A 57,237-nucleotide genomic window follows, 5' to 3' on the forward strand; every position below is an offset into this window, starting at 1 on the left:
TTCGGTTTGAGCGCGTCTTTTAAAAGTAACGTCAGAACACCCTCATATCCAAGCGCTCCAACTGTGACTGGCTCGCCTTCTTGATTATAGGCAACAACAATAGAAGAAAGACGTTTTTTTAAGTCTTTTAAGTCTTCTGCTAAACAGAGGATCGCCATCATTTCGGAAGCAACCGTAATGTCAAACCCATCTTCTCTAGGATACCCATTTAACTGACCGCCAAGTCCAACCACGACCTGTCTTAATGCACGATCGTTTAAATCAAGCACCCGCTTCCACACAATGCGGCGCGTGTCGATACCGAGTTCATTTCCGTGATGGATATGGTTGTCAATAAAGGCAGATAAGGCGTTATGTGCTGATGTGATGGCATGAAAATCTCCTGTGAAATGAAGATTGATTTCTTCCATTGGAAGCACCTGTGAATAACCTCCACCCGCTGCGCCGCCTTTTATGCCCATTGTTGGACCTAATGAAGGCTCACGCATCGCAATGATCGCTTTTTTGCCAATTTTTTCGAAGGCTTGACCAAGGCCGACTGTTACGGTGGATTTCCCCTCACCTGCTGGAGTAGGATTGATTGAAGTCACAAGAATCACGTGTCCTTCTTTTTGTTCTTTTAGACGGTCAAAAATAGTCAAAGATATTTTCGCTTTTGTGAAACCATAGCATTCTAATTCTTCGTCTTGTATTTGCAGCTTTGCTGCGATGTCTTGAATTGGTCTTAGCTGAGCCTTTTGGGCAATGTCAATATCTGATAAATGCTTTGTGATCATAACGAAAGGGCCTCCTTTTTTTACAGAAACAGCATTCTTTTTTGCTCTATTTTTCATTGTAACATAATTGAAACATTGAAATATCGCCAGAAAGTTCCTATAATGAAGTGAAATTAGCTTTGATTCAGGGGGTGGCGAGTTGCCTATTAACATACCAGTTCATCTGCCGGCAAAACAAATACTAGAGAGTGAAAATATTTTCGTCATGGATGAGACAAGGGCATTCAAGCAAGATATCCGTCCTTTGAATATCGTGATCTTAAATTTAATGCCAAAAAAAATACAAACTGAAACGCAGCTGCTGAGAATGCTCGGTAATTCTCCTTTGCAAGTGTACTTTACGTTTTTGATTCCAAGTACACATACACCGAAGAATACATCGAGAGAGCATCTAGATGAATTTTATACGACCTTTGAATCGATTCGCCATAAAAAATTTGATGGAATGATCATCACTGGCGCGCCAATTGAACATTTACCTTTTGAAGAAGTGTCCTATTGGAAAGAGCTGCAGGATATTTTGGACTGGAGTAAAACCAATGTGACGTCTACCCTTCATATTTGCTGGGGTGCACAGGCAGGCTTATATCACCATTACGGTATTGAAAAAACCAAGCTTCCTGAGAAAAAATTTGGCGTATTTGAGCATCTTGTGAAAGAGAAAAAAGAAAGATTAGTCAGAGGTTTCGATGAAGTATACTATGTCCCACATTCTAGGCATACAGATATTAATACAGAACAATTAAAAAACACTCCGAATTTGAAAGTATTAAGTATGTCTGAAGAAGCGGGTGTTTGTTTGATTGTTTCAGATGATGATAAACAAGTATTTTTAACTGGACATCCTGAATATGATACAGACACATTGATGCAGGAATATGAAAGAGATTTGTTGAAACATGATACAGTCCAAAAACCTGTCCACTATTTTATAGAAGATGGTGACACATTAGTCCCTGTGAATCGCTGGAAAGCCCATGCAACCTTACTGTTTATGAATTGGCTTAACTATTATGTTTATCAAGAAACACCATACGTTTGGGAATAAAAATAGACTGTGGCCCGATGATAAATCGTCAAAATGTGTTAAAATACAAATGGCTCTGTCTTCCATTATCAATTTTGTCTGTTTGTTTTTTAAATTTAGTTTAATTCTTTCGTAACGAATGATATGCTCTGACTGTTTATATGTTATCTTTATGTATATGTAGACCTATGAGATTAATAGTTTTCGTACGAAGTTTTGTTGTTGTTGATTACATTTGAGGTGAATATTCTTGAATACCAATAAAAAAATATTAATCTTGACCGCAAATTATGGAAATGGACATATGCAGGTGGCAAAAACACTGTATGATGAATGCAAATCCCAAGGGTTTGAACATGTTGTAGTTTCTAATTTGTATCAAGAATCGAATCCCATTGTGTCAGAAGTGACTCAATATTTATACTTGAAGAGCTTTTCCATTGGGAAACAATTTTATCGCTTGTTTTATTACGGTGTAGATAAAATTTACAATAAACGCAAATTTAACATTTATTTAAAGATGGGAAATAAGCGTCTTGATGAATTAATTCAATTACACAATCCGGATATCATTATTATTACATTCCCGATGATTGTTGTGCCAGAATACCGAAACAAAACAGGGAAAGTAATCCCGACTTTTAATGTCATGACAGATTTTTGTCTTCATAAAATTTGGGTACATGAAAACATCGACCGATACTATGTTGCAACCGATTATGTGAAACAAAAATTAGTAGAAATCGGCACACATCCAAGCGATGTCAAGGTGACAGGCATTCCTATCCGACCACAGTTTGAAGCAGACGTGCCAAAATCGATGATCTATAAAAAATATGGATTATCATCAGACAAAAAAGTTCTTCTCATCATGGCCGGTGCTCACGGTGTACTAAAAAATGTGAAGGAATTATGTGAAGCGTTACTTCTCGACAGTGAAGTACAAATTGTTGTTGTATGCGGAAAGAATGCAGCGCTGAAACAATCGCTTAGCGATCTTGAGCAAGCACACCCAGATCAATTGAAGGCGCTTGGATATGTGGAACAAATTGATGAATTGTTCAGAGTAACAGATTGTATGATTACAAAACCAGGCGGCATTACGTTAACAGAAGCAACAGCAATCGGTGTCCCGGTCATTCTTTACAAGCCTGTCCCTGGACAAGAAAAGGAAAATGCTCTTTTCTTTGAGGATTATGGTGCGGCCATTGTCATTAACAGACATGAAGACATTTTAGAATCTGTGACCAACTTGCTGCAAGATGAAGAAAAACTTGAAGCAATGAAACAAAATATAAAAAAACTGCATCTAAAACAATCTTCTCAAACCATTTTAGAAGATATCGTTGAGCAGTCAGATCTCATCATGAATAATAAAACATATGCTCGTGCATTATCATAAAAAGGTGTCCGTCATTGACGGACACCTTTTCTTTATCCTTGATTTCCATTGGTTGTGTATACTTCTTCAAACGGCTGAACGACAACAAAGCCGCTTCCGCTAAACTTCATTTGAATAGACTCCCCGCTTCCCCTGCCAATAAAGGTTTTAAATGAAACATCTGTCACAAATTCAGTTTGTAAGTCCCCTGACCATGCAACTGTCGCGTTCGGATCTGTATAAACAGAGTCACCTGGCTGAACAATGAGCGTAAGCGGCTCATAATGACTCGTAATTGCAACTAAACCCGGTCCTTCTAATTTGACATTAAATAATCCGCCTGCAAGCATGCCAGACACTTTTTTCATCAATTTGATATCCCATCGGACAGACGGTTCAAATGCAAGAAGATCGTTTCCATTAACAAAAATGGATTCTCCTTGAGCCAAACGAAGAATCGAGATTTTTTTGCCTTGATCAGCCACATATAATTTCCCATGACCTGTTGCCTTCATCAGTGAGGTGCCTTCTCCTGACAGCATTTTTTTGAACATTTTAGAGACGCCATGTTCAAAAACACCCTCACGCTCAAACTTGATTTTCCCTCGATAAGAAACCATGGAACCGGTTTTTGCCCAAATGGTGTCAGTCAAATTAATTTCTAGAAGCCTTGATGTTTCAAGTTCAAAGACCCCTTCTCCCTTATCTTCTTGCTGCGTATTCTGAACAAATTCTTCAAGTGTATAACGATTCATGATTGCACCTCTTTCTGTATTATTTTTTATATACGGACAAGCTGCACGTTAGGTTTCGAAAAATGAGAACGTTTTATATTTCATTGCTTTGTCATTCACCAAAAAAACAAAAAAATCAAACATTCTGCTCAAAATTTGGCTCGCCTGCTTGACGCGTTACTTTTGATGGTGTATAGTGGAACCATCATTTAACAACTGCAAAGTCGTTAGGTGATGAAAATTTTTTTTAGTATGCCCAAAAGGTGTGCTACAGTACTAGGAGGAAAAAGCAATATGCAAAACGGTAAAGTAAAATGGTTCAATAATGAAAAAGGTTTCGGCTTCATTGAAGTTGAAGGCGGAGACGATGTATTCGTTCACTTCACAGCTATCGAAGGTGACGGCTACAAGTCTTTAGAAGAAGGACAAGAAGTTTCTTTTGAAATCGTTGAAGGTAATCGTGGACCTCAAGCAGCAAACGTAACAAAACTTTAATCAACTAAATCAATGATGAAACGACAAAATAAAGAGAGGCATATGCCTCTCTTATTTGATTTTAAGCTGTATTTCAATTGCTAAAATATTTTGCTTCAATCGCTGTTCAATTTCAGAAATATCTTTTTCGAGAAAAGGTCTTCCCTTCTTTGCTACATCTACTAACTGCTCTAGATCGCTGTACACCTCTTGAAATGTTCGATGTAATACCGTTTCGAAATCCTTGTTATCCATACCGGCCTTCCCCTTTTCCTCTATTATCCGTCACTTAGTCAAAAAGTAACTCAACCAAAACTTTCTATAGTTATATCGGCTCATTTTTCAGAATATGTTCTTTTTTTACACATTCTATCCGTTTTTTTTCATGATTGGATGTTTGCGTTAGGAAAACCGGGCCGCCTGTTTACTTTTTAAGCAGCGTTTGGCCGTATTCTTTTATTTTCTCTCCTACTGTGCATTGCTGGATACAAAAGGCATGCGCGTATTTTTTACCAAATTCTTTTCGAAAGTGCTTCTTAATTAAACAATCTGAACAATACGTGTCTTGAAGATCCGTCAATTCTTGTACTGCTGTTTTTTTATCCACATTATTCAGCTCCGTCTGCTTCTAATTTCAATTTACTTTCGATTGGGACATCTGCAAGGATCTGTCTTGCAAGCTGGTCCGCTTCTGCATTTTGTTTACGATCAATGACTTCATAGGTTGGCGAGAGCTTCAGCTCCTTTAAAGCCGCTTCAATCCGGTCGAGCCATTTGTTATGAAGATCATCATAACAAGGCCATTCTCCTTTTAATTGATTCATGACAACAAGTGAATCGCCTCTAATCGTAACAGAATTTCTGCTTGCCCCAAGGTCTTTTAAAGCTTTTACTGCCTCATATAAAGCCGCATACTCTGCTTCATTATTGGTCGTTCCTTGGAATGGATGATTTTTTCTCAACCGATAAGCATCTTTTCCGAGCCTATAGTAGACGACAATGCCAAGGCCAGAGTCCCCTGTTTCTTTACGAAAGCTTGCATCAAAATAGACCTGGAGCTGGTCAGGTTCAAGCTTTAGTTCTTCATTTAGCTTTTCAAGTTCTTTTATGGACCACATGGCCCCTTTTTCATCTTCAAATGATAGGAGTGACTGTGGTTCTTTTTTGTCGATATGTTTTGCTAAAATCAAGGCCTCTTTTAGCTCCATCCAATCTTCTTGGAAAAAAGCAATGGACCCAATCGATTTCACTTTCATTGTATAGTGCGCTCTTAATTTCATTGATCACATCGCCTTCCCGTGCTTTTAAGGTAAACGTTCGTTATGCTATAATCAAAAAGTTACATTTTACAATGAGAAAGGAAGTTCATGTCACTTGTTTAATGAAGGTATTTGGTTCTTATTTGCGATCATTAATTTTATCATTGTTCTTCTATTTTATAAAGGATTTGGCAAGATGGGGCTTTTCGTCTGGATTGGCTTTGCGACGGTAGCTGCAAATTTACAAGTGGTCAAAACCGTTGAATTATTTGGCTTAACGGCAACACTTGGAAATATTTTGTATGGCAGTGTGTTCTTCGCAACAGACGTTTTGAATGAAAAATATGGACAAAATGAAGCGAGAAAAGCTGTCTGGATTGGTTTTGCCACCCTTTTAACGCTGACAGTTGTCATGCAGGAGGCCTTGCTTTTCCACCCAGCTCCATCTGACATCTCACAAACATCGTTAGAAACGATATTTGGCTTTATGCCAAGGGTCGCACTTGGCAGTCTTGCTGCTTATATCATCAGTCAAATGTTAGATGTTTATGTATATTCGTTTATTCGCCGGATATTTCCTTCCGATGGTGCGCTCTGGGTGCGCAACGCTGGAAGTACGATGATTAGCCAACTTATTGATACACTGATCTTCACAACCATAGCCTTTCTTGGTACCTATCCATTTCATGTATGGATTGAAATCTTTATCACGACCTATGTGATTAAATTTATCGTCGCCGCGATTGGGACACCATACGCTTATGCAGCGAAAAAAATGGTTCCACTTGATGAAAGGGTGAAATAAATTGCCAGCTGAAATATACATTGATGGTGCAAGTGCAGGTAATCCCGGTCCTTCTGGCATCGGCATTTTTATGAAGTATGACGGAAAGGCTGAATCTTTCTCGATTCCTCTTGGATTTATGAGCAATCACGAAGCAGAATTTTCTGCTCTTATCGAAGGGATGAAAATCTGTGTAGAAAAAGGACTGCGTTCCGTTTCGTTTCGAACAGATTCACAGATAGTCGACCGCGCGGCCAATGCAGGCTTTGCTAAAAATCCAGCCTTTCAGCATTTTATAAAGGAGATGATCGAGCTGCAAAACCAGTTTGATTTATTTTTCATTAAGTGGATTCCAAGCAAGGAAAATCAAGTAGCTGACCAGCTCGCTAGAAAAGCGATTCACCTTTCTAAAGGATGAATCGCTTTTTTTCGGTTATCCTAATGTATGAGGTGATACTGATTGGATAAGGACAATAAAGGTCGTGTCACAAATGGGACAACCCCTCAAGGTGATGCGCAAACAAAAGACAAACAGCCTGTATCTCAGCTGGAAAATAGAGCGAAGAAAACCAATACAAAAATCTGATCTCTAAGATTGTTGATAAAGGGCTAAAATGATCGTTATTTTAGCCCTTTGTCTTCTCTTCAGCGTGTGAGAGATCGACTTAGCTGATTTCTATTTTACTTAAGCGATTTACCATCGGCTCAATTCCTTTGATTTGATGTAACCGCAGCATGGCAGCAGCCCGCTCTTGATTGATATTCATTTTCGTCTCATCCATTGGACAGCTAAGCGGGACATCACATTTGATCTCTGCCAATAGACGGGAAAGCTTCAAATCTTCTAATCCTGCTTGCATTTTCTTTTGCTGTGCAGCCGTTAGTTCATGGATATTTTCTAACAACCCGTCAATGGTTTGATACGTCTGTATAAATTTTAATGCCGTTTTTTCTCCGATCCCTTTTACTCCTGGGTAATTATCACTTGAATCACCCATGAGTGCTTTCATATCAATCAGCGCCTTTGGAGAGATGCCCATCTCCTCTTCAAACAAGGCTTTTGTATATTGCTTATAATTTCCGATCCCTTTTTGCATCAAAGCTACTGTCACTTGATCGTTCAAAATCTGCAGCAAATCCTTGTCACCAGTTAGGACGGTCACACGCGCTTCATTCTGATAGATTGCCGCAAGCGTGCCGATACAATCATCTGCCTCAAAGCCCTTTAAACCAACGTTCACAATTCCTAGTTCTTCTGTCGCTTCCTTTGCTAAATCGAATTGAGGAATGAGCTCGACAGGCGCCTCTCCTCGATTTGCTTTATAATCTTGAAACAATTCATTTCGGTAAGTTTGGCTTCCCATATCCCAGCAGCAGACAATATGAGTTGGCTCAAATGTCTGAACAGCCGTTAACAGATGCTTCAAATAACCATTCACTCCATTTGTCGGGACGCCGCGATCATTTATCATAAAATTGCGATGGACAGCTGTCGCATAAAACGATCTGAATAGAAGTGCCATGCCATCAACAAGCAGTACGTGTTTATTCATTCTTATAAACTCCCTTTTTCAAAACAATACTCCTATTCTATCACAGAACATAGAATTCGACATAAAAAAGGCGCCTTCTTCTTTTGGAAAAGAAGAGGCACCTCTGGATTACTTTTGCCCGTATTGCATTTTTTTCGATTCTGCTTCTGCGTAGGACGGCATCTCTTTTTGTTTAGGGACACGCTCATCCTTCTGCTTTGCTTGCTGCTTTTTTTCCATGATCATTCCCCTTTCTTGGTTCATTTGTTAAGATGACCAAAAAAGAGAAAGTTACTCTTTACTTCTGTTTACGTTCGACATACTCCTTGACCATATCTATCGTCACATGCTTACGCAGTGGAACAATTCCGCCTCGTGCAAGCTCATTCATCTTCGAAGTAATCGCATTGATGTCGTCAGTTGTAAATGGTTCGTTTTGTTCACACTTGAATACTGCTGTCTCTATTGCCTGTTCTCTTTTTTGCTCAAGTGCAAGAAAGGACTTGATATGAGCATGCTGTTTTTGTGAGTGTGCGGAAATGTCTTCGTGTACGCTCGTCATTTTTATCAACTGCTTTCTTTTTTTATCTAGTCTATCACGAATCAAATGGTTTTCAACTGTTTCTTCCATTCATTTGTTTGTTCAAATACTTGTTCTATCATCGCCTGCTCTTTCGCATCTGTTGTCAAGCTCATGATAAATGTTTGTTTTTGTTCACTTAGCTGCTCGAGCGCTTCTTTTTCATATCTTTCAGTAAAGGCCTTTACCATCATGTCATATCTGCTCAATAATTCTTCTTTTTCTTTATCTGCCCATTTAGTCGTTAATTCGAGAAGAACATCTCGAACTGCTTCAATAAACGCAGCCTTCTCGTTCTGTTCAAAGAAAGCTTTCGCTGATTTTTGCTTCTTTAAAAGCGGCTCAAACGGCGCCAGATCCGCTTCGACTTCAATTTGTTTCAGCTCCGCATTTTTTTCATCTGGCGGCGACAGCCGGAGAGAAAAGTAAGGATCTTCTGCACATGCCGCCTGCAAACCTTTCTCCCACTCCTCTTGGAAGTATTGAAGGATAAACGATTCCATTCGAATATCAAGCGCCTTGATCTCCTGCACAAATTCAAATTCATAATCCTTCAGCGCCTGTTCAAGCGCTTTTTTTAGCTGCTCCCTGAAGTTTCCTTGAGATATTCCAGGGTAAAAAGCTGTCTTTAACAGATCATTCGCAAATAGTGACAGGCGCTGAACAATATGGTAAAGCTGTTCGAGCAAATCCTTTTTCACACTTTCCGTCACTAGTTTAGATTGTTTTATATGACTCATTTGATCAACGATGGCGTCATAGGATGTGTCGATCTTTTTCTTTTCTACTTGCTTTTCATCTTCTGACTGATGCAGCGTCTCATGCAGCTTGTCGACTGTCCTACATAATGTACTGGCTTCAAAATATAGAAGCTCGATCGCATCTTTCGTTAATTCTTCCTCGATAAAATAGTCGAGCTGTTTTCTAAGCTGTGCATATCGATTATAAGGTGACTGCCCCTTTCCTTCGATCTCTTCTTTACTGGATACATGATGAAGGTTTGGGTTTCGGATGCCTTCTTTTGTTAGCTCATTTTTCACATAGTCAAACACAGTTTCAAGCTCTGCTTGATCCTTTGCGAGGTCAGCTGCATTGATAATAAAGAACATTTTATCCATGCTGAATGAATCTTTTACAAGCCCAAGTTTACGTAAAAATGACCGATCTGCCTTTGAAAAAGAATGCTGGTAGTAAGTTAAATAAAGAAGCGCATCTGCGTCCTTCATATATTGAAAGGCAATCTCTGTATGACGCTTATTCATACTGCTGGCACCTGGTGTATCAACAATTGTCAGTCCTTTATCTGTTAAAGGTGTATGTAAATACACCGTCACTTCCTTCACTACACAAGAAACAGCCTCTTCTGCCACATATGGCTTTAATTCTTGAAGGGTGACATTGAGCGGCGTTTGCTTTTGAATGTATTCATGGAATCTTTCATGCGCGTTTAAAAAATGGTCAACAATGATGTAGTGATCCTGTTCAAGCTGTCTTTTTTTCAGCGTTCTTTCTAGTTTCGCTTTAAACGTATCGCCCTTTTCTTCTGTGATAGAAAAACCGAGTATCTGATCGAGCTCGTCTAATATATCCTGCTCGGATTTGAACACCACTTTTACACTTTCATGCGGATGATCATCCGTTGGCCGCGTCAGCTTATTGATCGTTGCCGTAGTTGGTGTAGGAGACGATGGCAGCACCTTTCTCCCAACAAGGGCATTGGCAAATGAAGATTTCCCCGAGCTAAAAGCGCCGAATAAGGCGAGAGTGAATTCTTTCGCTTGAAGCCGCTTTGTTCGTTTTTCAAAGGACTTTCTTTGAGATTGAAGCGCGTCTAATGGCAATAACATGTGAGAAAGCCGCTCAAACTGATCAATCGACTGCGCAGTGGTAATATGCTGTGACCGACGCGTTTGATCAAGCTCCTGCTGCTGATTGTCTTTCTCGCTTTCTTTTGCATGAGTTGACGCCTGATTCTTTTTTAGCTGGTCGTGCTGCATCCGTTGTTTTTTCTCATAGAACCAGCCTTCTTCGACCTGTTCATCCGTTCCATTTTGCCAAATATCCCACACATGCTCAATATCTCTTCTGATTTGTTCATTTTTCTCAATGCATTTCTCCAGCGTTTGGAGCTCTTGTATTGCTTGAGTCCAATTTTCTTGCTGTCCCGCCTTTTTCTTCATGAGCTGGGTTTTCAGTGTCTCCGTCATTTGTTCAATCAATGGCATTACTTTCTGTTTGGCCTGTCTTTTTAGGGCTTCACCAACATCTTTCGAATATTGAAGCACGTATTCATTTGAGAACGTCGCACCATGATGAATGACGTTTTCAAGCAGTGATTCTTCTACAGGTGTTTCAAATGACATCACTTGATTTAATAACTCTTCACCAAGCTCATAATGCTTGACTTCTTTTTTTAGCAGCTCAGCAATATGCCAGTCCACTTCTGCTTTCATTCTCGCTTTGACATCTGCTAAGAAATCGTTTGCCCGTCTTTCTTTTTCCTGCTCGGTTTTATTTTTAGCGAACAAGAGCCCAACCTTAAAGCCAGGTGCTTTCGATTCTATATAGTCACTTGCGAGCTCCCTCATTTTAAACGGGGTTAGGTTTGCATTTTTTAAAATGTTTTCGACTTCAGAAGACACTTTATCTTCTAACTGTTTTGCTCCATTTTCTATGAAGCGGCTTTTCTCTTCAAGTTCCTTGACTGTTTTTCTTTTTTCTTGGAGCTGTGAATCAAGGTCCTCTTCCTGCAGCTCTTCTTTTAACGAGTCAATATGTTCTTTTAAGACATGCTCAATTTTCTGCTCAGTATAGGCGCGGAGCGATGCTTTCGGTAACGTTTGCAGTTCTTGCAGCTTCTCGATTAAACGAAGCATTTCGTTTCTAGGGTGCGCCGCATCGGTTACGGATGTAAAGTATAGATGTTCTTCTTCAATGCCCTCTTTAAGGAGCATGTCAACCACTTGACTTTTGTAGTCTTCAAACGCTGTCTCATGCTCATCATGTCGATCGACTTGATTTACGATAAAATAAAGATTTGGCACTTTCTCTTTAATGGAACGAATGAAACGGACGTTTTCCTCTGAATGAACATGATTGTAGTGAACGACATAAAAAAGAGCATCTGCTTGATGAAGAATAGACGCAGCAGATAAAAAGTGGGCATGATCCGTTGAATCAATTCCGGGCGTATCAATCAGCGCCACTTTTTCTTCTAGTCCTCTATAGTCACCGCTGATTTCCACCATTTCAATTTGTTCCCCATCCTTACAAAAACGCTGTACGGCTTCTTTATCATAAGTCCCACTCATTTTTGCAAAACGGCCATCAGAGGTGTGAAGCTGTACTTCACTCTCCCCTTTCCTCACGACGACCAAGTTTGCACTTGTTGGGATTGGACTCGTTGGCAGGATGTGCTCATGGAGCAGATGATTCACAAGTGATGATTTGCCGGCAGAATAGTGGCCGGTAAATGCGATATATACTTCTTCCTCTGCTTCCTTTTTAATAATCGATGCAAGTTTGGCTGCGCGTTCATGATCATCCCTTTTGAGAAGGCTTTGATATAAAGCACCTGTAGTTTGAACGAGCGAATCTCGAATAGACAAGTCTTTCATGACGATACCCCTTTGTTTTTAGAAAAGTCAGTTATGTATGTGATACCATTTTACACAAAATAAAGAGATATTTCTTCTGATCTGAGGAAATAAAAAAAATCTGCTGCCCGATCAGTCGCAATTGACTGCGATCAGGAAGCAGATTTTTTAGAAACACCTTTTAATACGAAGCCAATTAGCAGGCTGTATACACAGACCGTACCGAGTAAGAAAACCATTGTCATGTGATCACCGTCCATCCTTCATGATTGAGAATGCTTATCATTAATGAAAGTGTATCACAATTGATAATGATTTTCAATATTAATTTAACAAATACTGATTGAGCGCCTTCTCTTCTGTTTGAATTCTCACAGCCATCATCCATGCATTTAAACATGTGAACAAAATGGCTGTAAAATAGGCATTAAACAAAAGCGGGATCAGCATAAGTTCAATCGCTACCACTACATAGTTAGGATGCTTTAACCAGCGATATGGCCCTTTTTTGACAATTATCGCATTTGGCACGACTAAAATCTTTGTATTCCAGTACGTCCCAAGAGAACACAATGCCCAGTATCGAATGACCTGTGTTGCCAGCAGGAAAACAAGCAGCACAAGAAAATAGCGGGACGTCTCCCTATTGAACACCCATACCTCAACGATGAGTGAGAGAAAAAAAGCCGCATGCATAGCGACCATATAGGGGTAATGACTAGCACCAAATTCAATGGCACCTATTGCTTTTACTTTCCTTTCATTTCTTTTAGCCACGAGCATTTCAATGAGCCGCTGACAACCGAAGATACCAATGACGAGCCAAATGATCATGACAGGGCCTCCTCCCATTTCATGAGCAGCAGCTCTGAGGAAAAGCCCGGGCCTAGTGCTCCGCAAAGACCCATATCTCCTTTTTCAGCTGATTGGTGCTCAAGATAATGCTTGATGACATACATCACTGTGGCAGAGGACATATTTCCGTGTTGTTTGAGTACCTCTTTTGAAGAAAAAAGCTGATCCTCTTTTAAGGATAAACTTTCAACATAAGCATCAATTACTTTTTTTCCTCCAGGATGGGCAAGAAAAACCGATAGGTCTTCTGCCGAATACCCTTGCTGCTCTAAAAATTGATCGACCTGCTCTTTTAACCAGCCTGAAATAATGGAAGGAATGTCGCGGGAGAAAATGACCCGAAAGCCGTCACTTGTAAATTTCCAGCCCATCACATCCTCAGACTCTTTCATTGTGACGGATTGTGTACCTAGCACTTTAGGGACTGTTTTTAGATGAGCGTATTCAGATACCCCTTTTTCTCCAGTTAACAGTACCGCCGCTGTCCCGTCTCCGAACAAGGATGTACCGATTAAATTGCTTTTTGATTGATCCTGCGGCTGAAAGGTTAAACTGCAAAGCTCACAGGCGACGACCAGCACCTTTGCTTCTGGAAATGCTTTTATGTATTCGTAAGCCCGGGACAATCCTGCCGCTCCGCCCCCGCACCCCAAACCCCAGATCGGTACTCGTTTCGTATAAGGCGAAAAAGGAAGAACGTTCATCAGTTTTGCATCAAGGCTTGGCGTTGACAATCCGGTACTTGAAATAAAAAACAATGCATCAATCTCATCAAACGGAATCGGTTTTTTCAGAAATGCTTTCTCCTGAAGACAGTGTACGATCGCTTCTTTTGCATGAACCAATGCCTTTTCCAAATAGATATTGTTTTTCTCTTCAAAAGAGTGGTGCTTCTGATACCATTCAATAGGCTGCACAAACTGTCTGCTCTCGATTTCTCCATTTTGAAAAGCTCTCAGCAGCCGGTCAATATCTTTAAACGATCGTTTAAATTGAGATCTAGCGAAATCAGCCGCTGTTTTCTGATCTACATGATTCTTTGGCAGACTTGTTCCAGCTGAAAGAATATACGCCATTGGCTTCACCTCTTTTTTCGGTTAATATCCCCTAATGAAAAAAGGATATACATGCCAATTTGTCACAATTCAGTCAAAATATTTTCCTTCGTCTAACTTTTTGTCTTGACGACAATTGATAAATATTGGATAATGTAGGTGAAAACATGATGTAGTTTTCCTCCTTCACAGGTTCGTTCTAAGCCAAGCGAACCTGCTTTTTTTATGCAAAAAAACACTTCTAAAAGAGAAGTGTTCAGACCGTAGAACCCCCCTTTACTTTAAATAAAAGTGGGGTTTTCACTATAATTATAAAGGGTTTACGCTGGACATAGTGTTTTCGATGTAAGGTGTTTTATATCCAACAAAATAAATCCTTTTGAATCACAAGCGTATGAAATGAATAAGCAAATGACTTTTCACGTTCACCTTTTACATAGTAGCCAATCTCTGATTCAGTTGTACTGACTTTGATTTCTTTTGTTTCTTCTTTATTTTGTAGTGGTACGAGCTTTTCTCTATGTTTTTTGAGATTAATCGCCTCTGTCTCCACTTTCCACATAAGCACCCTTTTTTCAATGAAATCGTCATTATACAACACTTTCATAAGGAATCTCCCTTTCGCTTCGAATTAATGGTCAAATCTGCTGCTATCTTAGCGTATAAATGTTAACGTTTCGATCATTATTCAGAAGGATTTTATTTAAACATGAATGGATCACCTTTTTTTGCTGATCAACACAAAGTAACAACCATAAATTTCTAATTCATTTGAATTTTCTATATTAAGAAGGATTTTTTCCACTATATACATAATCAATATGAGTACCAAGAAAAACAGTGAAAAAAGAAAGAATCTACAACATGGTTCAGCTCAAAATTTAATTGACTGGAGTGATTATAATGAAAAAGGTTTCCAAAAAAAAGACACCCTACAACACGATACTTCTCTCAAAGGTAATTGGTTTAGTGCTTCTTACACTGTTTCTCTTTTTTATCTGGGATATGTCTAAACCCCATTTGCAGGCGACAAATGGGCAAACAAAAAATGTTGCCAGCAGTGACTTCCGTGACACAAGCATCAGTCTGAAAGCAAAAGATCAGTCTACAAGAACATTGGATACACATTTTAAGACCAATCCAAACCAACAGGCAACGAATAAAACGGTCTTTTTAACATTTGATGATGGTCCTTCTGCTACATCAAATCAGCTGTTAAATGTATTAAAAGCACATCACGTGAAGGCGACGTTCTTCATGCTTGGACCGCAAATCCAAGCACACCAATCAGCTGTGAAAAGACTTTATCAAGAAGGACATCAATTAGGTCTTCATGGCATGACGCATGATATAAACCTCTTTTATCAGAACAGCGAGTCTCCCGCAAATGAAATGAGAGAAGCTCAGCGTATTCTTGCCTCTGTTACAGGCGTCTACAGCCGTCTTGTAAGAACCCCCTATGGCAGTGTTCCAAATTTAACATATCATCAAAAAGTACGTTTAAACCAAAATGGCTTTATTTACTGGGACTGGACGATTGATAGCCTTGACTGGAGATATAAAAACTCACAATATGTTCCAGAGGTATTGAATCAATTGGAAATGTTTGAGAAAAATAAACCATGGGAACCAAAAGTTATATTAATGCATGATCAACCCTCTACCACAAACTATTTAGATAGCCTGATTATACAGCTAAAAGCAAAAGGCTATACATTTGCAGTCATTAACGAAACAATGCCGCCGGTACAACATTAATAGTGCTAATCACAAAAAGCCCGTATCCAAAAGATGCGGGCTTTCAGCTTGTAGACAAACCCTCACACGCTCCTTCCTAGGATCCTAGGTTTTTTATCAAGCTAAAAAGAAGACAAAGAGCTAAAATAAAAGGTCATTTTAGCTCTTTGTCCATAATCTGAACCCCTCTCCAAGAGAGGGGTTTACATAACAGATTGCTTAGGTTCTTCTACCAGGTCATGCCCGGCTTCTTTTTTAAAAGGAATCATGTGATAAATAATATGAAGCAAAATAGCGGTAAAGCTTCCGGCCACAATGCCGTTACTTGTTAATAATTTAATCGATTCTGGCAGATGCTCAAACATTTGCGGTACGACGGTAACACCTAAGCCGATTCCCACGGAGCAAGCGACGATCAGCAAGTTCTCCTGCTTTGCAAAATCCACGCGCGTGAGCATTTTAATACCGTATGCAATGACCATTCCAAACATAGCAACCATTGCGCCGCCAAGAACTGACTTTGGAATAATCGTCGTAAACGCAGCGATCTTAGGAAAAAGACCAAATAACATGAGCAACGCCCCTGTTACGACAATGACTTGGTTTTTCTTGACTCCTGTTAACTGGATCAATCCAACGTTTTGTGAGTAGGCCGTGTACGGAAAAGCATTGAAGATACCGCCTAATAACACAGCAATCCCCTCTGCCCGATATCCTTTAGCCAAATCCTTCTCCTTTAAAGAGCGGTTTGTTAAATCCCCTAGTGCGAAATAAACGCCTGTTGATTCAACTAAAGACACAATTGCAACTAATGTCATGGTCATGATCGGTGCAAATTCAAAGGTTGGCATACCAAAATAAAATGGCTCAATCATGCGGAAAATTTGGGCATTCGCCACCTCAGCTGTCTCTACTTTTCCCATAAACGCAGCAACGGCTGTCCCAAGAAGAATACCGATTAAAATGGCGATCGCCTTCATAAACCCTTTCGTGAACCGATAGAGCAACACAATGATAAACAGCACAAGGAAAGCAAGCCCTAGATTTTCAAAGGAACCATAATCTGCACTTCCTTCTCCCCCTGCCATATTGTTCATCGCGACAGGAATGAGGGTAATCCCGATAATGGTGACGACAGAACCTGTCACTACAGGCGGGAAGAATTTCACAAGCTTCCCAAAGAAAAAAGAAAGGAGAATGACAATACATCCTGAAGCGATAATACTTCCATATATAGACGAAATTCCATATTTAGAGCCAATCGCAATCATAGGAGAAACCGCCGTAAATGTACAGCCTAATACAACAGGCAGACCAATCCCAAAGAAGCGGTTTTTCCATACTTGAAGCAGTGTGGCAGCACCGCACATGAAAATATCGGCCGAGATTAAGTAAGTCAGCTGTGCAGGCGTGAGCCCGAGCGCATCTCCAACAATAAGCGGCACAAGCACTGCACCTGCATACATGGCCAGTACATGCTGAATGCCTAGCGAGAGTGTTTTGGCTTTTTTAGCGGCACTCATGATTGTACCTCCCGTACAAACGTGACTTTCCCTTCCTCTAATGATTCAATTCGTGCGAGGGATTCGACGCGGTAGCCCATTTGCACAAGCGCATTTCTTCCAGGCTGGAATGATTTTTCAATCACAATACCGAATCCGGCTACTGTCGCATTTGCCTGCTTTGCAATAGCAGCAAGCCCTTTAGCAGCTTCACCATTTGCTAAAAAGTCATCGATGATTAACACACAATCTTTTTCACTAAGATGCGTATTTGAAACAGCGATGGTGCTTTCTACTCTTTTCGTAAAAGAGTACACACTGGCTGTTAACAGGTTATCCGTTAATGTGAGTGATTGACGTTTTCTTGCAAACACAACAGGTACTTGAAGAGCAAGTCCAGCCATCACAGCAGGTGCGATACCTGAAGATTCGATTGTGATGATTTTTGTAATGCCATCATGCTTAAATAATCTAGCAAACTCTTGACCGATCTCATGCATTAAAACAGGATCAATTTGATGATTTAAAAAGGCATCTACCTTTAACACTTGATTTGATAGAACAATTCCTTCGTTCTCAATTTTCTGACGTAACAATTCCATCATTTTTCCCCCTAGCATATTGGCAAACATTCTTTTTTTTGCATAAAAAAAGCATTGCTGTCCATGAGGAGCAAGCAATGCGAAAACGATCCACGGATCTTCAGCTCAAACAAGAGCTGTTTCATTTTGCTCACTCATAGTCGGACCGTATCGGTGTCCGGTAGAAACTTGCGTGCCATCATCACGCGATTATATGAGTGTTATAATGTTCAAATTATAACAAGATTTCAGACGCTTGGAAAGCACTTTTCTAGAAAAATACCGAACTTAAATAATACATTAGACCTGAATGTTCGTTTTTAGAAAATTCAAGCATCAAAAAAGCACCCTTCTGACAAAAGGGTGCCATTCTTTTATGATAAATACAGTTTCGTATATTTATCTGTTAAATAGTCGATTAAATATTGTACATTTAATTCTTCGCCTGTTGCATCTTGAATGATTTCAGATGGCTTTTTCCGTTTTCCATGCTGGTGAACATGCTCCGTGAGCCATTCTTTTATCGGTGCGAAAGACCCATTTTGAATGAGCTCATCAAAATTTGGTAAATCTTTGATCATTTGTTGCTTTAATTGTGCCGCATACATATAACCAAGGGCATATGATGGGAAATATCCGAAGCTTCCATCTGACCAGTGAACATCCTGCAAGATGCCAAGTGCATCATTAGGAGGCGTAATGCCAAGATACGCTTTATATTTTTCATTCCAAAGTGCAGGAAGATCTTCAACCGCTACTTCTTCATTGAAAATCGCTTTCTCAATTTCGTAGCGGATGATAATGTGAAGCGGATACGTCAGTTCATCTGCTTCAATGCGGATGTAAGTCGGCTTCGATTCATTTACAGCATGCACAAAGTCTTCTAAAGAGACATCTTTAAATTGTTCAGGAGACGCTTCCTGCAGCTTTTGATAATACGTTTTCCAAAAGTCTTCATGTCTGCCGATAAAATTCTCAAAGAAAAGAGACTGAGATTCATGAATACCCATTGACGTGCCATCACATAAAAGCGTTCCGCTCAATGATTCATCAATGTTTTGCTCGTAGATGGCATGACCACACTCATGAATGGTGCCAAAGATCGCCATCCGAAAATCATGCTCATCATAACGAGTCGTCACACGCACGTCTCCTCTGCTTAATGTCACAGCAAATGGATGAACCGTTGTATCAAGACGTCCTGCGTCAAAGTCATATCCCAATTCTTTTAAGAAAAAGAGGCTCAGTTCCTTTTGTTTGTCGATTGGAAAGCTTTTCGATAAAAATGAAGTATCCGGCTTATTAGGAGAGGCTTCGATTTTTTTCACGAGAGGAACGATGGCATCACGAAGTGCACCAAACTTTTGATCAAGCTGTTCAACCGTCATATCTGGCTCATAGTTATTGAGTAGTACATCATAAGGCGTTTTTTTCACACCCCAATATTGGATAAAACGCTTGTTAAAATCAATGAGCTGTTTTAAGTATGGTGCAAAAAGTGAAAAGTCTGATTTCTCCCTTGCTTCAACCCAGACATGCTCTGCTTTTGATTGTAAAACCGAGTATTCTTTAAATTCTTCTTTCGGAATTTTGCTGTTTTCATCATACTCTTTTTGTGATAATTCGAGTGCCTTTTGTGTATCTTTTGACAGCTCATCTCGATGGTTGTTTAATGCTTGAAGAAGATCTCTCATTTCATCAGAAGTCTTCATATTAAAAATATCACTTGATAATTGACCGATGGTTTCAGCTCTGAAATCCGCGCTTTTTTTAGGTGCTTGTGTTCTAGAGTCCCAATAAAGTAAATGGAGCGCCTCTGTGTAATGGGCAATTTTCCCTAGTAATTGATAAAACGCTTTCTCTGTTGCTTCAAGACTCATACGTTTGTTCCCCCAATCAATAAAATATGTATGTACGTTTCAAGGCTACTTCAATGAATGTTCTTTTGTCAATGAAAAAGGAGGATACACAGTGGTATCCTCCTCCTCTTTTACAATTTTTCAGCTATTTAAGATGTGATAATTGGCTTCACTGGCAGGACGGATTCAATTTTACTTTGAAGCGCTATATCTTCCTTACGATCAAAGTAAATATGAATACTTCCTGCGTCTTGGCTTGTCCGGATCAGTCTTCCGATACCTTGGCGTAAGCGAAGCAGCATATACGGAAGGTCAACTTCAGCATGTGCATCCTTTGCTTCATTCCGTTTTGCCTCAAATACCGGATCATGCGGCGGATAAGGAAGCCCCCAGATGATCACATTCGTTAATGATTGACCTGGGATATCCAGTCCTTCCCACAGATGAACAGAGCATAACACAGACGTCTCATCAGCTTGGAACTTTTGAACTATCGTGCTGATTTCCTCATCTCCTTCAAAATACACGTGGAAAGGCAGTGATTCATTTGATGCTTCAAGGTGCTTTCTAAAGAGATGGAGCTCGTCAAATGAAGGGAATAGAATAAGAGAGCGGCCTCCATTTTCTTTCAACTGCGCGATCACTTGCTGCCCTTTTGCCTCTTGCTCTTGAACCGGCTGCTGCATTCCGTGGAAATAAATCTTCATTTGTTCATCGTAATCATACGGCGAAGCGACACTCATTGATAAGTAATCTTTTATCCCAAGACTTTCAGCTAAATAATCAAAGGATTGATTCTCAGATAATGTAGCTGAAGAGAAAATATATGGTCTTTTTTGCGAGAATACTTTTTCGCCAAGCACCTCTGCAACCGTCTTCGGCATTACAACAAATGTTGTATCTAATTCCTGCTTTTCCAGCCAGCTGATGGCATTTTTTTGATAAAGCGATAAAGAATACGCCATTTGTTCAATGTACTCTTCTACAACAGACAATTCGTATTGATCGATCGTATACATCTCAGATTCAAACACGAGCGCTTCTCCGATTTTCTCGAGTAAGTCACACAATTCACTAGCAGAACGCTTCACCTCATCGACACGCCCAATTTCAAGTCGATGTGAGCCTTTGACTTCTTTAGCATGTGTTTTTAAGAGATAAAAGAACTCATCGTTTGTTGCAAGCGCATCTTCAACGAGCTCTGCAAATTCTTCACGTATATCGTTTTGCAAAAGACGCTCCAAAAATGTCTCGAGTGTTGATTGCTTCACTCGATAAGTTAACGCCTTTTGTGCAGCAAATTCAAGAAGATGTCCTTCATCAAATACAACGGAGCTATGTTCAGGAAGGAGCGGAAGCTGTCCCTCACGTTTCCGGGATTCCTTCGTCCACACATGCTCCATATAAAAATCATGTGAACAGATGATGAGGTCTGTCGCTTTCCGGTAATGATCTCTTGATAAATTCAGACCGCAGCGATGACGCATATCACACGTCAAACAGTCCTGAAACGAGTCATAACCAATTCGTGACCATTCATCGTTTGATAGTTCTGGATACTCTTTTCGATCGCCATACGGATAAAAAGTCTGCATGCCATGTGATTCATGAACAAATGAAGGAAGCGATTCGTAAATATCAAGCCACTTCTCATCATCTTCACGCTGCATCGTTTTCTCTAGCTTCTTTAAGCATAAATATTGATCGTGCGATTTACTTAATCTCGCATCTATTTGAATATCAAGGTGATTGGCAATTTTATAGATATCACCTTCTTGTTTAACCAGCTGTTCAATTAACGTTTCATCTGCACATGCAATAATTGCAGGCTTCCCTGTATACCTTGCATATGTGACTGCAAATAAAAGATAGACGATTGTTTTGCCTGTGCCTACCCCAGCTTCGGCAAACATTACACTTTTTTCTTTAAAGGCTCTTTCTAGCTGAAAAGCCATGAATATTTGTTCATCTCGAAGATCAAAGCCCTTTTCTGGCAAAATGTCATAAAACACATCACCAATCCAGTTGCCCAGTTCTTCGTAAAAATTGTGTTCTTTTGATAATGAAAAAGGCAAACGAGATGCTGTCACCTGCTTCAACCCCCAACTTTTGAATCATTCAGACATTCAATAGTACCATTTACGCGGGGGAAAGACAATCTTTTTTTATGAACGCAGACGATACTGGTAGCTTTCCTTCATTAAAAATGCATGCTCAGAACGTTCTATGTATGCCTGAGCCAGCGCTAAATCTTCGATGGCTGCCGTAAGCTGAGCAGATTGTCCACCTTCATGCCCTTCTATTTCTTGAGCAGTCGAAGCGAGTGCTTTTTGGATTAACTGAATTTGATCATAATGAATCATGGAGACACCTCTTTTTTTAAAATCAAGTTCAGTTTATTCCGACTCGTGAGGAGTTATACCTTTTGAACATAAAAAAGCCGCACCTTCTTTCTGTGCGGCCATTTTTCATGATTCGGTTGTTTGCTTTCTAGGAGGACGTTTTCCCCAATATTGATAATAGTCTGTTTTGATAAATCCATTAAACAGCTTTCTTTTTTTTGTCGCTTTTCTTCCGAAGCACTCTTCGAATTTTTCATGTGACGTTAAGATGTATATGGACCAAGTGTCTAGGCTCTTCAGTGCCTCACCCATTCCTTGATACATTTTTTCAACTGCTGGTTTATCACTCAGTCGTTCACCGTAAGGAGGATTTCCAACGATCACACCGTACTCTTCTTTTGTTTGAAAGTCTTTTACTTGCATTTGTTTAAACTCAATCAGTTCACTTAGGCCAGCTTCTTCTGCATTCAATTTTGCAATGTCTACCATACGGTGGTCGATATCACTTGCAATAATGTGAAGCGGCTGATCATAGTTTGCTTTTTCTTCTACTTCCACACGTGCTTTGTTCCATACGTCTTCACCAATCCATTCCCATGATTCAGACGCAAATTCCCGGTTAAATCCTGGGGCAATGTTTTGTCCTATCATAGCTGCTTCAATGGCGATTGTTCCTGATCCGCAGAAAGGATCAACAAACGGACGGTCAGGTGTCCAGTTCGTTAATAAGACGAGTGCAGCAGCAAGCGTTTCTTTAATAGGTGCTCCGCCTTGATCTGTTCGGTACCCGCGTTTATGAAGACCCACACCAGATGTATCAATCGTGAGCACGGCTTTATCTTTCAAAAGAGCGATCTCAATTTTATATTCAGGTCCTGTCTCTTCAAGCCATTCAGACTGAATGTTGTAGGAGGATTTGAGCTTTTGTGCGATCGCCTTTTTGACAATACGCTGACAATCCGGCACGCTGGCAAGCTGAGATTTCACAGATTTACCGATGACAGGAAACGTACTATTTTTCGGTAAAAAAGCAGCCCAGTCAATTGCTTTTGTCTGTTCAAAAAGCTCATCAAATGTTTTTGCCGAAAATTCAGCAACTTGTACCTTAATCCGATCTGCTGTACGCAGCCAAAGGTTTGCACGGCAAATGGCAAGAGCATCTCCCTTGAAAATCACTTTTCCGTTGTCGACTGTGCACTCATAGCCAAGCTCTCTTACTTCTTTTGCAACAATTGCTTCAATGCCCATTGGGGCTGTTGCGATGAGTGTATAGGTTTTCATTGATTTATCACCTGTTTTCTCGTCCTTTTATGTATTCAAGATAAAAGCTCTCCATATGTTGAAATAGGAGAGCTTTGTTTTCATCATGTTTATTATAACGGATATAACGTTCTGTAAGCCATGTTTTGTTCCATCGTACTGCAAACGGCAAATGCCTCGTACTCAGGTGGTAATCATCTATCTACAGAAATCTCTGTCCTTCTCTCCGTTTGGTTCCTTTGAGAAAGTTCCCCTACCAAGTTTGGGTTTCTCGCTCGAGGGGTTTACCGCGTTCCACTCTCACCATTTCTAGTGAGACTTCGTCACTGTGGCACTTTCAAGGATACTTTGCCATATCCTAAAAGGACGTAGGCATTTTTCCTGCCGTCAGCCTTTCCCAGGCTGCCCTGGCTTATTTTTTCGCCAGGCACGAACACTACGGGCATCTCAGCACCGTGCGAGCATGGACTTTCCTCTGCAATGCCCTAAATAGCATTACAGCGATTACCCGAACGTTAATCAATAAGCGTTATTATAAACGACAATGACATCTGACACAAGCCTTTTCAGCAAGACTCAATCATAAAGTTTGCTGCCGAAAACGTGTTTCTCAAGATTCGATAGTCTTTTTAAAATATCAAAGTTTGTTGTATTAGACTGTGCAGGCTGTTTTTTCCCTTGTTCAACCGCTTCTTCAAGCTGTTTTGACAAGTGAAGGTTTTCTTGTTGAAGTTTTTCGATTTCTTGGTTGAATGTCTCATAGTCTTTAATGACCATATCTAAAAATTTATCGACTTCTTCTTGTTTGTACCCTCTAACACCTGTTTTAAATTCTTTTTCTAAAATTTCTTTCGCAGAAAGCTTTACTTTATCAGCAAGCATCTTTTTCACCTCATATCGTGAATTCATAGTATATTTTTTCAGAAATACGTGACGTTGTCAAATTTTCTCTTGCTTTTAGTCAAAAAACGGATCTTCCGCCTCAACCTGCGCTCTTAGATCATCCATCGTGATGTACATAATGGGGTAATCCGTAAAGGCTTCCGCCTCTCTAATCATAAACTTCGGCGATCCCTCATGCTCGGGATCATATAAGACGAGAAGACCATCTGTTTTTTCAATAAAAAAGCGGTTCTTTTGTTTAAATTGTGCCGGACTTTCATACGGTCTGTGTGTAACACTTTCTACAAAATCGGCCTGGGCAAGAATCCCTTCATACAGCTCTTTGTTTTGCTCATTCCAGCGCTCTTCCTGTTCATAAAATGGCGTAATGACTGCAAGTTTTAATGCTGGATATTCTTCTTGAAGTTTAAACACCACTTCGGCTGTCCAGATTTCTGCCCCTAGCTGGCCTGATATGAGAACCCATTCCAGACCTTCTTCGATAAGGGCTGTCAACCTTTTTTGAAGCTCCGCTTTTATGTATTGAAGTGCAGGTTCGTCTTGTTTGAATATCCCAAGTTCAAATGGCTTGTACCCTGTGACAGCAATAATCTTCATTTTTTCACCTGCTTTTAAAAAAAGGGACTTATGAAAGTCCCATTTCACTTTATCTGTTACAGCAAGGTCCACCGCAGTTAAAGTGTTGATGTGTTGCCGGGTCCACCTGAGAAAACGTATGCGGGAAGTAGTGAACATGTTGGAAATTTTGATGATGAACATTTGTCACATGCTGCGGATGGATATGCGGCACAATTGTTGTTGACTGGCTGTGTGTACAGCAATGATTCGTCGGGTGAACAATTGGCTGTGTAACATTCGGCTTGCAATGATGATGGTGGTGGTACATGTAGCATTCCCCTCTCCTTGATTTTCTTACATTAACAATGTATGAATCAAGAGGTGTACATGTACTAATGCATTAACCTATTTTAAAAGTTTGCAAGAAAAATATCTTTATAGTTTGAAAACACAAAAGCAATCAAAATAACCACAAGAAAAAACAAGTAGAAAAGACCCTTATACATGCTATACGCTCCTCATTCAATATCTAACGTTATTTTACAGGATTCGTGTCCTTTCTACAATAAAAGTGCTAAACAATTTTTATTTTCGGTCGAGAGCCGAACGATGTCATTTTTTGCGCTTTCCCGGGCAATAAAATTTATTGTTCAGCTTTTCTCAAAAGCCGTTTTTTGCGCTTCTCAAGTTCTTCCGTATCTCGCTGACTTAACGATGAGAAAGCTAATAAAGATTCAGTGATGGAAAGAGCTGACCTTGCATCTTTTTGACGATGCTCTCTAAACTTCGCAAGCTCTATACCTGCTTTTAATGCTAAGTGGACATCGCTTGATTCAAATAATGTTTCCCATATTCGAATCGCTTCATCCCACTCGTTTAGACGTTTATATTGTAAAGAGAGGTCATAGGCGGCCTGATTTGCATGTTTAAAATTAGCACCTGTTAATTCCCGCAAATGCTTCGTTGCTTCCTGTACATCACGATGTGCAAGATGCCACCTTGCCAGCGCATATTTTTCATCGTGTTCCTTTACCGCATCCATCGATAGGATTTTTTTAGATAGATGAATGTAAAGGCTGATTAATGATAAGACGTCTAATTCATTATGAGTCAAAATCCCTTCAATGAGCTTCGGATTTTGTTCCTTTAAAAAATGAAAATAGATCATCGGTGCCAAGAACCCCGGCGTATCGCCTTCCCGGTGGACGTGCAGCTCTTCTTTTTCTACCACGGAAAGCGCCATTCGTTCATATTTATGCTTCCACAGTCGTCTAGATCCGTGCAGAAGATCAAAATGGCCAAACTCTGGAAGTGCAGGGATTTGATCTCGTAATAAGGTATGTCTCGTTTTCACTTGCGGCCAATCGAATGATTTACCATTATATGTAACAAGAGATTCTACATTCACTTCATCGAGAAAGCTTTTATAAAGAGCCGCTTCATTTCCCGGATTTGTGAGCAGATGCTGTTTCACCACCACTTTGTCAGCAAAAACCCGCGCATGTCCTAGCAAGAAGATCATATTTCCTGTCCCGCCAGACAATCCAGTTGTTTCTGTATCAAAGAAAAACAGCTCGTGCGGCTTGTAACCTTTAGCTGATAGAGAATGCTGAATATCGCTTTTGTTCCACGCCTCGATAACCTTCGGCAATTCCGCAAACGAATAGAGTCCATGCTGATCATCCAATGAATAGATAACTTCTCGAATGAGACAAAAGGAATCCTCAAAGTGATAAGGAACTGCACCTAATTGCTCCCATTCTTTTAAAAATGGGATATTTTCTGCCAACACAGGCTGAGGTTGTCCTTCCACTGCTTTTTGCCGTATATCATTTGTGTGATGATGCGATAGGTGTTTCTTCATTCTATTTAATTTCCCTTTTAAAGACATGAGTAGGTGTCTCCCTCCTTTCCCTTAAAATACGGACATCAATTCAACAATACTGCTTTTCCCGTTGATTTCATTCATTTCCATGCCAATGCAGGATGGACAGCCATTCTCACAGCGGCACCGTTCAATGAGCTGAATGGCAGCACCTGCTATTTCATCAAAACGGGCTTGAACTTCTTTGCTTAAGCCTATTCCGCCAGGGTAATGGTCATATAAAAAGACCGTCGGTTTGCCGGTATTTGCTGCTTTAATTTGTGAAACAACATGAATATCTGAGCGATCACACATCACAAAAACAGGTACGATGTGCTGAAGAACATTTGCGATGCCAAGCAGCAGCTGTTCAAGTGTTTTCTCTTCAAATCTCCGCTCTGCTTCATGTAATTCAAACCAGGCGGCACTTGTATGAATTTCTTCTTCAGGTAAGTGAATCGGGCCAGATCCGATATTTTCACCGGTACTCAGCCGGATTTTTTTGAAAATCGTCGGCATGGCATTGACAGTGACATCACCGTAGTGAACAGATACCGCTTCTTTCTCTGTCGTCTGATCGATTTCAAGCACCTTCAGTTGAACAGCTAAATTAGCATCTGTATAGTATTCGACATCCACCTGTTTCACATAAGCCTTCAAATGCTCGTAATCTAGCTTTTCTACTTGATACTGAACCCCTTCATGTAAATAAATCGCTTCATCATGCAGCAATGTCATTGCACTGAATCGATCCATCTCTCCAATAATTCGAACATTCGCTACATCTGATTGGTCCACAATGACCACATTTTCCTGGCTTGCAGACCGCAGGCTGATGCCATGAGCTGGGAACGATTGGTCTGACCAATAATACCGGTTTCCGCTTAAATGAAGAACCCCTTCCTCATGTAAGTATTGCAAAATCTCTTCTACTCCCATTTCGCCAAACTGTTCATCCTTTCGAAATGGCAGCTCATAGGAAGCACATTTTAGATGATCCACTAAAATAATGAGGTTTTCAGGATTGATTCTGGCTGCTTCAGGCGGCCTATTAAAGAAATATTCAGGGTGTCTGACAATATATTGGTCAAGGGGTGAGGAGCTTGCCACCATGATAATGAGCGCCTCTTCATGGCGTCTTCCAGCTCGTCCTGCCTGCTGCCATGTACTCGCCACACTGCCAGGATAGCCCGTCATAATGCAGACCTTTAGCTGACCGATATCCACCCCTAATTCTAGTGCGTTCGTGCTGACAACACCTAGAATGTCTCCTTCTCTTAATCCCTTTTCAATGACGCGCCTCTCTTTTGGCAAATAGCCTCCGCGATACCCTCGAATCGATTTTGGGCCAATCTCTTTTTTTACAAGCTCTTGAATATGACTTAAAATCACTTCTACTCGTACTCTGCTTCTAGCAAAAACGATCGTTTGGATTTTTTCTTTTAAAAATGTTTTAGCCAATTGATTGACGACAGTGGCAGCACTTTGTCTAATATTTAATGGCTTATTTACAACTGGCGGGTTGTAAAACACAAAATTCTTTTTACCGCTAGGCGCTCCGTTTCGTTCAATGAGGTGCATCTTGCTCCCCGTCAGCTGCTGCGCAAGCTCTTTTGGATTTGCAATTGTGGCTGAAGTACAAATAAACACCGGATCACTTCCGTAAAATGCACAAATTCGCTTTAACCTGCGAATCACATTTGCCACATGACTGCCAAACACTCCTCGATATGTATGAAGCTCATCAATGACAATATACTTCAAATTCTCAAACAAACTGACCCATTTCGTATGATGAGGCAGAATGGCTGAATGCAGCATATCCGGATTTGTTATGACAATATGTCCTGCTTGTCTAACCCGCTGCCGAATAGCTGGGGAGGTGTCCCCGTCATATGTTTCACTATGAATTGGAATATCCATCTCGTGAATGATTTCGTTTAATTCACTCTTTTGATCCTGCGCGAGTGCTTTTGTTGGAAATAAATAAAGAGAGCGGTTTGTCTGATCTTCTGCGATCGATTGAAGTACAGGCAGATTGTAGCAAAGGGTTTTCCCTGAAGCTGTTGGTGTTACAGTTACTACATGCTCGCCATTCATCACACGTTCAAAGGCTTCTCTTTGATGAATGTACAGCTCTTTCACGCCTCGTTTTTCAAGCGCTTTTTTCAGCCTGTCGTTCACTCGTTCAGGAATTGGAGAGGTCTGAGCAGGCTTCGCTTCAATTTCATGCCAATGTTCTACCTGTTCGTCCTTTTTTAAATCTTCTATGAGTTCGTTCATTGTTTTCTTTTTCATATTGCATCCACCTCTCATTCTAGTGTACCGAATATTTGTTTGCATGACTAGGCGGCAATTTTTTGATACGCACCTTATGAGCATATACTTTGAAGTGTTGTAACAGAATCTATTACACTTCTATAGTGAAATGATTTTATCAAGGAAGAAGATGATGAGATTGAAAAACGAATTTAAGCCTTTATTCGAACCATTTACATTTCCAGGAGGCGCCTCTATAGATGGCAGATTAGTGGTTGCTCCGATGACACACTTCGGTTCTCATGACGATGGCACCATTTCAAATGAAGAAATTGATTTCATTACAGCTAGATCAAGTGAAATGGGCATGGTGATTACAGCATGTGCAAACGTGACTCCAGATGGGAAGGCATTTGAAGGACAACCTTCTGTCGCAAGAGATGAAGATATACCAGGTTTGAAAAAACTGGCTGCGGCGATCCAAGCAAAAGGAACAAAAGCCATCATTCAAATTCATCACGGCGGCTCTCAGGCTCTCCCTCATTTAGTGCCAAACGGTGATGTCGTTGCGCCAAGTGATGTGTTCAAAGATGGAAAACAAATTGCTCGTGCTTTAAAAGAAGAGGAGATTAATCATATTATCGACTCCTTTAAAGAAGCTACAAGACGAGCTGTTCAAGCAGGGTTTGACGGCGTGGAAATCCACGGAGCAAACGGCTATTTATTACAGCAATTTTACTCTCCGCATAGCAATCAGCGTACAGATCAATGGGGAGGAAATGAAGAAAAACGTCTAGCCTTCCCGATTGCTGTTGTAGATGCAGTCAAAGAAGCCATCAAAGAGCATGCAGCGAAACCGTTTATCTTTGGATACCGACTATCTCCTGAAGAACCAGAAACACCTGGTTTAACAATGACAGAGACGTTTACATTAGTGGATGTTCTCAAAACAAAAAACCTCGATTATTTGCATATCTCTTTAATGGAGATTGATTCTAAAGCAAGACGAGGCGCAGATTCTACTAAGACACGTATGGAATTGCTAGCAGAACGCTGCGGCGATTCCCTTCCTCTCATCGGAGTGGGAAGTGTCATTACAGCGGAAGATGCACTGGGTGCTTACAATCAAGGAATTCCGCTCATCGCTGTCGCTCGAGAGCTGATCGTCGACCCAGATTGGGCAAAGAAAATTAAAGAAGGCAGAGAAGAAGAGATTGAAACTGTCATTAAACGCAGCCAAAAAGACAAGTATCTCATTCCAGAGGGATTGTGGACTGTCATGGAAGCAAGTCAAGGCTGGGTTCCAATGGAGGATTAACTTCCTCAATAAAAAAACTACCCTATCATGGGGTAGTTTTTTTATATTCCTGGATTATTTCATTTTCACTGTAAAGAGCTTGGACATCTGCTTTTCTACAGACCCTTTTGGTTCTTTATCAAGCCTCTCTACAAGATCACCATTCATGATGACAATAGGAGTGACTGTACTTGACGCTTTTTCTTCAATTAATTCTAAATCACACGTAATGAGAGGATCACCGATCTTCACTTTATCCCCCTCTTTTATGTGCGCTTCAAACCCTTCACCATTTAACCCAACTGTTTCAAGTCCGATATGAATCAGAAGCTCAAGCCCTGAGAGTGTCCGAATGCCAATTGCATGTTTTGTATGGAAGAGCTGAATGATTTCACCCTCTACTGGTGACACAACCGTGCCATTTTTTGGTTTTACTGCTACACCATCTCCCATCATCTTTTGAGAAAAAACAGGATCTGGTACATCAGTCATATCCATTAACTCTCCATCAGCGGGAGAATAAATGACTTCTTCCTTTACATCATCTTGGTTTTTTCCGAAACCGAATAATTTTTTCAGCAATGTCAATTGCTCCCTTCAAGCTTTGCTTCTAGATCTATTCAGCGTATGAAACTTTACCCCCATACACCTTGCTTCATTCAACACTATTTAATCATAATTTTTTCCTCTCATCAATTGATAACCGCCTGAGCCCTTTTTGCATAGGCTGTAGATGAGAGGTGATTCGAATGAAACAAAATGACGAAAACAAACATGAATTGCTGGCGAATGAAGATATCCTATATGAAGCGATTGAACAATTTTTTGCATCCTCCCCGTTTCACGAGATTTTAAATAGCGCAGAAGCACTCATGACCACATCTCATTCACTTGCATCCATTACAACCGATGTGACCGAGGATGATCAGTCTGTGTATATCGAAATTCAATTTCCAGACCATTTTGTCGAAGGGGATATCGCACTAGAAGTCAAAGCCCAATATTTACACTTATCAGTGCAGGAAAAAATCAAAACAGATACGACCTCCTCGTATTCGAGTTTTACCAAAACCATTTTAATGCCGGCAAAAGTAGAGGAAACAAAAATGAAGAGTGTGTGGAAAGATCAAACGCTTCGTGTAACTGCGCCAAAGCAAAGAGCCCAATAGATTGATCTATTGGGTTTTACTATGCTTTAAAAATACTTGTAAATCCTTTCGCCAATGAACCTACTTGATTCATCGTACTCATCATTTGGCCAGCTGTATCAAACATTTTGTTAAAGTCATATTGTCCATTCGTCTTTTTGAATTGTGACAGCACACTTTTAAATTGAGAAGGCTGCTGTTTTTGCGGTCTTGGCAAAGGATAAGGATTCATAGGGTGCTGCATAGGCATCATGCCTAGCTGCTGCATTTGGGATTGATTGATCGCTTCGGGCGGCTGAAAAGGCGGCACGTTTTCTTGGTATCCATAAGGCGGCTGATAGCCAGTAGAAGGTGCCTGGCTCATTCCACCTTGGTATGGCGGCATAAAATAATCTGGAGGCTGCGGAGGCTGCTGCATATCTGGATACGGAAAAGGCCCTTGCTTGAATTGATTGAATTCATAAGGCGGCTGGTTTGAATAAGGGAACATCTATCTCGCTCCTCTCGCTCTCAACACATATTGATGTCACTCATATATTATGATCAAGAGCAGAAGATGTGCCTAAAGAAGCCATAAGAAAAACGCAGCATCATATCTTCAGCTGCGCTTTTTGATTTCTTCTATTAAAAGGTTCAGTGTGTAAACCACTGATTCAACTAAATTTTTCACACGGGGTGCGTGCTGTTTGCCAAAATAAGATTGCAGGACAACCTCTTTACCATTTTCTTTTACGGCATCAAGCTGTTCTTGGTGTAAATATCTAGGTTTGGCCTGCTCAATAAATGAGATTGCAGCGGTGAGCCACTCTTCCATTTTTTGATCAAATGTCACAACGGCCGGCTGTATATCTGTATAAAAATCATATGATGGGTACTCCTCTTCTGCCTTTCCCTTCTGGTACTGCTCATACGCTTCTTCGATCCATATTCTGAGCTCTAGTGTATGTTCAAGTAATGTTTGATTATCCAAAGTGTTCACCTCTATGAACCATCCTACCAAACGTTTACTTATTGCTCAAATAGAAAAGCTATCCGGCGTGATATGCAGGTCTTGCTGCTAATTTATACTCTGCTGCATGAATCTTCAATTCACAGTCCTTTACTTCTGATTCAAGCCGGTCAATCATTTGTTCTTGCTCTTCAATGGCTGCTCGTTTTGTTTGCTTCACAGCAAGAGATAGCTCTTCTTCCACCGCATCAATTTTACGCTCAATTTCCTCTAACAACTGCATAATGGATTCTTTTGATACAAATTCGCTCATCATCAGATTCCTCCTTTATCGTCTCTCGTTACATTCTCTTTTCTTTCACACCCTCCTTCACACATGACAAAACTAGAAGCAAATCGCCAATCTAAGTGTAGATGAGCGCTATTTCTTCCTTTTCGACATATGCTTGTCCTTCTTTGTATGATTGCGTCCGATTGTGTAAATTCTAAAGACAAAAGGAGGTAGATTTCATGAAAAAACAGCCAGCACCAAAAGAGCAAAAGCCAAAAGGGAAAGAAAACAGTACAGACCAGCTTGATAAAAAGCTCGGCGGTCCTAATCGTCCATCTACGTAAAAAAAGCAGGTACCCCCTGCTTTTTATTTATGCAAAAAATAGTGCTCTAATGAGAAGAGAAATCGAAGCTGTCTTTTTTTATGGAAATACCAGTCTGTCAGCTCAATTTGTTTTGGCAGCGGCTCTGCATCGAATAAAGATGGACTCAATTTCTTCTGAAACCAATCCTCTCTTTGATCGTCTAATGAATGTGTCATCACCGGATAAACCGTTCGAAGAAAAGGTGTTGACCTTCTAGCGATCCCTAAAAACGGCTCAAAATCAAACCGAGACCCCGTATGCGGAACGGTATGCAAAAAATGATAAAAATCCGAAAACAAATCGGCTCGAAATAATAGTTTCGCTAATTTTTTTCCTAATGTAATGCGCTCTTTAACATGGGAAAACTTCCGTATGGTTAATCCGTACAAATGCCCGTCCACCGTTGGAAAAACAACAGTTTGGAAATGTCCCCACTCGCTGAAAAGATATTGAATCGAGTGAAAAACATTCTTTTTCAGAAGAGGATTTTGTATAATAGGAGATTGTATAGTATATTGTTCATTTATGATGAGTGCATAAAGCAGACGCTCTGTGTCACGCTTTAGCCAGAAACGTTCCCACTCAGCGCTCATGAAACGAGACACGGAGAAATAAGGCAGCAGGTGGAACAAAGGTTTTCTGCATTTCTTAGACCATTCATACAAAAGAAGCTGAGGATAAGCATCAGAAAAGATCAGCCAATTTGCTCTTTCATATGCTGTGAAAAAAAGATGCCCCTGCTGATCCGTTAAACCTGGATGAAAAAGCTCGCCCTTTAAATCCGTCATGGACCATCCAGCATTTCTTGAAACAAAGGAAGCGAGCAGTGACCATTTCATCTCAGGATGACGGTCATAAAAGCGCTTGTAAGCATTTGTCCTCGTCAGGTTGTCTTTATTTTTCGCTTTCGTTTCACGCAAAATGTGCTGAGTGATGATGTGCTCTTCTTGTGACAACATGGTGATCTCTCCAATACAAAATGCATTAAAAGGAGGCTGAAACTTGATGATTCGGTATCCAAACGGAAAATCGTATCAGCCCATTCAACAAATTGGGACAAAAAAAAGAATCAGCGGCGAATCCTCTTATAGTAACCGCGGGATGACGCTTGAGGCTGACTTAAATGAAACGAACCAATATTATTTGGTCAACGGGATCGCAGTCATTCATAAAAAGCCTACCCCAGTTCAAATAGTGAATGTGGATTATCCAAAAAGAAGCGCTGCTGTTATTAAAGAAGCTTATTTTAAACAATCATCCACAACAGACTATAACGGAGTGTACAAAGGCCGCTATATCGATTTTGAAGCAAAGGAAACCAAAAGCATGACCTCGTTTCCGCTCAAAAATTTCCACGACCATCAAATTGAGCATATGAAACAGGTAGAAAAGCAAGGCGGTATTTGTTTCGTTATTATATCCGCATTTGGCTCCGTTTATTATTTGCCTGCTTCGGATCTCTTTTTCTTCTGGGAGCGGCAGCAGCAAAACGGCCGTAAATCCATTAGCAAAGACGAATTAATGGAAGCTGGCCACTTAATGACACTTGGATATTCGCCAAGAATTGATTATATTAAAGTAGTGGAGACACTTCATTTTTCGGATGAAAGTGCGCAGCAATTACGTTCGAAAAAGGTTTAACACGAAAGGTTGAGATGTCATGTCTGATCAATTTACAAGTCGCGAACAGCGACGTAAAGCAAGTCAAGAAAACAATAAGAAGCAAAAGAACAAAAAAGGCAAAAAGAAAGCAGGTCTATTTAAAAAAATATTTTTATCTTTACTCGTGATCGGTCTTCTTTGCTTAGTAGCCGGAATCACAACTTTTGCCGTTTTTGCATCCAGCGCTCCTTCTATTGATGATAGTAAGCTTAAAACACCATACTCTTCAAAGCTTTATGATAAAGACAAAAAAATGTTTGCAGAAGTCGGTGCGGAAAAAAGAACGTATGTCTCGATTAAAGATATACCCGATGTAGTAAAAGAAGCGTTTATTGCGACTGAAGATGCACGTTTTTATAAACACCATGGGATTGATCCAATCCGTATTGGCGGTGCACTTGTCGCAAACGTCGAGGACGGCTTTGGTGCTGAAGGTGGAAGTACAATTACACAGCAGGTTGTAAAAAACTCCCTTCTTACCAATCAGAAAACGTTAAAACGGAAAGTACAGGAAGTATGGCTCTCAATTCAGCTTGAGCAAAAATATTCTAAAGATGAAATTTTAGAAATGTATTTAAACCGGATTTTCTTCTCTCCTTATGCTTATGGTGTTGGGAAAGCGGCTGAACAATTTTTCGGCGTCACAGATTTAAATAAACTAACTGTTGCACAGGCTGCCACTCTTGCAGGTATGCCGCAAAGTCCTTCTGCCTATAATCCAGTGAAACATCCCGAGGCAGCGGAAAAACGCCGTAATATCGTTTTAGGCCTTATGAAAAAACAAGGCTATATTACAGAAAAAGACTATGATGTTGCTAAAGCAACCCCTGTCAGCAAGACAGTTGTCTCAGCTGATAAATATAAGAGCCAAAACTCAAGTAAGTATTCTGCTTACATTGAAGAAGTGATGGAAGAAGTACAGAAAAAAGCCAAAGTGGATGTATCCACCGATGGATTAAAAATTTACACATCACTTGATCGAAAAGCGCAGGATCACCTAGATGATATCATTAATGGAGATAGCGCTGGATTTACGAAAGGCATGCAGGCCGGTGTCACTCTCCTTGATACGAAGAACGGTGAAATTCGCGCTATTGGCGGTGGACGTGATGTCCCAGCAGGCGGCTTCAACTATGCGACTGATGCAAAACGCCAGCCAGGGTCCACAATCAAACCAATCTTAGATTACGGACCAGTCATTGAAAACAAAAAATGGTCAACATATCAGCAAATTGATGATGCACCGTATACGTACTCAAATGGAACACCGATTAATAACTTTGACAGAAGACATTTAGGGAAAATGTCAATGAGAAGTGCTTTGGCACAATCTCGAAACATCCCTGCCCTAAAAGCCTTCCAAGAAGCTGGAACTGACAATGCTGTTCAATTCGCCAATAACTTAGGTATGGACTTACCGTCTGATATTCCAGAGTCCTACTCTATCGGTGGATTTGACGAAGGTGTCTCCTCCCTGAAGATGGCTGGTGCCTTTAGTGCATTCGGTAATAATGGATACTATAACGAACCGCACGCTGTTACGTCTGTTGAATTTAATGACGGAACAAAGCTTGACCTTACGCCAGATTCTAAGGCGGCTATGAGTGATTACACAGCATTTATGATCACAGACATGCTGAAAACGGCTGTACAATCTGGAACGGGTACACTTGCTCAAGTACCGAACGTACAAGTAGCTGGTAAAACAGGTACAACGAACTTCACGCAAGATGACATTAATAAATACAATATTCCTTCTGGCGGCGCAAAAGATTCGTGGTTTGTCGGTTATACGCCGCAATATACAGCAGCTGTTTGGACTGGAATCGGTAATTCAAAAGATGCAGACGGCAAAATGTGGCTCACAAGTTACGAGCAGCGTGTTGCCAAAATCGTCTTCCAGCGCTTAATTTCTCAAATTGATGATGGAAGCGGCTCATTTGAAAAACCAGATAGTGTTGTTGAAGCTACGGTTGAAAAAGGATCAGACCCAGCGAAATTAGCCGGACCGAATACACCAAGCGACAAGAAGACAACAGAATACTTTGTGAGAGGAACGGTACCAACTAAAGTTTCTGACACATATGAGAAAAAAGAAGCAGATAAACCATCAGATCTAAAAGCAGTATATGATGAAGAGAAAAAATCCATCACGCTGACTTGGGGCTATGACGATGATGCAGACGCTACATTTAATGTGAAGCAAGCAGTCGATGACGGCGGCTATAAAGACATTCAAAACAGCTCTGCTAAAGAAGCAGTCATCTCTGATGTGAAGCCTGGCTCTACCTATAAATTCCAAGTGACAGCAACTGTAGAGGATGTCACAAGTAAAGCAGCTTCTACCTTCCTCACCATTAAAGATGATGAAGAAGAAAAAGCAGATGATGAGAATAAAGAAGAAGAAGAACCTCAGCAGCCTGCTGACGACGAGCAAACAGACCAAACTGACAAGACTGACGATAACAAAAATCAGCCCCCAGGCACTGACGAGCAAAAGCCAGATGATAAAAAAGATCAGGATAACGATCAAAATCAAGGTGGAAATACGGAAAACGGCAATAACGGATCCGATAATGGCTCAGACAGTACAAATGGGAACAGCAACAACTCACAGACTGACAATAAAGATAAAAAGAAAGATGATGCGAAAACCAACGCTCAAAGCTCAAATTCGCCATCAAATTCTACTTCTCGAAAAGAAGATGAATAAACAAAAAGCACTTGCCTCCTATGGCAAGTGCTTTTTTTAACGCTGCTGTCTGATTTTCTTAAGTGCTTCATATTTTCCGTATTGCTTTTTTAATTCTGTGTATAGCTCGTCCAGTTGTATAAAGCAATGATATTGAGTAGGTTTTAGCAAAATGAACTCTAAACGTTCCGTCCAATTAATGGGGGCAACGGGAAATGTGTCTTTCTTGATATCTTCCCATTCAAGCGTTTGCAGCTTCTCCCCTTTGACCCAATAAAATATTGCGATCATACTGATGATTCCTTGCAGCATATCATCTTCTTCACAACGGGATTTTCTTGTTTGAAAACGAGGAAGCATTTTTTCTTTTAATTCATTCCACAGTTCAAACATTACAGGAACAAATTCTTCTGTTTTCTGCCACGGCAGTTCTTCTGTTAAAGGATCTGAAGATAGATCATATGCGAGGGGATTGGCTCTAAGTATGTCTACTCGATCGCCTTTGATCTCAACCTTTTTCTCTTTTAGCTTTTCGACATATGAGGTAAAAGCCACTGCTTTGCTCATGCTAGCTTCACCAATCCTTTTTTCAGCCTCTTCTGCCCTTCTCTGCACATATCAAGAAGCGGGCACGACTCGCATTGCGGCCGCTGCGCCTTGCAATGATACCTGCCGAAAAAAATCAGACGGTGGTGCGTCACAGACCAATCTTCTTTTGGTACCTTTTTCATTAAGGTTTGCTCTACTTCAAGCACAGAATCCTTCCAGCGGCAGATTCCTAGACGCTTGCTGACTCGTTCTACGTGTGTATCTACTGCAATTGCTGGTACACCAAAAGCAACCGAAACAACGACATTTGCTGTTTTTCGGCCAACTCCAGGAAGCTTGACAAGCTCATCCCGGTCCTTCGGCACTTCACCGCCATATTCTTCAATCAGCATTTTACTCAGCTTTTGAATGTTTTTAGCCTTATTGCGATACAGACCAATCGAACGAATATCTTGCTGTAGTTCTTCAAGCGGTACACTTAAATAGTCTTCTGGTGTTTTATATTTTTGAAATAACGTTTTCGTGACCTTGTTTACAAGCACGTCTGTACATTGAGCTGAGAGTGCGACAGCAATCACAAGCTCAAATGGATTGTCATGAACAAGCTCACACTCAGCCTCTGGAAACATATCTCCTATAATATCTAAACACTCATTAATTTGTTTTTTTGATAACATGCCTTCTCCTTTATTGGTTATTGTTCCAGCCAATTATAAAAAGGAACTTGTCGTTTATAAGTTGACGTCTCTTCTTTTGAAGGTGGGTTTTTTTGCTGAGAACGGAAATGCTGGCTGTGCTCTTTTGCTTCTTCCGCTGTTTTCAGCCCTTTCTTTTTCCACTCAAACAGAATTCGATCAATATAACGGAAGTTTAGTTTTCCTGATAAAACAGCTTCTCTAAGCGCTAGACGGATCATTTCAGCATCATGATGATCTTGATCCATCCAGATCGAAAGTGTTTCTCCTTCAAGAGGAGACAGCGGTCTGCCGAATTCATCTTCAAATAAAGCATATAAAGATTTTTCAGCCTGTACATGATGTGTTTGAGCTTCTTTCGCCTGTTTTGCTTCTAAAAAGTCATACAGCACGCCCCATAAAGGCTCTACTGAGTAGCGGTCATGCTGAATACCAGATCTGTCTTCAAATGGCTGAATCGAAATAAATCCTTTTTGAATGAGATGCTGAACCATATACGCACACTCTTCCGCTGAAATGGTCATACCACCTGAAAGCTCTTCAAATGTTTGAAAGAAAACGCCTTGTTCTTCATTCATTTTAATCTTTAGCATCACCATCATCTGTGATTCATTCAGTCCTAACTGCTCATAATGAGCAATCAGCAAATTGGGTAAACTTGTCGAACCCATTTGCTGCATATTAATAAATTGCTGCCTATTCATCGGATACACCTCTTCACTTTAAGTATATCACGTTTTATTTCACGTGCCCGCCTAAAAAGACGTTTGAAAAAGCCTCCATATGTTGGAGGCTTCACGTCTTAAGGATATAAACGGTTTAATAATCTTGGGAAAGGAATTGTTTCACGCACATGCGGCGCTCCGCTAATCCAAGCAACTGTACGTTCAAGTCCAAGACCAAAACCTGAATGCGGTACAGAACCGTATTGTCTTAATTCTGTATACCATTTGTAAGTTTCTTGATCGAGTCCATGCTCTTTCAATCTTGCTTCAAGCATCTCTAAATCATGAACACGCTCAGAACCGCCAATGATCTCTCCGTAGCCTTCTGGTGCAATTAAGTCTGCACAAAGGACGACATCATCACGATCCGGTGCTGGCTGCATATAAAACGGTTTTAGTGATGTTGGGTAATGAGTGATAAACACTGGTTTATCATAGCTTTCGGCGATCGCTGTTTCGTGAGGCGCACCGAAGTCATCTCCCCATTCAATATCATCAAAGCCTTTTTCCTGCAGGAATTTAATCGCTTCATCATAAGTGATGCGCGGGAATGGCGCTTTGATGTTTTCTAATTTCGCTGTATCACGGCCTAGTGTATGCAGTTCAACTTTACAGTTTTCAAGTACACTTTGAACAACATGAGACACATAATTTTCTTGATACTCAAGGTTTTCATTAAATTCGACAAAAGCCATTTCAGGCTCAATCATCCAAAACTCAATTAAATGGCGTTTTGTTTTTGATTTCTCAGCTCTAAATGTTGGGCCAAATGAGAATACTTTTCCAAGTGCCATTGCGGCCGCTTCCATGTAAAGCTGACCACTTTGAGAAAGGTACGCATCTTCATCAAAATATTTCGTAGCAAATAGTTCCGTTGTGCCTTCAGGAGCACTTCCAGTTAAAATTGGCGGATCTACTTTCACGAAACCTTCTTGATGGAAGAACTCATATGTAGCACGAATAATTTCGTTACGGATTTTCATAATGGCATGCTGTTTTTTAGAACGCAGCCATAAATGACGGTGATCCATTAAGAATTCTGTTCCATGCTCTTTTGGTGTAATTGGGTAATCTGTAGCTTCATGAATCACTTCAATGGATTTCACTTGTAATTCAAAACCAAGCGGTGAACGCTCGTCTTTTGTCACTTGACCTGTCACATAAACAGATGTTTCTTGTGTGACTGATTTCGCAAGTTTAAAGATTTCCTCTTCCACTTCTGCTTTTACTACGACTCCTTGAATAAAGCCTGTCCCGTCTCGCAGCTGCAAAAATGCAATTTTTCCGCTTGAACGTTTATTGGCAATCCATGCGCCGATGGTTACTTCTTGATCGACGTGTTTAAACACTTGATTAATCGTTGTTTTCAACATAATTCCCTCCAAAGCCAGAAAGAAACTCACCTTTTCGATTGGTGTGAATCTTTTTTCATACATTTTATTATAACCGTTCTAAATCAGCATGGTCAACGCAAGACAGGAGAAACTACGGTGTTAAATTTTTTTCCACGCGTCCTGTCGAGAAATCGACATAGCTAAAGCTATATTGATTGTTCTCATTTAAGTACGTCACTTCCCAAAGGAGAACGTCACCTTCTCTCGCTAATTTGACATCTTTTAGCTTAGAGACTGTATTCTCCTTTTGAACGGCTTGTACTGCTTGATTCGAGGTAATGCCTTCTTTTGCTTTTTTTGTGATCACTTTTTCTTTTTTGCTGGCAGGTACCCAAACATAAGTCAATTCATTCTGTTTGTTTTTCCCTTCAACAATAAATTGTTTTTCTTTCCCGACAAAGGTTTCCACTTGCTCCACTTGTACGATGTTTGCTTGTTCTTTTGCTCGTTCAATCGCTGCATCGTGACCTTGTTCTCTTTGTCCCATGGCAATCTGATAAATCCACGTAAAGCTGATGATGCCAATCAGCAGAACGAGAGCCACAACGGATGAAATGATCCAGACTATTTTTTTCATGTCAAGCTTCCCCTATGTGCGATAAATCGTAAATATCGCTTGATTTTGGTCTTCTTGATCTAATGCTAATCCAAACATAAGATCTTCTCTTTTAAGCGTTCTGTTCAATACGTCAACGATTTTGTACAGGTCTTCTGAATGCTTAATTTGAACAGTTGAAAGTACCTCTATTTTACTTTCCACTTCTAATTCCTCCTCGGTACGTAAATATTGTTAGTCATACTTTTCTGCACGGGAACCGATACTATTTTTACAACGGAACACAAAAAGCCGTTTACGATAAATTAACTCCAAACCCACACCAGCTAAAGGCCGCTTATGACAGCGGCTTTTCGTTGTTAAGGTTTTTTATATACGCCTCAAGGGACTCTTTTGACATCTCGTGAACCGGCGCATGTGGGAGTGATTCTAAAAATAACTTTCCATATGAAGCAGTTTTCACCCGGCGGTCTAAAATTAGCAATGTCCCTATGTCTTTTTCAGATCGCAGCAAGCGGCCAGCTCCTTGCTTAAAGGTTAACACAGCTTCTGGGAGAGCGACGGTTTTAAATGGATTCTTCCCTTGTTTTTTTGCTGCATCACATTTTGCTTCAATGAGCGGTGAATCAGGCGGCCGGAACGGAAGACGTGCCATGATGACTGTTGTGAGCTCTGAGCCTGGAAAATCAACACCTTCCCAGAAACTACCCGTACCAAGCAAAATGGCTTGTTTTGCTAATTTAAACATTTTCGTCAATTTGACCGGGCTGCCCCCTGTCAGACCTTGAGCAAAAAGGGCTGATTGCATCCCTTCTGTTTTTAGCTCTTCATAGACTGCTTTTAACATCTCATGTGAATTAAACAACACCAATATTTTTGCATGATGCTGCTTTTCCATGATCTTAATATATCGAGCTGCTTGCTTTACATAGTCTCGTTCATCACGGTTCGTAATCGGCGGCATGTCAGCCGGCACAATCACTTTGAGCTGTTTTTCAAGTTCAAACGGTGAATCAATCTGGACAAGATGCGGATAAAAATCTTGCAGGCCAAACCGTTCCAAGCAATAATCAAAGCGGTGATTGATGGTAAGTGTCCCTGATGTGAGGACGACACTTTTTTTGTTCATAAAGAATCGATCAGCCAAAAGTTCGCCTGTATCTAGTGGCTGTGCATACATAAAGACAGCGTTTTTGGCACCCTTTGCATCAATTTCAATCCAAACCGTTTCATCGTTTTTCGGCTCAAAAATAAACCGGTACAGTGTACTGCAAAATGTATGCATAAATGACATCACTTGATCGTATTCCTCTGCTTCAAAGGCAAAATGCTCTGTCAGGTGTGCACTTTTTTGAAGAAGCTCATTTTTTTGCTGCTCATACAGTTTTTCACAAGCAATTAACAAGGAACAAAGTTTACTTGCCGTTTCTTTAATACGTTTCCACTGAGCATGTTTTGAATGATGACGTACTCTATGAATGAGACGATTGATGTCTGCTTTTGGTTTTGTTCTTTTGACAAAAGAATGAACTGTGCTAAAGAAAGCATCACTTTCCATTTGAAGCTGATTGAGATACTCATCCATTTCGATAAAGGTGTCGGTCTGTAAACCGGCTCCATGGAATCTCTTTTTCAGCTTCTTTAACAATCCGCCTTGTAAGGAGCCAAGCTGCGTTAATTTCGCATGAAGCTGGATATAAGACGCACTATCCCCAAGGGTTTCATTGGCTGTTTTCTCAAATTGATGGGCTTCATCTATCACATATACGTCTGCATGCTGAAAAATAGATGATGCTTCTGTTTGTGATAAGAGCAGGCGATGATTCGTTAAAATCAAATCAGCTGTTTTTGCTCTTCTTTTGGCACGCTCATAAAAGCAATGTTCTTTAAACCGGCGCTTTTTCGATGTAAACGGCATGTGCACACAGGAAATTCGGTCTTTTATATTGGCAGCTCCTGACGGTAAATTCAGTTCAGATAAATCACCCGTTTCTGTTACAAGGAGCCACATTAATATTTGCGCCTTCGTTAAGACGACATCATAGTTATCATCTTCCTCATGAAGCACATGCTCAAACTTATCTAAACAAATATAATGTGCCCGTCCTTTAAATACACAGGCAGCAGGCTCAAACGGGAGCAATTGATTCAAGATCGGCACATCGCGCTGAAGCATTTGCTGCTGCAAAAGAATGGAATATGTACTAATAATGACAGGTTTTCCTGATTTCTTCGCTTCTAGAGCCGCTGGGATGAGGTAAGCCAGTGTTTTCCCAATACCCGGTGCCGCTTCAATTAATGCATAGGCCCTTTCATGAAACACGTCTCTCACTTTATTCATCATCGTGAGCTGGCCTTCTCTTACTTCATAGCCTTCTACCGTTTGCGGCAGCTTCTTTTTGATTTCCTCAAACAGCTGTTCATCATCCTCACCTACTGAATGTGTCGTCTCAGTGATAGGATTGGTGACATCTTTTACAGCAAAAGAGCCGACTTCCACCAAAGAATCTTCCCGGCTGGCATGGCTCGTTTCAAGCTGCTTAATTAAAAGTCCTATATCACTTAAGAGATAAGAGGATAATCTGCGCAGCTGCTTCAGCACATTTGGCGGTGTATGTTTTAATTGATGGAATAAATTCAAAAATAGCATGGCAGTAACTTCCGCATCACTATCCGCCCGGTGCGGGTGGTCATGTGGAAGCATGAGCTCTTCACTTAATTCAGTGAGCTTATATCCTTCAAGCTCCGGATAAAGAATTCTAGAAATCTCAACTGTATCAATTGCTAGCACATCCAGCTCATTTTTCCCGCATGCTTTTAGTTCATCATTTAAAAAATTCAAGTCAAAATGAACATTGTGCGCAACAAAATAAGCGCCATGTATGAGGTCATACACCTCTTGGGCAATGTCCTCAAAAAACACCGCATCGTCAACCATGTGCTGCTGAATGCCTGTCAGCTGTTCAATAAATCCAGGGATTGCTTTTCCCGGGTTCACATATTTTGAATACCGTTCGACAATTTGTCCATTTTCAATGACCACCGCAGCAATTTGAATGATTTTATCACCCTTTTTAGGTGAATTCCCGGTGGTTTCAATATCAACGACAACAAACCTTTGATCGGTCATAAAATGGACACCTCAATTCCTCGTTTCACCCTGAAGTGAAACACGCTCTGGACAAAATAGATGAAACAGAACAGCTCCTTTTCATGAAACTGTTCTGTTTCCATATAGCTTGCGTCTATAAAATCGTTCTCGCAGGCTCTTGCCCAATCATTTGTTCAATTTGATTTTGTTTATTTAAAACGACTACTTTTGGTGTGTGTGTCTTTGCTTCTTCTTCTGACAACATCCCATAAGCAATAATAATCACTTCATCCCCTGGCTGAACCAATCTCGCTGCGGCACCGTTTAAGCAAATGACGCCGCTCTTTCTTTCGCCGGGAATAATATATGTTTCAAGTCTTGCGCCATTATGATTATTGACAATTTGTACTTTCTCATTTGCCATCATGCCTGCCGCATCTAGTAAATCTTCGTCAATTGTAATACTTCCTACATAATGTAAGTTTGCTTCAGTCACCGTCGCTTTATGAAGCTTAGAGGTCATAAAGGTTCTATACATGTTTTTCACCGCTTTCAGGAACATGGAATATCACATTATCAATCAGTCTTGCCCGTGAGAATTTCACCGCAATTGCAATAATGACCTGACCTGCTAACTGCTGAAGCGGCTCAAGCTCTGGATAGGAGTAGATCTCAATATAATCAATTTCTCCGCCCGTGTGAAGAAGCTCTTCTTTAATCAGCTGATACACACGACTGACATCACGTTCGCCTTTTTCAACAGCTGCCTGTCCTTTATTTAATGCGCGGTATAAAGCGGGTGCTTCTTGTCTTTCTTCTTCAGAAAGATACACATTCCTTGAGCTTTTTGCTAAACCGTCTTCTTCTCTAACTGTCGGTACAGATACAAGGTGAAGATCGAAGAAGAAATCCTTGATCATCGCATCGATCACAGCGACCTGCTGTGCATCCTTTAGACCAAAATAGACATTTGTTGGTGATACGAGATGAAATAGCTTCGTGAGCACAGTGACAACGCCGTCAAAATGTCCTGGACGTTTTTTCCCGCATAAGACATCTGTCCGTTTTTGAACCGTCATCGTAATAGATGGTTCATCTGGGTACATTTCCTTTACATCAGGTGTAAATAAAATATCCACACCCGCTTCTTCTGCAAGACGCTGATCTCTTTTGATATCTCTTGGATAGGATTCAAAGTCTTCATTCGGTCCAAACTGCAAAGGATTGACAAAAATGCTCATCACGACAATGTCATTTTGACCTCTTGCCTCTTTCGCCAAAGTCAGATGTCCTTCATGAAGAAAGCCCATCGTCGGAACAAAGCCGATGGAGCGCTGTTTTACTTGATGCTGCTTGATCAATTCTTTCAACTCGTGAATATGGGTGACAACGTTCATTTTTTGATTCCCCCATATAAGCCATCAAGGACTTCTTCTTTGATATGAAACGTGTGCATGTCCTCTGGGAATGTTCGTGCTTTGACTTCTTTTGTATATTGAATGAGCGCTTCTTCTAAAACAGTATCAATTTGCGCGTATTGTTTCACAAATTTAGGTGTTCTAGACACCCCGTATCCTACCACATCATGGTAAACGAGAACTTGTCCGTCTGCTTCAGCCCCTGCACCAATTCCGATCACAGGAATCTTCAGCATGTCGGTTATTCGTTTTGTCAGTTCGCCAGGTACGCATTCCAGCACAAGTGCGATCGCACCAGCTTCCTCACATTTCAAGCTGTCTTCAATCAATTTTTGAGCACTTTCGTGGTCTTTTCCTTGCACTTTATACCCGCCAAGTACACCAACTGATTGAGGTGTGAGGCCTAAATGACTGACGACAGGAATTCCGCCTCTTGTGAGGGCTTGAATGGATTCAAACACTCCATCTCCGCCTTCTAGCTTTAAGGCATCGGCACCGCTTTCTTGCATGATGCGTGCTGCATTTTTCATTGTTTCTTCTAACGAATAATGATAAGACATAAATGGCATATCAGTCACAACAAATGTGTCTTTTGCGCCTCTTTTCACTGCTTTTGTGTGGTGGATCATATCCTCCATCGTGACTTGTACAGTTGAATCTAGTCCAAGTACAACCATCCCAAGTGAATCACCAACTAAGATCATGTCGACTTCCGCTTTTTCCGCTTGCTTAGCAGATGGATAGTCGTATGCGGTCAGCATCACAATTGGTTCGTTTTGTTCTTTCATTTTGAAAAAATCTAGCTTTGTCTTCATTTGTTCCTCCTCATTCTGGAGAGGAAATGGCTTGCCTCACATCACATGGTTTGATCTCTCATGTGCGGCGAATCATCCCTCTGTCCAAGTCCCTTAGGATCAAGGCAGAAATTTATCATATTTTTCTTCCTAACAGGTACAGTTCTTTTCAGATACTGCCCACACGAAGTATATCAAAAATGTGCCGGGTGTTCCACTTAAGTTGACTTTATCTCGATGTCTGCGGAGTAGATTTTTTGAATACCGGCCTCTGTTTCAAGCAATAAAACACCCTCTTCGTTGATTCCGAGCGCTTTTCCTGTATATTGCCCGTTGACGGTGCGTGCAACAATATGTTGACCAATCGTCATCGCAAACGATTCCCACAATTTTTTAATAGGTGCAAATCCAAGCTTCATATAATCGGCATACCTTTGTTCGAAGGTGGACATGATGTGTTGAATGAGTCCAGCACGATCCACTTTTTCATTCAATTCCATTCGCAGACTTGTGGCGACATCCTTTAGTTCATCCGGAAAATCATCAGCGGTTTGGTTGACATTAATACCCGGTCCAATAATGACCGCATGAACCTGATCAGCTTCTGCTTTTAATTCTGTCAGAATGCCAACCACCTTTTTTCCGTTCAACAAAATATCGTTTGGCCATTTAATAGATGGACTGAGTCCTGTTTGCTTCTCAATAGCCTCTGCGATAGCTACAGATGCCAAAAGCGTCATTTGCGGCGCCTTATGCAGTGGAATTTCAGGCCGCAGAATGAGACTCATCCAAATGCCTGTCCCATTGGGTGAATGCCATGTTCTTTGAAGACGTCCCTTTCCGTTTGTCTGATGATCGCTGACAACGATCGTGCCGTGGGGCGCACCTTCATTGACAAGATCATGGGCAATCAGTTGAGTTGAAGCGACTTCTTCCTGAAAATAAATATGCCTGCCAAAGCTTTTCGTTTCCAGGCCAAACAAAATTTCGTCCTCACTAATTTTGTCCGGTTTACGAAGCAGACGGTATCCTTTTCTTCTGACGGCTTCTACCTCATACCCCTCTTTTCGCAAATCCTCTATATGCTTCCATACAGCTGTTCGGGAGCAGCCAAGTTCATCACAAATTTGTTGACTTGAGACAAAATCCTGGCTAGATGCTGTAAATAGTTCAATTAATCGTTTTCTAATTGCTGATCGCATGCTTTAAGCCACTCCTCTATGGCTTCTTTTCGGTTTTCTAAACGGTTTTGCAACACGGCTTTTTTCACAAGATCAAGCTCCTCTGCAATCCATTTCCCTGAGGTCTTTTGCCGAAAGGCCATTAAATCTTTTCCTGAAACAGCAAGGTCTTGGAGCTTCTTAATTGGCAGTGCATCATATGAATGCTTTGCTGCCTCCAGTTCATCAAAGAAAATGCGGCGCTCATGTTTTAGCTGCGTGATCTTCAAGCTAGATAAGAGCACGTGTTCACCAGCTTTAAACATGTTTTCCGCATCCCAGTCACAATCGACATATTGGCTAATAGCTATTGCGTCTTTCAAAAGCTTTGTTGACAGCTTCCATTCTTTTAAGAAGGACACAGCCTCTTCTTTATCTAGGCCAAGCAAATGGATGAAAGCCCCCCAAATTTCGTCTAATCCATCGAGTAAATAATACGGAAATGCTTGGAAGGATTCATGAAGACGATCCGCTTTGAGCCCTGGCAATTCTTCATATAATTTAGTTGAAATGAGCAGTTGAATGGCCTGTTGACAATGACGGCCTTTTAACAGCTTCTCCATTTCAATTTTTTTACGTTCAACCGATATGTTGGCAAGCAGGTGCTTATCTTTTTTCATGGCTTCAGCCGTCTCATCCGCGAGTTCAAATCCAAGCTGGCTTAAAAAACGAACGGCTCTCATCATGCGGAGCGCATCTTCTTGAAAGCGGCACGCAGGATCTCCTACGGTTTGAATTCGTTTCCGCTCAATATCCTGTTTACCGCCTACATGGTCAATGATTTCCCCATTTATATCCATAGCCATCGCATTGATCGTTAAATCTCTCCTTAAAAGATCTTCCTTCAAGGATGTGATGAATGCTACTTCTTTCGGTCTGCGAAAATCTTCATATTCTGACTCCGTCCGAAACGTCGTCACCTCATAGCTGACCCCATCATGTAGAACAATGACAGTGCCATGCTCCTTGCCGACATCCACCGTTTTTTCAAACAAAGACTCGACCGTATCAGGAGTTGCATCTGTCGCAATATCGATATCGCCAATTTCCCGTCCTAATAGAACATCTCTCACCGCTCCACCGACAAAGTAAGCCTGATGCCCATGTTCGTGCAGTGTATGTAAAATAGGGATCGCATGTGTGAATGGTTCATTCATTTGCATCATCACCTTCGATCAATTCTAGGTAAAGCTTTTCATATTCACTCACAATTTTTTCAGAAGAGAATTGAGATTGAACACTAGACAGGGCTGCTGCTGACACTTGTTCATGAAGCGATTTGTCTTTCAACAAAAACACCGCGTGCTTTGCTGCTCCGTCTATATCGCCGAGCGGGACAAGAAACCCTGTTTCTCCATGCGTAATGACCTCTGGAATACCGCCGACATCTGTCCCGATACAAGGTACACCGCACGCCATTGCCTCAAGGAGCACAAGTCCAAAGCTTTCCTTCTCTGAAAGAAGCAGCTTCAAATCACTGATTGAATAAAGCTCCTCAACCTTCTCCTGCTTTCCTAAAAATAACACGCGGTCCGTCAGTCCCAGTTTTTTCACCAGTTCGCAAACAACCGATTTTTCTGGACCGTCCCCAATGAGCAGTAGTTTTGCATTCACCTGATCAGAGATTTTTTTAAACACATGAATGACATCATGCACCCGCTTCACCTTGCGGAAATTCGATACATGGATGACGACTTTTTCATCGCGCAAAAGACCATAATGTCTTTTCAGCACTTCGTGATCTTCACGCAAGTATACACGCTCATCGACGAAATTATGGATTGTCTCGATCTTTTTATCAGGTTTGATTAAGTCGTACGTCTGCGCAGCTAATGAATGCGACACCGCCGTCACGCGATCCGATGATTCGATGGCAAATCGGATGACTTCCTTTAAAGATGGATCATAGCCTAAAACCGTAATGTCCGTCCCGTGAAGCGTCGTAACGACTTTCACAGAGTGTCCAGTCATTTGCTTGGCTAAGAACGCACAGACGGCGTGCGGGACCGCATAATGTGCGTGAATAATATCGAGCTTCTCTCGTTTTGCGACTTCTGCCAACTTACTTGCCAGCGCAAGGTCATAAGGCGGATATTGAAAAACAGCGTATTGATTCACATCCACCTCATGAAAATAAATATTCGGATACACTTTATTAAGCCTAAACGGAATGCTTGAGGTAATGAAATGAACATCGTGCCCTTTTTCAGCTAAACGTTTCCCAAGCTCAGTAGCAATAATACCCGAGCCGCCGACACTTGGATAACAAGTAATTCCGATCTTCAGTTTTTTCATAATTACCCCCCAAGTAAGTCATCATCCATCAAAAGAGGTTTTTTAGTGATAAACCCTTCTGCATATGTTTTGTTGACTTCTCTTCCATACATAGACTCTCTCATTTTGACAAAATCAATATAACCGTTCACAAGAGGTGTCTCTACTGAATCTGCTGATTTAACAAATTGGCTTTTATACGCATGCAAGCTATCGACCTTTTGATGCATCTCCCGAGAAATATCGATCACAAAGTCTGGACGATGATGACCGTTAATCATGTAATAGTACATCTGGCTTATTTTATGCGCTGGCTGCTTGTATGAATCTTCAAATTTATGTATACCTGCAGAAAAAGCGGCCTCTTCTACAAGTGAGCCCGCATGACCATGATCTGGATGACGATCTTGGTAGTGCGGAGCAAAAATCAGTTTCGGTTTGTATGTTCGAATCACGCCTGCAATTTCCTTCATTGCTTCGTCATTTAAATACAGCCCTCTATCTGGAAGTGTAAGCTGGATGCGCGTTGTCACACCTAAAATAGCGGCGGCGGCTTTTGCTTCTTCCTTGCGGCTCTCTACCGTTCCATTTGAAGATAATTCAGCCTGGGTCAAGTCGCAAATCCCGACACGCGCGCCTTTTTTTACGTATTTTGCAATCGTTCCGCCCATTCCGATCTCTACATCATCGCTATGGGCGCCGAATGCAAGGATATCAAGTCGTTTCATTTGTTCCTCCGTTTTTTGCTACATCTCGAAAATCAAACGTACCTTTATTTAAATTCCTGACTAAAATTTCAGCGGTTCCCATATTGGTGGCTAATGGAATGGTATATACATCACAAAGCCGTATGAGCGCAGATACGTCCGGTTCATGCGGCTGCGCTGTTAGCGGGTCTCTAAAAAAGAGCACAAGATCCATTGCGTTATCAGCAATTAAAGCACCAATCTGCTGATCTCCTCCAAGTGGTCCTGACTGGAAACGATGAATGGGAAGCCCCGTCGCTTCTTTCACTCTCAAACCTGTCGTCCCTGTTGCATAAAGTGTATGATCTGCCAAAATATCACGGTACGCAATGGCAAATTGAATCATGTCACTTTTTTTCTTATCGTGAGCGATTAAAGCAATATTCATCAGGAATCCACTCCTTATTAGTCGATGATATTTTCTAATCCATAGACGAGCTGATCAATGTGCATGACCTGTTCCACTGAAAGCTTCACACCTGACATAAAGGATGCACGGTTATAAGAATCATGACGAATGGTGAGCGTCTGTCCGTCCATTCCAAACAGTACCTCTTGATGGGCAATCATTCCTGGAAGTCTTACGCTGTGCAGACGAATACCATCATAATCTGCGCCTCGTGCCCCTTCAATTAATTCTTTCTCTTCGGGATGTCCTTGCTTTTTGCTTTCTCTTACTTCGGCAATCATTTCCGCCGTTTTTAATCCTGTACCGCTCGGAGCATCCAGTTTTTTATCATGATGAAGCTCAATGATTTCAACGTCAGGGAAGTAATTCGCTGCCATTTTGGCAAACTTCATCATTAAGACTGCACCTACAGCAAAGTTTGGTGCAATAATACAGCCTATGCCCTTTTCTTCTGTTAATTGCTGAAGCTCTTTCAGGTCAGCTTCTGAAAATCCAGTTGTACCTACGACTGGACGCACGCCATGTTCAAGTGCTTTTTTTGTATGTACTTTCCCGATTTCTGGTGTCGTCAGATCAATTAATACATCTGGTGCTGTTTCTGAAAGACACACATCAATATCCGTATAAATTGGCGCATCTGATGTCGTATGAATCACATCAGATAATTTTTTTCCTTCGTGCGCGTGATCAAGTGCTGCCACCAGCTCAAAATGGCTTGTTTCTTCCGCCAGCTTCACAGCCTCTATTCCCATTCTCCCTCTTGCTCCAGCAATTACGACTTTGATGGTTTTGCTTGTCATTGTCTCTACTTCCCTTCTTTTTTCGTCCAGCGGTCTTTATCTCTTGTATTGAATTTATGCATTACACGATCATGTGCTTCTTCTAGTGAAATATCGAGTGAATTAGCGAGACATGTTAACACAAACAACACATCACCAATTTCTTCTTCCATACTTTTTTCTGTTTCTGTTGTTTTTTTCGGCTTTTCTCCATAGTAATGGTTAACCTCTCTTGCCAGTTCCCCTAATTCTTCTGTCAGACGGGCCATCATGGCAAGTGGGCTGAAATAGCCTTCTTTAAATTGACCTATGTAATCATCTACTTCTTGCTGCACGTGACGCAGCGTTTTTTCATTCGTCATGAAGCTCATCCTCCTATCCATCTCTTACATGTTAGCGAAATCATAAATATTTGACAAATGTTTAAAACTCAGTTTGCTTGTTTCTCTCCCATACCATATAATATTATCGCTGTCTAAGCAAAAAAAGGAGTGATCTCTTGCTAAAAGAAATTCGTCTTAAAAATATCGTATTTATTTTAATAGGATCGGCGATTTTTTCTTTCGGTCTTGTTCATTTTAATATGCAGAACAATTTGGCGGAAGGCGGATTTACAGGTATTACACTGCTTTTATATTTTTTATTTCACATTGATCCATCCATTTCAAACCTTGTCTTAAACATTCCAATCTTTTTTATCGGCTGGAAAATGCTCGGCAGAACCATGTTTACATACACAATTGTAGGAACAGTCAGTCTTTCCGTTTTTCTTGCCATCTTCCAGCGCTTTCAAATACATATGCCTCTCCAGCACGATTTAGCCTTAGCTGCCCTCTTTGCAGGTGTGTTTATCGGAACAGGCCTCGGAATCATCTTTAAATTCGGCGGTACAACAGGCGGCGTGGACATCATTGCTAGACTCATTAACAAGCATTATCAGGTGGCCATGGGACGAACAATGTTCATCTTTGACGCATGCGTCATTACGATTTCTCTTACTTATTTAAATTATAAAGAAGCGATGTATACTCTCGTCGCAGTCTTTGTTGCTGCGAAGGTCATTGACTTCATGCAAGAAGGCGCTTATGCAGCCAAAGGCGCCATGATTATCTCTGAAAAAGATGATATCATTCAAAAGAAAATCACAGAGGAAATGGAGCGCGGTGTGACCATCTTAAAAGGGATTGGTTCCTATACGAAACAGGAGCGCAACGTCCTTTATTGTGTCGTTCCGAAAAACGAGCTTGTCCATCTCAAAAGCGTCGTGACCTCAGTCGATCCTCATGCGTTTGTTTCCGTCAGTGATGTGCATGATGTACTCGGCGAAGGCTTCACATTAGATGAACACAAAAAGCCGCTCAATCCGCATTAAAAAAAGAAGCCCAAAACTGGTGCTTCTTTTTTATGATTTTGGATAATCAGCCTGACGTTTTTGCTTCTTCTCTTTTTCAGCACGATATTTCCGAAACCCAACATACGTTAACGTTAATAAAATGATACTCCCGGTTGTTAAAATGACCCATAAAAGTGATGGATCCGCTTCATCTTGATCGACATGAGCAAACACACTCGATAAATCCTCTTCCAGCTTCGTGAGACGTTCAAGCTTTGTCCCATTTGATGCCTTTAAAAATTCACCTTGCTCAATCACTTCCATGTGCTGCTTTATCGTCTGCAGCTTTTCAGGCGAAATATCAATGGTTAAACTCGGATAGATCATATCGTATAAAGAAACCAGCTCATTCCAAGTTTCATAGAATGTTGTCGATTCTGGATCTTTCACTTCTTTTTTCAAAGTGGGAAAAGATCCCAAAATAGGCTTTTCGAGCGAACCCCAAAGCGGCTCAGAATCCGACTGGATTGCATCGATCAGCATTCTAAATTGAGCGGCATAACGAAGCTTTTCGCGCTCATTCAATTCTTCCTGCGGCAGCCCTTTTATGATATCTTGATAGCCAAGTGTAATTTGCCGAATCTGCGTATTCGTCAAAGTTCCACGCCAATTCTCAGCTTTAAATGTCTTTTCAACATATAATGCGACTTGTAACGCCTCATCATATTTAGCTTGTCTCGTTAATTGAAAGATTGAATCTGATAGTTCCGTTAATTCTTGCAGCGCGTTAGCAGCTGTCTCCTCACCTTTGGCAACAGCCGGCTGTAATACGAGAAAAAATAATAGAATCATCGCGATTGGCTTTCGTTTCATGCAAGTCCCTCCTAGCCCTTCTCCATACAGCGTATGAAGAAAAGGACAAGGTTAGACCAACATTGTTAAGGGAGTTCCAGCTTAACCGATTTTTTCGATAGAACGAGATAATACGAAACAAGAAGAACCGCAATACTTAACCAAAACGTCACGTAGCCGATCTCGTTTGAATAGGCAGACAACATAGAATAACGCGGCATCATACCAAATACATAATCAATCACATCGTTATGTAAAATCCAAATGCCAGCTACCACCAAATGGCGCATTTGAAAACGGTAATACGGCGCAAACAATACAGCCTGAACCGCCATCGCAAAATGAGACCCAATCAGCATGTAGCCTTCCCATGGAAAGTCATCAATCGATAAAAGCACAAAGATATTCATTCCTACAGCCCATAACCCATATTTGATCAAGGTCACAAGAGCAAGTGCTTCAAAATAAGGAGCGTTTCGTTTCATCAAAAACGCAAGTAATACAAATAAAAAGAAAAAACTGGCCGTTGGACTGTCTGGAACAAAAGCTAAAAAAATAGCAGGCGTCTCTACGAGCTGCGGAATATACCAATAGTATCCGTACACAGTGCCAAGGAAATTGACAATAAGCACCAGCACAAGCATGTAGCGCGTAGCTAGCAAATATTGAATCCATCTCATATGTCTCTTCACTCACGATCTGTTAAAATCAGAAAAAAGCTGACAGCGCCAGCTTTTTCTCTTTTGAGTATATCCTTGTACTTACATTTAAACAACTGAATTATTTAGATTTGACCTCAGATAAATATTTAGAGAGCTTCTCGAGTTCTTCATCACTGCCTTTAAAGACACCCTTAGGCATGTTGCCTTTTCCTTCTACAGCGATTTTAGCGATCTCCTCAGGCGAAAGACCGTTGTCAACGAGTGATGGTCCGGCGGCTCCGCCCTGCATGTTATCCCCATGACAGGAGATACATGTCTGCTCTTGATAAATTTTATACTCTTCAGCTGAGGTATCAATCTCTGCTTCTTTTTTAATCTCACCTTGTTTCGCAGCTGCTTCCCAATCATGAGTTGCAACAGATTCCCACGTTAAATATGTGGCGGCTCCGACTGCAAGGATCATCATCCCCACGGCAATCGGTCTTCTATACGGTCTGCGCTCAGGACCAGAATCAAGAAATGGTGCAAGCAAAAGGGCACCAAACGCAATTCCAGGCATTATCATTGCGCCAACGACAGTATAGCTTCCTGCAGCAAATTCATATTTTAATAACTGGTACAAAAATAGGAAATACCAGTCTGGCAGCGGAATATAGCCAGTATCTGTTGGATCAGCCATCCGCTCAAGCGGAGGCGCATGAACAACAGTTAGGACAAGAAATCCAATTAAAAAAACGGCACCTACAAGCCATTCCTTTAATAGAAAGTTCGGCCAAAAGGCTTCTGTTTTTCCCGGATATTCGGAATAATCTTTAGGTATGTTAGGTTTTCTTTCTGCCGGTATTCTGGAATCTCCGACAAACTTCATCCCTTTTCCCCTATGCACAGTCATCCCCTCCTCATTGAACATTCATCAAACGCAACATTTTATAGCGGTCCAGAAATTCCTTGCTTACGAATCATAATAAAGTGGGCAGCCATCAGCCCAAATAATGCCGCTGGCAAGAAAAAGACATGGATAGCGAAAAATCTCGTCAGCGTTTGTGCCCCTACAATGTCAGGATGACCTGCAAGCAGCGTTTTGATCTCTTTACCAATGAAAGGTGTTGCTTCTGCAATTTGAAGTCCAACCTTCGTCGCAAACAGCGCCTTCATATCCCATGGTAAAAGATAACCTGTAAAACCAAGTCCAAGCATCACAAAGAAAATGAGCACACCAACAATCCAGTTCAGCTCTCTAGGTTTTTTATACGCCCCCTGGAAAAAGACCCTTAGCGTATGTAAAAACATCATGACAATAACTAAACTCGCACCCCAGTGGTGCATCCCTCTGACAATCTGACCAAATGCTACTTCATTTTGCAAATAATAGACAGATTCCCAGGCATTTTTAATATCCGGCACGTAATACATCGTTAAAAACATGCCAGAAAGGACTTGAATGACTGTCACAAAAAACGTTAAACCGCCAAAACAATACACAAAAGCGGAGAAATGATGTGCTGGATTGACGTGCTCTGGCACTTCATGATCCGCAATATCTCTCCATATTGGTGTAATGTCTAGCCGCTCATCGACCCAATCGTAAATCTTGTTAAGCATCGTTACCCTTCCCCTTTCGGCACAGCTTTTCCAAGATAGAGGTATCCGTCCTTCACTTGCTGCTTATAATGGTCAAGCGGTGCAAGCGGTGGAGTTCCGGGTACGTTTGTACCATCCTTGTCGTACAGCCCGTAGTGGCACGGGCAGAAAAATTTGTTTGGATTTTTCGGATCACTGTTCCAGTTCACTGTACATCCTAAATGTTTACAGATTGGCGATAAAGCGACAATTTCATCCCCTTCTTTGTACACCCATGCTGACCTAGATTCCTTTGACTCATACCATGCATCTACTTGATCAATTTTAAAGTCAAAGCGCTTCGGTTCCTTTGTCAGTTCATCTACACTGACAACTTGAACCATATCCTGATCCTCTGTTCCTTTTAGTACAGGGTCAAGCGCAAAGCGAACCATAGGCATGAGCATTCCAGCGGCCATAAATCCCCCCACGCCGGTCAACGTGTAATTCAAAAATTGACGCCTGGACACTCCATGTCTCTTCTCGCTCATTTTTTTCTCCCCCCCTCAGGTCGTCAGCTACTTTATAACTGAATTAGAAAAAATTTCATAAAACTAGGACACCCTCATAATATATCAATCTATTCACAAGGTCAACAGCCTAAAAAGCTATGTACAAAGCAAATGTAAGGGTTTTTATGAAGGGTTCCATTTTTGTAACAAAAAGTTCAAAATTTGTTCTACACTGTCTTGAATGACTTTCTGCTTTAATTCAATCTTTAAATGCTCCAGCGGAACCGGCTTGAGCAAAAATAGCGATTCGCTGATTTCAGTACGCTCTTTAAAGTGGTGATCCGATGTGATAAACACGACATGCTG

The 57,237-nt window shown here is 40.9% G+C and carries 64 protein-coding genes, 1 other RNA gene and 1 riboswitch (2 of these 66 running past the window's edge); of the genes, 13 read left to right on the forward strand and 52 right to left on the reverse strand.

Going from position 1 to position 57,237, the window contains the following annotated elements; translation table 11 throughout:
• Positions 1-776: the start of a formate--tetrahydrofolate ligase gene (locus tag AKG37_RS00580; RefSeq protein WP_060697115.1), read on the reverse strand. 907 nt of this gene lie to the left of the window's left edge; the window shows 776 of its 1,683 coding nt (coding positions 1-776); its start codon is at positions 774-776; the stop codon falls past the left edge of the window.
• Positions 777-915: 139 nt separating this feature from the next.
• Here AKG37_RS00580 and metA point away from each other — a divergent pair, with 139 nt between their 5' ends.
• Entirely contained in the window at positions 916-1,824 is a 909-nt protein-coding gene (gene metA, locus AKG37_RS00585; RefSeq protein ID WP_060697116.1) for a homoserine O-acetyltransferase MetA, read from the forward strand.
• Between the two features lie 229 nt (positions 1,825-2,053).
• Positions 2,054-3,205, forward strand: a complete 1,152-nt coding sequence (locus AKG37_RS00590) for a diglucosyl diacylglycerol synthase (RefSeq protein ID WP_060697117.1) — start codon at positions 2,054-2,056, stop codon at positions 3,203-3,205.
• Between the two features lie 32 nt (positions 3,206-3,237).
• On the opposite strand, the gene AKG37_RS00595 is transcribed toward AKG37_RS00590, so the two are convergent.
• The gene (locus AKG37_RS00595) at positions 3,238-3,939 is read right to left on the reverse strand and encodes an AIM24 family protein (RefSeq protein WP_060697118.1); all 702 of its coding nucleotides are present in this window, start codon (positions 3,937-3,939) and stop codon (positions 3,238-3,240) included.
• A 273-nt stretch (positions 3,940-4,212) separates the two neighbouring features.
• Between AKG37_RS00595 and cspD the strand changes: the two genes are divergently transcribed.
• Positions 4,213-4,413 (forward strand): cold-shock protein CspD, encoded by a 201-nt coding sequence (cspD, locus tag AKG37_RS00600; protein WP_024422747.1) that lies wholly within the window; start codon positions 4,213-4,215, stop codon positions 4,411-4,413.
• A gap of 51 nt (positions 4,414-4,464) precedes the next feature.
• Here the strand turns inward: cspD and AKG37_RS00605 are convergent, their stop codons facing one another.
• The 3 genes from AKG37_RS00605 to AKG37_RS00615 form a co-directional block, all read right to left on the reverse strand.
• Positions 4,465-4,647, reverse strand: a complete 183-nt coding sequence (locus AKG37_RS00605) for a hypothetical protein (RefSeq protein WP_008346368.1) — start codon at positions 4,645-4,647, stop codon at positions 4,465-4,467.
• A 169-nt stretch (positions 4,648-4,816) separates the two neighbouring features.
• Positions 4,817-4,999 carry a zinc-finger domain-containing protein gene (locus AKG37_RS00610; protein ID WP_060697119.1) on the reverse strand — a complete coding sequence of 61 codons (183 nt, stop codon included), beginning with the start codon at positions 4,997-4,999 and terminating at the stop codon, positions 4,817-4,819.
• Position 5,000: 1 nt separating this feature from the next.
• The gene (locus AKG37_RS00615; protein ID WP_060697120.1) at positions 5,001-5,672 is read right to left on the reverse strand and encodes a ribonuclease H family protein; all 672 of its coding nucleotides are present in this window, start codon (positions 5,670-5,672) and stop codon (positions 5,001-5,003) included.
• 94 nt (positions 5,673-5,766) lie between these two features.
• Here AKG37_RS00615 and AKG37_RS00620 point away from each other — a divergent pair, with 94 nt between their 5' ends.
• The 3 genes from AKG37_RS00620 to AKG37_RS00630 are packed head-to-tail and all read left to right on the forward strand — an operon-like array spanning position 5,767 to position 7,021.
• A complete protein-coding gene (locus AKG37_RS00620; RefSeq protein ID WP_060697121.1) occupies positions 5,767-6,456 on the forward strand; it encodes a queuosine precursor transporter in 690 nt (229 codons plus the stop codon).
• 1 nt (position 6,457) lies between these two features.
• Positions 6,458-6,853, forward strand: a complete 396-nt coding sequence (locus AKG37_RS00625; RefSeq protein WP_060697122.1) for a reverse transcriptase-like protein — start codon at positions 6,458-6,460, stop codon at positions 6,851-6,853.
• Positions 6,854-6,895: 42 nt separating this feature from the next.
• Entirely contained in the window at positions 6,896-7,021 is a 126-nt protein-coding gene (locus AKG37_RS00630; RefSeq protein ID WP_060697123.1) for a hypothetical protein, read from the forward strand.
• Positions 7,022-7,100: 79 nt separating this feature from the next.
• Here AKG37_RS00630 and AKG37_RS00635 read toward each other — a convergent pair whose 3' ends face one another.
• The 7 genes from AKG37_RS00635 to AKG37_RS00660 all read right to left on the reverse strand — a co-directional run bounded on the left by AKG37_RS00635 (position 7,101) and on the right by AKG37_RS00660 (position 14,660).
• The gene (locus tag AKG37_RS00635) at positions 7,101-7,988 is read right to left on the reverse strand and encodes a 5'-3' exonuclease (RefSeq protein WP_060697124.1); all 888 of its coding nucleotides are present in this window, start codon (positions 7,986-7,988) and stop codon (positions 7,101-7,103) included.
• A gap of 277 nt (positions 7,989-8,265) precedes the next feature.
• Positions 8,266-8,529: a YpbS family protein gene (locus tag AKG37_RS00640; protein WP_060697743.1), complete on the reverse strand. Its 264-nt coding sequence runs from the start codon at positions 8,527-8,529 to the stop codon at positions 8,266-8,268.
• A gap of 41 nt (positions 8,530-8,570) precedes the next feature.
• Positions 8,571-12,164: a dynamin GTPase gene (dynA, locus tag AKG37_RS00645; protein ID WP_060697125.1), complete on the reverse strand. Its 3,594-nt coding sequence runs from the start codon at positions 12,162-12,164 to the stop codon at positions 8,571-8,573.
• A gap of 131 nt (positions 12,165-12,295) precedes the next feature.
• A complete protein-coding gene (gene fbpC / locus AKG37_RS19255) occupies positions 12,296-12,403 on the reverse strand; it encodes a Fur-regulated basic protein FbpC (RefSeq protein ID WP_306299200.1) in 108 nt (35 codons plus the stop codon).
• Positions 12,404-12,467: 64 nt separating this feature from the next.
• Entirely contained in the window at positions 12,468-12,977 is a 510-nt protein-coding gene (locus AKG37_RS00650; protein WP_060697126.1) for an isoprenylcysteine carboxyl methyltransferase family protein, read from the reverse strand.
• A complete protein-coding gene (locus AKG37_RS00655) occupies positions 12,974-14,074 on the reverse strand; it encodes a type III polyketide synthase (protein WP_060697127.1) in 1,101 nt (366 codons plus the stop codon). Before AKG37_RS00655 ends, AKG37_RS00650 begins: the two co-directional genes overlap by 4 nt.
• A gap of 334 nt (positions 14,075-14,408) precedes the next feature.
• Positions 14,409-14,660 (reverse strand): hypothetical protein, encoded by a 252-nt coding sequence (locus tag AKG37_RS00660; RefSeq protein ID WP_060697128.1) that lies wholly within the window; start codon positions 14,658-14,660, stop codon positions 14,409-14,411.
• Between the two features lie 296 nt (positions 14,661-14,956).
• Between AKG37_RS00660 and AKG37_RS00665 the strand changes: the two genes are divergently transcribed.
• Positions 14,957-15,811, forward strand: coding sequence for a polysaccharide deacetylase family protein (locus AKG37_RS00665; RefSeq protein ID WP_060697129.1), 855 nt, complete (start codon positions 14,957-14,959; stop codon positions 15,809-15,811).
• Positions 15,812-15,993: 182 nt separating this feature from the next.
• Here AKG37_RS00665 and pbuX read toward each other — a convergent pair whose 3' ends face one another.
• The 12 genes from pbuX to AKG37_RS00720 all read right to left on the reverse strand — a co-directional run bounded on the left by pbuX (position 15,994) and on the right by AKG37_RS00720 (position 28,957).
• Positions 15,994-17,313, reverse strand: a complete 1,320-nt coding sequence (gene pbuX / locus AKG37_RS00670; protein ID WP_060697130.1) for a xanthine permease PbuX — start codon at positions 17,311-17,313, stop codon at positions 15,994-15,996.
• On the reverse strand, positions 17,310-17,894 hold the full coding sequence (xpt, locus tag AKG37_RS00675) for a xanthine phosphoribosyltransferase (RefSeq protein WP_060697131.1): 585 nt from the start codon (positions 17,892-17,894) through the stop codon (positions 17,310-17,312). The genes pbuX and xpt overlap by 4 nt, the downstream gene beginning before the upstream one ends.
• Positions 17,895-18,011: 117 nt before the next feature.
• Positions 18,012-18,111: riboswitch (purine riboswitch) on the reverse strand.
• Between the two features lie 136 nt (positions 18,112-18,247).
• Positions 18,248-19,753: a carboxypeptidase M32 gene (locus AKG37_RS00680; protein WP_060697132.1), complete on the reverse strand. Its 1,506-nt coding sequence runs from the start codon at positions 19,751-19,753 to the stop codon at positions 18,248-18,250.
• 128 nt (positions 19,754-19,881) lie between these two features.
• Entirely contained in the window at positions 19,882-21,822 is a 1,941-nt protein-coding gene (locus AKG37_RS00685) for an ATP-dependent DNA helicase (RefSeq protein WP_060697133.1), read from the reverse strand.
• Positions 21,823-21,897: 75 nt separating this feature from the next.
• On the reverse strand, positions 21,898-22,095 hold the full coding sequence (locus AKG37_RS00690; RefSeq protein WP_060697134.1) for a hypothetical protein: 198 nt from the start codon (positions 22,093-22,095) through the stop codon (positions 21,898-21,900).
• A 105-nt stretch (positions 22,096-22,200) separates the two neighbouring features.
• Complete coding sequence (locus AKG37_RS00695) at positions 22,201-23,355, reverse strand: THUMP domain-containing class I SAM-dependent RNA methyltransferase (protein ID WP_060697135.1); 1,155 nt, start codon at positions 23,353-23,355, stop codon at positions 22,201-22,203.
• Between the two features lie 109 nt (positions 23,356-23,464).
• An RNA gene (gene rnpB, locus AKG37_RS00700) (RNase P RNA component class B) lies at positions 23,465-23,850 on the reverse strand.
• Between the two features lie 60 nt (positions 23,851-23,910).
• Positions 23,911-24,216 (reverse strand): cell division regulator GpsB, encoded by a 306-nt coding sequence (gpsB, locus tag AKG37_RS00705; RefSeq protein WP_060697136.1) that lies wholly within the window; start codon positions 24,214-24,216, stop codon positions 23,911-23,913.
• A 75-nt stretch (positions 24,217-24,291) separates the two neighbouring features.
• The gene (locus AKG37_RS00710) at positions 24,292-24,834 is read right to left on the reverse strand and encodes an SLOG family protein (RefSeq protein WP_237697568.1); all 543 of its coding nucleotides are present in this window, start codon (positions 24,832-24,834) and stop codon (positions 24,292-24,294) included.
• A gap of 49 nt (positions 24,835-24,883) precedes the next feature.
• Positions 24,884-25,123 carry a spore coat protein CotD gene (gene cotD, locus AKG37_RS18335; protein WP_077233668.1) on the reverse strand — a complete coding sequence of 80 codons (240 nt, stop codon included), beginning with the start codon at positions 25,121-25,123 and terminating at the stop codon, positions 24,884-24,886.
• A 315-nt stretch (positions 25,124-25,438) separates the two neighbouring features.
• Complete coding sequence (locus AKG37_RS00715) at positions 25,439-26,686, reverse strand: ribonuclease H-like domain-containing protein (protein WP_060697138.1); 1,248 nt, start codon at positions 26,684-26,686, stop codon at positions 25,439-25,441.
• 24 nt (positions 26,687-26,710) lie between these two features.
• Positions 26,711-28,957, reverse strand: a complete 2,247-nt coding sequence (locus tag AKG37_RS00720; RefSeq protein ID WP_060697139.1) for a DEAD/DEAH box helicase — start codon at positions 28,955-28,957, stop codon at positions 26,711-26,713.
• A gap of 154 nt (positions 28,958-29,111) precedes the next feature.
• Here AKG37_RS00720 and AKG37_RS00725 point away from each other — a divergent pair, with 154 nt between their 5' ends.
• Positions 29,112-30,236: an NADH-dependent flavin oxidoreductase gene (locus tag AKG37_RS00725; RefSeq protein WP_060697140.1), complete on the forward strand. Its 1,125-nt coding sequence runs from the start codon at positions 29,112-29,114 to the stop codon at positions 30,234-30,236.
• 54 nt (positions 30,237-30,290) lie between these two features.
• Here AKG37_RS00725 and AKG37_RS00730 read toward each other — a convergent pair whose 3' ends face one another.
• Complete coding sequence (locus tag AKG37_RS00730; protein ID WP_060697141.1) at positions 30,291-30,797, reverse strand: PTS sugar transporter subunit IIA; 507 nt, start codon at positions 30,795-30,797, stop codon at positions 30,291-30,293.
• 167 nt (positions 30,798-30,964) lie between these two features.
• On the opposite strand from AKG37_RS00730, the gene AKG37_RS00735 reads away from it, so the two are divergent.
• Positions 30,965-31,384, forward strand: coding sequence for an Hsp20/alpha crystallin family protein (locus AKG37_RS00735; protein ID WP_060697142.1), 420 nt, complete (start codon positions 30,965-30,967; stop codon positions 31,382-31,384).
• A 19-nt stretch (positions 31,385-31,403) separates the two neighbouring features.
• Here AKG37_RS00735 and AKG37_RS00740 read toward each other — a convergent pair whose 3' ends face one another.
• The 3 genes from AKG37_RS00740 to AKG37_RS00750 form a co-directional block, all read right to left on the reverse strand.
• Entirely contained in the window at positions 31,404-31,853 is a 450-nt protein-coding gene (locus tag AKG37_RS00740; RefSeq protein WP_060697143.1) for a YppG family protein, read from the reverse strand.
• A gap of 108 nt (positions 31,854-31,961) precedes the next feature.
• Complete coding sequence (locus AKG37_RS00745; RefSeq protein ID WP_239686103.1) at positions 31,962-32,342, reverse strand: YppE family protein; 381 nt, start codon at positions 32,340-32,342, stop codon at positions 31,962-31,964.
• A gap of 49 nt (positions 32,343-32,391) precedes the next feature.
• The gene (locus tag AKG37_RS00750; protein ID WP_237697569.1) at positions 32,392-32,625 is read right to left on the reverse strand and encodes a DUF5446 family protein; all 234 of its coding nucleotides are present in this window, start codon (positions 32,623-32,625) and stop codon (positions 32,392-32,394) included.
• Between the two features lie 197 nt (positions 32,626-32,822).
• Here AKG37_RS00750 and sspM point away from each other — a divergent pair, with 197 nt between their 5' ends.
• On the forward strand, positions 32,823-32,927 hold the full coding sequence (sspM, locus tag AKG37_RS00755) for an acid-soluble spore protein SspM (protein WP_012010346.1): 105 nt from the start codon (positions 32,823-32,825) through the stop codon (positions 32,925-32,927).
• Positions 32,928-32,950: 23 nt separating this feature from the next.
• Here the strand turns inward: sspM and AKG37_RS00760 are convergent, their stop codons facing one another.
• Positions 32,951-33,907 (reverse strand): DUF2515 domain-containing protein, encoded by a 957-nt coding sequence (locus AKG37_RS00760; RefSeq protein ID WP_060697146.1) that lies wholly within the window; start codon positions 33,905-33,907, stop codon positions 32,951-32,953.
• A gap of 46 nt (positions 33,908-33,953) precedes the next feature.
• Here AKG37_RS00760 and recU point away from each other — a divergent pair, with 46 nt between their 5' ends.
• Positions 33,954-34,589, forward strand: a complete 636-nt coding sequence (gene recU / locus AKG37_RS00765) for a Holliday junction resolvase RecU (RefSeq protein ID WP_060697147.1) — start codon at positions 33,954-33,956, stop codon at positions 34,587-34,589.
• A 19-nt stretch (positions 34,590-34,608) separates the two neighbouring features.
• Positions 34,609-37,323 carry a PBP1A family penicillin-binding protein gene (locus tag AKG37_RS00770; RefSeq protein ID WP_060697148.1) on the forward strand — a complete coding sequence of 905 codons (2,715 nt, stop codon included), beginning with the start codon at positions 34,609-34,611 and terminating at the stop codon, positions 37,321-37,323.
• A gap of 36 nt (positions 37,324-37,359) precedes the next feature.
• On the opposite strand, the gene AKG37_RS00775 is transcribed toward AKG37_RS00770, so the two are convergent.
• The 17 genes from AKG37_RS00775 to AKG37_RS00850 all read right to left on the reverse strand — a co-directional run bounded on the left by AKG37_RS00775 (position 37,360) and on the right by AKG37_RS00850 (position 52,314).
• Positions 37,360-37,869: a YpoC family protein gene (locus AKG37_RS00775; protein WP_060697149.1), complete on the reverse strand. Its 510-nt coding sequence runs from the start codon at positions 37,867-37,869 to the stop codon at positions 37,360-37,362.
• Entirely contained in the window at positions 37,866-38,528 is a 663-nt protein-coding gene (gene nth / locus AKG37_RS00780; RefSeq protein WP_060697150.1) for an endonuclease III, read from the reverse strand. The genes AKG37_RS00775 and nth overlap by 4 nt, the downstream gene beginning before the upstream one ends.
• Before the next feature lie 17 nt (positions 38,529-38,545).
• Positions 38,546-39,250 carry a DnaD domain-containing protein gene (locus tag AKG37_RS00785; RefSeq protein WP_060697151.1) on the reverse strand — a complete coding sequence of 235 codons (705 nt, stop codon included), beginning with the start codon at positions 39,248-39,250 and terminating at the stop codon, positions 38,546-38,548.
• Between the two features lie 98 nt (positions 39,251-39,348).
• The gene (gene asnS / locus AKG37_RS00790; protein WP_149865058.1) at positions 39,349-40,641 is read right to left on the reverse strand and encodes an asparagine--tRNA ligase; all 1,293 of its coding nucleotides are present in this window, start codon (positions 40,639-40,641) and stop codon (positions 39,349-39,351) included.
• Between the two features lie 115 nt (positions 40,642-40,756).
• Entirely contained in the window at positions 40,757-41,242 is a 486-nt protein-coding gene (gene tseB / locus AKG37_RS00795) for a cell wall elongation/penicillin-binding protein regulator TseB (protein ID WP_060697153.1), read from the reverse strand.
• Between the two features lie 12 nt (positions 41,243-41,254).
• Positions 41,255-41,425: a YpmA family protein gene (locus AKG37_RS18340; RefSeq protein ID WP_077233669.1), complete on the reverse strand. Its 171-nt coding sequence runs from the start codon at positions 41,423-41,425 to the stop codon at positions 41,255-41,257.
• Positions 41,426-41,558: 133 nt separating this feature from the next.
• Positions 41,559-44,351, reverse strand: a complete 2,793-nt coding sequence (gene dinG, locus AKG37_RS00800) for an ATP-dependent DNA helicase DinG (RefSeq protein WP_060697154.1) — start codon at positions 44,349-44,351, stop codon at positions 41,559-41,561.
• A 115-nt stretch (positions 44,352-44,466) separates the two neighbouring features.
• On the reverse strand, positions 44,467-44,850 hold the full coding sequence (panD, locus tag AKG37_RS00805; protein ID WP_024422780.1) for an aspartate 1-decarboxylase: 384 nt from the start codon (positions 44,848-44,850) through the stop codon (positions 44,467-44,469).
• Positions 44,843-45,709 (reverse strand): pantoate--beta-alanine ligase, encoded by an 867-nt coding sequence (panC, locus tag AKG37_RS00810; RefSeq protein ID WP_060697155.1) that lies wholly within the window; start codon positions 45,707-45,709, stop codon positions 44,843-44,845. Before panC ends, panD begins: the two co-directional genes overlap by 8 nt.
• On the reverse strand, positions 45,706-46,545 hold the full coding sequence (gene panB, locus AKG37_RS00815; RefSeq protein ID WP_060697156.1) for a 3-methyl-2-oxobutanoate hydroxymethyltransferase: 840 nt from the start codon (positions 46,543-46,545) through the stop codon (positions 45,706-45,708). Before panB ends, panC begins: the two co-directional genes overlap by 4 nt.
• A gap of 197 nt (positions 46,546-46,742) precedes the next feature.
• Positions 46,743-47,726: a biotin--[acetyl-CoA-carboxylase] ligase gene (locus tag AKG37_RS00820; protein ID WP_060697157.1), complete on the reverse strand. Its 984-nt coding sequence runs from the start codon at positions 47,724-47,726 to the stop codon at positions 46,743-46,745.
• A complete protein-coding gene (locus AKG37_RS00825) occupies positions 47,699-48,901 on the reverse strand; it encodes a CCA tRNA nucleotidyltransferase (RefSeq protein WP_060697158.1) in 1,203 nt (400 codons plus the stop codon). Before AKG37_RS00825 ends, AKG37_RS00820 begins: the two co-directional genes overlap by 28 nt.
• On the reverse strand, positions 48,894-50,039 hold the full coding sequence (gene bshA, locus AKG37_RS00830; RefSeq protein WP_060697159.1) for an N-acetyl-alpha-D-glucosaminyl L-malate synthase BshA: 1,146 nt from the start codon (positions 50,037-50,039) through the stop codon (positions 48,894-48,896). Before bshA ends, AKG37_RS00825 begins: the two co-directional genes overlap by 8 nt.
• 2 nt (positions 50,040-50,041) lie before the next feature.
• Entirely contained in the window at positions 50,042-50,746 is a 705-nt protein-coding gene (gene bshB1 / locus AKG37_RS00835; protein ID WP_060697160.1) for a bacillithiol biosynthesis deacetylase BshB1, read from the reverse strand.
• A complete protein-coding gene (mgsA, locus tag AKG37_RS00840) occupies positions 50,733-51,152 on the reverse strand; it encodes a methylglyoxal synthase (protein WP_012010363.1) in 420 nt (139 codons plus the stop codon). The genes bshB1 and mgsA overlap by 14 nt, the downstream gene beginning before the upstream one ends.
• A gap of 17 nt (positions 51,153-51,169) precedes the next feature.
• Positions 51,170-51,973, reverse strand: coding sequence for a 4-hydroxy-tetrahydrodipicolinate reductase (gene dapB / locus AKG37_RS00845; protein WP_060697161.1), 804 nt, complete (start codon positions 51,971-51,973; stop codon positions 51,170-51,172).
• Between the two features lie 5 nt (positions 51,974-51,978).
• Positions 51,979-52,314, reverse strand: coding sequence for a nucleotide pyrophosphohydrolase (locus tag AKG37_RS00850; RefSeq protein ID WP_003215805.1), 336 nt, complete (start codon positions 52,312-52,314; stop codon positions 51,979-51,981).
• Between the two features lie 137 nt (positions 52,315-52,451).
• Here AKG37_RS00850 and AKG37_RS00855 point away from each other — a divergent pair, with 137 nt between their 5' ends.
• On the forward strand, positions 52,452-53,324 hold the full coding sequence (locus AKG37_RS00855) for a YitT family protein (protein ID WP_060596734.1): 873 nt from the start codon (positions 52,452-52,454) through the stop codon (positions 53,322-53,324).
• Positions 53,325-53,354: 30 nt separating this feature from the next.
• Here AKG37_RS00855 and ypjB read toward each other — a convergent pair whose 3' ends face one another.
• From ypjB to AKG37_RS00885, 6 genes are all read right to left on the reverse strand, one after another.
• Positions 53,355-54,158 carry a sporulation protein YpjB gene (gene ypjB, locus AKG37_RS00860; RefSeq protein WP_060697162.1) on the reverse strand — a complete coding sequence of 268 codons (804 nt, stop codon included), beginning with the start codon at positions 54,156-54,158 and terminating at the stop codon, positions 53,355-53,357.
• A gap of 65 nt (positions 54,159-54,223) precedes the next feature.
• A complete protein-coding gene (gene lhaT, locus AKG37_RS00865) occupies positions 54,224-54,817 on the reverse strand; it encodes a lipoprotein heptaprenylglyceryl N-acetyltransferase LhaT (protein WP_060697163.1) in 594 nt (197 codons plus the stop codon).
• Between the two features lie 100 nt (positions 54,818-54,917).
• Positions 54,918-55,685 carry a menaquinol-cytochrome c reductase cytochrome b/c subunit gene (locus AKG37_RS00870; protein WP_060697164.1) on the reverse strand — a complete coding sequence of 256 codons (768 nt, stop codon included), beginning with the start codon at positions 55,683-55,685 and terminating at the stop codon, positions 54,918-54,920.
• 41 nt (positions 55,686-55,726) lie between these two features.
• Entirely contained in the window at positions 55,727-56,401 is a 675-nt protein-coding gene (gene qcrB, locus AKG37_RS00875; protein ID WP_003215804.1) for a menaquinol-cytochrome c reductase cytochrome b subunit, read from the reverse strand.
• A 2-nt stretch (positions 56,402-56,403) separates the two neighbouring features.
• Positions 56,404-56,910: a ubiquinol-cytochrome c reductase iron-sulfur subunit gene (locus AKG37_RS00880; protein WP_007500911.1), complete on the reverse strand. Its 507-nt coding sequence runs from the start codon at positions 56,908-56,910 to the stop codon at positions 56,404-56,406.
• Between the two features lie 144 nt (positions 56,911-57,054).
• On the reverse strand, positions 57,055-57,237 hold the 3' end of the coding sequence (locus AKG37_RS00885) for a YpiF family protein (protein WP_060697165.1). Its footprint extends 264 nt past the window's final position; the window shows 183 of its 447 coding nt (coding positions 265-447); its start codon lies off the right edge, out of view; it ends in the stop codon at positions 57,055-57,057.

This window comes from Bacillus australimaris, from assembly GCF_001307105.1.
GTDB lineage: Bacteria > Bacillota > Bacilli > Bacillales > Bacillaceae > Bacillus > Bacillus australimaris.

Coding starts and splice junctions, on each gene's coding strand:
- AKG37_RS00595 (WP_060697118.1), bottom strand. CDS start 3,939: ATGAATCGTTATACACTTGAAGAATTTGTTCAGAATACGCAGCAAGAA.
- cspD (WP_024422747.1), top strand. CDS start 4,213: ATGCAAAACGGTAAAGTAAAATGGTTCAATAATGAAAAAGGTTTCGGC.
- AKG37_RS00605 (WP_008346368.1), bottom strand. CDS start 4,647: ATGGATAACAAGGATTTCGAAACGGTATTACATCGAACATTTCAAGAG.
- AKG37_RS00615 (WP_060697120.1), bottom strand. CDS start 5,672: ATGAAATTAAGAGCGCACTATACAATGAAAGTGAAATCGATTGGGTCC.
- AKG37_RS00635 (WP_060697124.1), bottom strand. CDS start 7,988: ATGAATAAACACGTACTGCTTGTTGATGGCATGGCACTTCTATTCAGA.
- AKG37_RS00640 (WP_060697743.1), bottom strand. CDS start 8,529: ATGACGAGCGTACACGAAGACATTTCCGCACACTCACAAAAACAGCAT.
- dynA (WP_060697125.1), bottom strand. CDS start 12,164: ATGAAAGACTTGTCTATTCGAGATTCGCTCGTTCAAACTACAGGTGCT.
- fbpC (WP_306299200.1), bottom strand. CDS start 12,403: ATGGACGGTGATCACATGACAATGGTTTTCTTACTCGGTACGGTCTGT.
- AKG37_RS00650 (WP_060697126.1), bottom strand. CDS start 12,977: ATGATCATTTGGCTCGTCATTGGTATCTTCGGTTGTCAGCGGCTCATT.
- AKG37_RS00655 (WP_060697127.1), bottom strand. CDS start 14,074: ATGGCGTATATTCTTTCAGCTGGAACAAGTCTGCCAAAGAATCATGTA.
- AKG37_RS00660 (WP_060697128.1), bottom strand. CDS start 14,660: ATGAAAGTGTTGTATAATGACGATTTCATTGAAAAAAGGGTGCTTATG.
- AKG37_RS00665 (WP_060697129.1), top strand. CDS start 14,957: ATGAAAAAGGTTTCCAAAAAAAAGACACCCTACAACACGATACTTCTC.
- pbuX (WP_060697130.1), bottom strand. CDS start 17,313: ATGAGTGCCGCTAAAAAAGCCAAAACACTCTCGCTAGGCATTCAGCAT.
- xpt (WP_060697131.1), bottom strand. CDS start 17,894: ATGGAATTGTTACGTCAGAAAATTGAGAACGAAGGAATTGTTCTATCA.
- AKG37_RS00680 (WP_060697132.1), bottom strand. CDS start 19,753: ATGAGTCTTGAAGCAACAGAGAAAGCGTTTTATCAATTACTAGGGAAA.
- AKG37_RS00690 (WP_060697134.1), bottom strand. CDS start 22,095: ATGATTCATTATGATCAAATTCAGTTAATCCAAAAAGCACTCGCTTCG.
- AKG37_RS00695 (WP_060697135.1), bottom strand. CDS start 23,355: ATGAAAACCTATACACTCATCGCAACAGCCCCAATGGGCATTGAAGCA.
- gpsB (WP_060697136.1), bottom strand. CDS start 24,216: ATGCTTGCTGATAAAGTAAAGCTTTCTGCGAAAGAAATTTTAGAAAAA.
- AKG37_RS00710 (WP_237697568.1), bottom strand. CDS start 24,834: ATGAAGATTATTGCTGTCACAGGGTACAAGCCATTTGAACTTGGGATA.
- cotD (WP_077233668.1), bottom strand. CDS start 25,123: ATGTACCACCACCATCATCATTGCAAGCCGAATGTTACACAGCCAATT.
- AKG37_RS00715 (WP_060697138.1), bottom strand. CDS start 26,686: ATGTCTTTAAAAGGGAAATTAAATAGAATGAAGAAACACCTATCGCAT.
- AKG37_RS00720 (WP_060697139.1), bottom strand. CDS start 28,957: ATGAAAAAGAAAACAATGAACGAACTCATAGAAGATTTAAAAAAGGAC.
- AKG37_RS00725 (WP_060697140.1), top strand. CDS start 29,112: ATGAGATTGAAAAACGAATTTAAGCCTTTATTCGAACCATTTACATTT.
- AKG37_RS00735 (WP_060697142.1), top strand. CDS start 30,965: ATGAAACAAAATGACGAAAACAAACATGAATTGCTGGCGAATGAAGAT.
- AKG37_RS00740 (WP_060697143.1), bottom strand. CDS start 31,853: ATGTTCCCTTATTCAAACCAGCCGCCTTATGAATTCAATCAATTCAAG.
- AKG37_RS00750 (WP_237697569.1), bottom strand. CDS start 32,625: ATGAGCGAATTTGTATCAAAAGAATCCATTATGCAGTTGTTAGAGGAA.
- sspM (WP_012010346.1), top strand. CDS start 32,823: ATGAAAAAACAGCCAGCACCAAAAGAGCAAAAGCCAAAAGGGAAAGAA.
- AKG37_RS00760 (WP_060697146.1), bottom strand. CDS start 33,907: ATGTTGTCACAAGAAGAGCACATCATCACTCAGCACATTTTGCGTGAA.
- recU (WP_060697147.1), top strand. CDS start 33,954: ATGATTCGGTATCCAAACGGAAAATCGTATCAGCCCATTCAACAAATT.
- AKG37_RS00770 (WP_060697148.1), top strand. CDS start 34,609: ATGTCTGATCAATTTACAAGTCGCGAACAGCGACGTAAAGCAAGTCAA.
- AKG37_RS00775 (WP_060697149.1), bottom strand. CDS start 37,869: ATGAGCAAAGCAGTGGCTTTTACCTCATATGTCGAAAAGCTAAAAGAG.
- nth (WP_060697150.1), bottom strand. CDS start 38,528: ATGTTATCAAAAAAACAAATTAATGAGTGTTTAGATATTATAGGAGAT.
- AKG37_RS00785 (WP_060697151.1), bottom strand. CDS start 39,250: ATGAATAGGCAGCAATTTATTAATATGCAGCAAATGGGTTCGACAAGT.
- tseB (WP_060697153.1), bottom strand. CDS start 41,242: ATGAAAAAAATAGTCTGGATCATTTCATCCGTTGTGGCTCTCGTTCTG.
- dinG (WP_060697154.1), bottom strand. CDS start 44,351: ATGACCGATCAAAGGTTTGTTGTCGTTGATATTGAAACCACCGGGAAT.
- panD (WP_024422780.1), bottom strand. CDS start 44,850: ATGTATAGAACCTTTATGACCTCTAAGCTTCATAAAGCGACGGTGACT.
- panC (WP_060697155.1), bottom strand. CDS start 45,709: ATGAACGTTGTCACCCATATTCACGAGTTGAAAGAATTGATCAAGCAG.
- panB (WP_060697156.1), bottom strand. CDS start 46,545: ATGAAGACAAAGCTAGATTTTTTCAAAATGAAAGAACAAAACGAACCA.
- AKG37_RS00820 (WP_060697157.1), bottom strand. CDS start 47,726: ATGCGATCAGCAATTAGAAAACGATTAATTGAACTATTTACAGCATCT.
- AKG37_RS00825 (WP_060697158.1), bottom strand. CDS start 48,901: ATGAATGAACCATTCACACATGCGATCCCTATTTTACATACACTGCAC.
- bshA (WP_060697159.1), bottom strand. CDS start 50,039: ATGAAAAAACTGAAGATCGGAATTACTTGTTATCCAAGTGTCGGCGGC.
- bshB1 (WP_060697160.1), bottom strand. CDS start 50,746: ATGAAACGACTTGATATCCTTGCATTCGGCGCCCATAGCGATGATGTA.
- mgsA (WP_012010363.1), bottom strand. CDS start 51,152: ATGAATATTGCTTTAATCGCTCACGATAAGAAAAAAAGTGACATGATT.
- dapB (WP_060697161.1), bottom strand. CDS start 51,973: ATGACAAGCAAAACCATCAAAGTCGTAATTGCTGGAGCAAGAGGGAGA.
- AKG37_RS00850 (WP_003215805.1), bottom strand. CDS start 52,314: ATGACGAATGAAAAAACGCTGCGTCACGTGCAGCAAGAAGTAGATGAT.
- ypjB (WP_060697162.1), bottom strand. CDS start 54,158: ATGAAACGAAAGCCAATCGCGATGATTCTATTATTTTTTCTCGTATTA.
- lhaT (WP_060697163.1), bottom strand. CDS start 54,817: ATGAGATGGATTCAATATTTGCTAGCTACGCGCTACATGCTTGTGCTG.
- qcrB (WP_003215804.1), bottom strand. CDS start 56,401: ATGCTTAACAAGATTTACGATTGGGTCGATGAGCGGCTAGACATTACA.
- AKG37_RS00880 (WP_007500911.1), bottom strand. CDS start 56,910: ATGAGCGAGAAGAGACATGGAGTGTCCAGGCGTCAATTTTTGAATTAC.